The 57671-nt window shown below is 50.7% G+C and carries 44 protein-coding genes and 1 pseudogene (1 of these 45 running past the window's edge); 20 read left to right on the top strand and 25 right to left on the bottom strand.

The genetic code is table 11. The features are described 5' to 3' along the window. The first annotated feature begins 43 nt into the window (after positions 1-43). Together F608_RS0107520 and F608_RS35620 are read left to right on the top strand one after the other, a co-directional pair. Positions 44-712: a TetR/AcrR family transcriptional regulator gene (locus tag F608_RS0107520; RefSeq protein WP_022665016.1), complete on the top strand. Its 669-nt coding sequence runs from the start codon at positions 44-46 to the stop codon at positions 710-712. Between the two features lie 442 nt (positions 713-1154). After that, positions 1155-1367 (top strand): annotated as a pseudogene (locus tag F608_RS35620) (DUF3786 domain-containing protein); the annotation flags it as partial. A gap of 79 nt (positions 1368-1446) precedes the next feature. Here F608_RS35620 and F608_RS31120 read toward each other — a convergent pair. From F608_RS31120 to F608_RS0107490, 4 genes are all read right to left on the bottom strand, one after another. Continuing rightward, complete coding sequence (locus F608_RS31120; protein ID WP_022665014.1) at positions 1447-3702, bottom strand: TRAP transporter permease; 2256 nt, start codon at positions 3700-3702, stop codon at positions 1447-1449. Between the two features lie 18 nt (positions 3703-3720). Beyond that, positions 3721-4188, bottom strand: a complete 468-nt coding sequence (locus tag F608_RS34525; protein WP_022665013.1) for a DUF1850 domain-containing protein — start codon at positions 4186-4188, stop codon at positions 3721-3723. 1 nt (position 4189) lies between these two features. Beyond that, entirely contained in the window at positions 4190-5164 is a 975-nt protein-coding gene (locus F608_RS0107500) for a TAXI family TRAP transporter solute-binding subunit (protein ID WP_022665012.1), read from the bottom strand. Between the two features lie 346 nt (positions 5165-5510). Continuing rightward, the gene (locus tag F608_RS0107490; protein WP_161626831.1) at positions 5511-8351 is read right to left on the bottom strand and encodes a fused MFS/spermidine synthase; all 2841 of its coding nucleotides are present in this window, start codon (positions 8349-8351) and stop codon (positions 5511-5513) included. A 585-nt stretch (positions 8352-8936) separates the two neighbouring features. On the opposite strand from F608_RS0107490, the gene F608_RS0107485 reads away from it, so the two are divergent. Then, the gene (locus F608_RS0107485) at positions 8937-9572 is read left to right on the top strand and encodes a methyltransferase family protein (protein ID WP_022665009.1); all 636 of its coding nucleotides are present in this window, start codon (positions 8937-8939) and stop codon (positions 9570-9572) included. Between the two features lie 17 nt (positions 9573-9589). Here the strand turns inward: F608_RS0107485 and F608_RS0107480 are convergent, their stop codons facing one another. From F608_RS0107480 to F608_RS0107420, 13 genes are all read right to left on the bottom strand, one after another. Beyond that, complete coding sequence (locus F608_RS0107480) at positions 9590-10981, bottom strand: sensor histidine kinase (RefSeq protein ID WP_022665008.1); 1392 nt, start codon at positions 10979-10981, stop codon at positions 9590-9592. Between the two features lie 2 nt (positions 10982-10983). Then, complete coding sequence (locus F608_RS0107475; RefSeq protein WP_022665007.1) at positions 10984-11655, bottom strand: response regulator transcription factor; 672 nt, start codon at positions 11653-11655, stop codon at positions 10984-10986. Positions 11656-11805: 150 nt separating this feature from the next. Further along, positions 11806-13857: an LTA synthase family protein gene (locus F608_RS31110; RefSeq protein ID WP_022665006.1), complete on the bottom strand. Its 2052-nt coding sequence runs from the start codon at positions 13855-13857 to the stop codon at positions 11806-11808. Beyond that, positions 13838-14518: a phosphatase PAP2 family protein gene (locus F608_RS0107465; RefSeq protein WP_244154248.1), complete on the bottom strand. Its 681-nt coding sequence runs from the start codon at positions 14516-14518 to the stop codon at positions 13838-13840. Before F608_RS0107465 ends, F608_RS31110 begins: the two co-directional genes overlap by 20 nt. 410 nt (positions 14519-14928) lie before the next feature. Then, positions 14929-15831, bottom strand: coding sequence for a universal stress protein (locus F608_RS34520; protein WP_022665004.1), 903 nt, complete (start codon positions 15829-15831; stop codon positions 14929-14931). A 112-nt stretch (positions 15832-15943) separates the two neighbouring features. Continuing rightward, a complete protein-coding gene (locus tag F608_RS0107455) occupies positions 15944-16750 on the bottom strand; it encodes an ABC transporter ATP-binding protein (RefSeq protein ID WP_022665003.1) in 807 nt (268 codons plus the stop codon). A gap of 96 nt (positions 16751-16846) precedes the next feature. Further along, positions 16847-18076 carry an ABC transporter substrate-binding protein gene (locus F608_RS0107450; protein WP_022665002.1) on the bottom strand — a complete coding sequence of 410 codons (1230 nt, stop codon included), beginning with the start codon at positions 18074-18076 and terminating at the stop codon, positions 16847-16849. Between the two features lie 72 nt (positions 18077-18148). Continuing rightward, on the bottom strand, positions 18149-19243 hold the full coding sequence (locus F608_RS0107445) for a branched-chain amino acid ABC transporter permease (protein ID WP_022665001.1): 1095 nt from the start codon (positions 19241-19243) through the stop codon (positions 18149-18151). A gap of 3 nt (positions 19244-19246) precedes the next feature. After that, the gene (locus tag F608_RS0107440; protein WP_022665000.1) at positions 19247-20140 is read right to left on the bottom strand and encodes a branched-chain amino acid ABC transporter permease; all 894 of its coding nucleotides are present in this window, start codon (positions 20138-20140) and stop codon (positions 19247-19249) included. Position 20141: 1 nt separating this feature from the next. Beyond that, positions 20142-22067, bottom strand: a complete 1926-nt coding sequence (locus F608_RS0107435; protein WP_022664999.1) for an AMP-binding protein — start codon at positions 22065-22067, stop codon at positions 20142-20144. Beyond that, positions 22068-22832 carry an ABC transporter ATP-binding protein gene (locus F608_RS0107430; protein WP_022664998.1) on the bottom strand — a complete coding sequence of 255 codons (765 nt, stop codon included), beginning with the start codon at positions 22830-22832 and terminating at the stop codon, positions 22068-22070. A gap of 166 nt (positions 22833-22998) precedes the next feature. After that, on the bottom strand, positions 22999-24501 hold the full coding sequence (locus F608_RS0107425; RefSeq protein WP_022664997.1) for an AMP-binding protein: 1503 nt from the start codon (positions 24499-24501) through the stop codon (positions 22999-23001). 186 nt (positions 24502-24687) lie between these two features. Further along, entirely contained in the window at positions 24688-27072 is a 2385-nt protein-coding gene (locus F608_RS0107420) for a PAS domain-containing protein (protein WP_022664996.1), read from the bottom strand. Positions 27073-27244: 172 nt separating this feature from the next. Here F608_RS0107420 and F608_RS0107415 point away from each other — a divergent pair, with 172 nt between their 5' ends. After that, the gene (locus tag F608_RS0107415) at positions 27245-27985 is read left to right on the top strand and encodes a sensor histidine kinase (protein ID WP_022664995.1); all 741 of its coding nucleotides are present in this window, start codon (positions 27245-27247) and stop codon (positions 27983-27985) included. 42 nt (positions 27986-28027) lie between these two features. Here the strand turns inward: F608_RS0107415 and F608_RS0107410 are convergent, their stop codons facing one another. From F608_RS0107410 to tdh, 4 genes are all read right to left on the bottom strand, one after another. After that, positions 28028-28552: a response regulator gene (locus F608_RS0107410; RefSeq protein WP_022664994.1), complete on the bottom strand. Its 525-nt coding sequence runs from the start codon at positions 28550-28552 to the stop codon at positions 28028-28030. Between the two features lie 110 nt (positions 28553-28662). Continuing rightward, positions 28663-29886: an aminotransferase class I/II-fold pyridoxal phosphate-dependent enzyme gene (locus tag F608_RS0107405; RefSeq protein WP_022664993.1), complete on the bottom strand. Its 1224-nt coding sequence runs from the start codon at positions 29884-29886 to the stop codon at positions 28663-28665. 58 nt (positions 29887-29944) lie between these two features. Next, on the bottom strand, positions 29945-30286 hold the full coding sequence (locus F608_RS0107400; RefSeq protein WP_022664992.1) for a four helix bundle protein: 342 nt from the start codon (positions 30284-30286) through the stop codon (positions 29945-29947). Positions 30287-30337: 51 nt separating this feature from the next. Beyond that, positions 30338-31375: an L-threonine 3-dehydrogenase gene (tdh, locus tag F608_RS0107395; protein ID WP_022664991.1), complete on the bottom strand. Its 1038-nt coding sequence runs from the start codon at positions 31373-31375 to the stop codon at positions 30338-30340. A 428-nt stretch (positions 31376-31803) separates the two neighbouring features. Here tdh and F608_RS0107380 point away from each other — a divergent pair, with 428 nt between their 5' ends. The 4 genes from F608_RS0107380 (at position 31804) to F608_RS0107365 (ending at position 39411) form a co-directional block, all read left to right on the top strand. Beyond that, positions 31804-32172 (top strand): VOC family protein, encoded by a 369-nt coding sequence (locus F608_RS0107380; RefSeq protein ID WP_022664988.1) that lies wholly within the window; start codon positions 31804-31806, stop codon positions 32170-32172. Between the two features lie 77 nt (positions 32173-32249). After that, complete coding sequence (locus F608_RS0107375) at positions 32250-32741, top strand: universal stress protein (RefSeq protein WP_022664987.1); 492 nt, start codon at positions 32250-32252, stop codon at positions 32739-32741. 513 nt (positions 32742-33254) lie between these two features. Continuing rightward, entirely contained in the window at positions 33255-37271 is a 4017-nt protein-coding gene (locus tag F608_RS34515) for a PAS domain S-box protein (protein ID WP_022664986.1), read from the top strand. A gap of 124 nt (positions 37272-37395) precedes the next feature. Further along, complete coding sequence (locus F608_RS0107365; protein ID WP_022664985.1) at positions 37396-39411, top strand: urocanate hydratase; 2016 nt, start codon at positions 37396-37398, stop codon at positions 39409-39411. Between the two features lie 214 nt (positions 39412-39625). Here F608_RS0107365 and F608_RS0107360 read toward each other — a convergent pair whose 3' ends face one another. Further along, positions 39626-39823, bottom strand: coding sequence for a hypothetical protein (locus F608_RS0107360; protein WP_022664984.1), 198 nt, complete (start codon positions 39821-39823; stop codon positions 39626-39628). 198 nt (positions 39824-40021) lie between these two features. Here F608_RS0107360 and F608_RS0107355 point away from each other — a divergent pair, with 198 nt between their 5' ends. The 3 genes from F608_RS0107355 to F608_RS0107345 all read left to right on the top strand — a co-directional run bounded on the left by F608_RS0107355 (position 40022) and on the right by F608_RS0107345 (position 42892). Continuing rightward, the gene (locus F608_RS0107355) at positions 40022-41086 is read left to right on the top strand and encodes a branched-chain amino acid aminotransferase (RefSeq protein ID WP_022664983.1); all 1065 of its coding nucleotides are present in this window, start codon (positions 40022-40024) and stop codon (positions 41084-41086) included. 88 nt (positions 41087-41174) lie between these two features. Further along, entirely contained in the window at positions 41175-41720 is a 546-nt protein-coding gene (locus tag F608_RS0107350) for a helix-turn-helix domain-containing protein (RefSeq protein WP_022664982.1), read from the top strand. A 17-nt stretch (positions 41721-41737) separates the two neighbouring features. Further along, entirely contained in the window at positions 41738-42892 is a 1155-nt protein-coding gene (locus F608_RS0107345; RefSeq protein ID WP_022664981.1) for an acyl-CoA dehydrogenase, read from the top strand. Positions 42893-42946: 54 nt separating this feature from the next. On the opposite strand, the gene F608_RS0107340 is transcribed toward F608_RS0107345, so the two are convergent. After that, a complete protein-coding gene (locus tag F608_RS0107340) occupies positions 42947-45196 on the bottom strand; it encodes a methyl-accepting chemotaxis protein (protein ID WP_022664980.1) in 2250 nt (749 codons plus the stop codon). Positions 45197-45823: 627 nt separating this feature from the next. Between F608_RS0107340 and F608_RS0107330 the strand changes: the two genes are divergently transcribed. From F608_RS0107330 to F608_RS31090, 9 genes are all read left to right on the top strand, one after another. After that, positions 45824-47674 (top strand): methyl-accepting chemotaxis protein, encoded by a 1851-nt coding sequence (locus F608_RS0107330; RefSeq protein WP_022664978.1) that lies wholly within the window; start codon positions 45824-45826, stop codon positions 47672-47674. 178 nt (positions 47675-47852) lie between these two features. Further along, positions 47853-48992, top strand: coding sequence for a sensor histidine kinase (locus F608_RS0107320; protein WP_022664976.1), 1140 nt, complete (start codon positions 47853-47855; stop codon positions 48990-48992). A gap of 308 nt (positions 48993-49300) precedes the next feature. Next, a complete protein-coding gene (locus F608_RS0107310) occupies positions 49301-49615 on the top strand; it encodes an STAS domain-containing protein (RefSeq protein ID WP_022664974.1) in 315 nt (104 codons plus the stop codon). 1 nt (position 49616) lies between these two features. Next, entirely contained in the window at positions 49617-49982 is a 366-nt protein-coding gene (locus F608_RS0107305) for a response regulator (RefSeq protein WP_022664972.1), read from the top strand. A 58-nt stretch (positions 49983-50040) separates the two neighbouring features. Further along, entirely contained in the window at positions 50041-52125 is a 2085-nt protein-coding gene (locus F608_RS0107300) for a chemotaxis protein CheA (protein ID WP_022664971.1), read from the top strand. Positions 52126-52186: 61 nt separating this feature from the next. Continuing rightward, positions 52187-52741 (top strand): chemotaxis protein CheW, encoded by a 555-nt coding sequence (locus F608_RS31095; protein ID WP_022664970.1) that lies wholly within the window; start codon positions 52187-52189, stop codon positions 52739-52741. 57 nt (positions 52742-52798) lie between these two features. Beyond that, complete coding sequence (locus F608_RS0107290) at positions 52799-53677, top strand: CheR family methyltransferase (protein WP_022664969.1); 879 nt, start codon at positions 52799-52801, stop codon at positions 53675-53677. Between the two features lie 127 nt (positions 53678-53804). Beyond that, positions 53805-54875, top strand: a complete 1071-nt coding sequence (locus tag F608_RS0107285; RefSeq protein ID WP_022664968.1) for a protein-glutamate methylesterase/protein-glutamine glutaminase — start codon at positions 53805-53807, stop codon at positions 54873-54875. A gap of 6 nt (positions 54876-54881) precedes the next feature. Then, entirely contained in the window at positions 54882-55439 is a 558-nt protein-coding gene (locus tag F608_RS31090; RefSeq protein ID WP_022664967.1) for a chemotaxis protein CheD, read from the top strand. Positions 55440-55457: 18 nt separating this feature from the next. Here the strand turns inward: F608_RS31090 and F608_RS0107275 are convergent, their stop codons facing one another. Then, positions 55458-55712, bottom strand: a complete 255-nt coding sequence (locus F608_RS0107275) for a glutaredoxin family protein (protein ID WP_022664966.1) — start codon at positions 55710-55712, stop codon at positions 55458-55460. 124 nt (positions 55713-55836) lie between these two features. After that, on the bottom strand, positions 55837-57671 hold the 3' portion of the coding sequence (locus F608_RS34510) for a GNAT family N-acetyltransferase (RefSeq protein ID WP_022664965.1). The gene runs 190 nt beyond the window's last position; only the last 1835 of its 2025 coding nucleotides appear in the window; its start codon lies beyond the right edge, outside the window; the stop codon is at positions 55837-55839.

Below are 57671 nucleotides of genomic sequence, written 5' to 3'. Positions count from 1 at the left end.
CGGAAAATGATACTGATCCGCAACAGAAAAGGAAGCCTCGGCCATGGCAGTCCGGAAACGAGCCATCAATGAAAAAGACAAACTCAGACGCAGGGAAAAAATTTTAAAAACCGCCTGGCTGCTTTATGAAAAAAGTGAAGGGACCCTCCCCACGGTTTCCGAGATCGCCCGGAAGGCCGGACTGTCCAAGGGAAGTGTCTATCTTTACTTTAAAACAAAGAATGAGATTTTTCTTTCTCTTTACATGCATCAGCTCAAATTGTGGCATGACTCCGTTGCCGAGACTTTGGAAAACCATCCCGGGAAGATAAGTGTATCCGGGTATGCCAGGCTGTCAAGTCAGTACATCATTGAAAATACCCTGGTCTTGAAAATGGGAAGCATTGCCAACAGCCTTTTCGAAGGAGATGATGACGAGGGGATGTTTCTGAAATTCAAGATTCAGCTTGCCGGGTTATTGGATGCCCGCAGCCAGATGACCTGCAGACTTTTCCCGGGTCTGAGCGCGGACCAGTGGGTAAAAGTCCATCTGAGGATCTATGCCCTTATATTCGGTCTGTGGCAGATGTTTTACAGCCCCAGGCAGGTAAAGAAGCTGCTTCAGGAAGCTCAAATCGACATATTTGAACCCGATTTCAGCGAGAGCGTGATCGAGTCTGTAACGACTTTTCTCAACGGGGCTTTGCAAAAGGGACCGGACAGGCCCGTCTGATTCTGCCTTTATCCGGCCCGCACTTAAAATGACAGCCCTTGTGCGGTATAGTGACCCAAATCAAAAGAGCCGGGTCCGTCACCTTTTTAAAGAAGAGACAGGCCTCTCTTTCAAACGATACCTCAAATGGCTCAAACAATGGAAGCGGTAAAATATGCCTGTATTGCCGACAGCAACCTGACGGAAGCAGCCCTATGGCCGGTTTTTCAGACTCTGCCCATTTGAGCCGTACCTTTAAGCAGATGTTCGGTCTGAGTCCCTCCTCTATCTTTAAATAAAAAACCAGCCGGAATCTTCAATCGGAACCACCGGGCTGCCGGGTTTGTCCCGAATCATTCCAAATCCGATCCAAAACTGGTTTTTCCAGAAGGAAAAATCCAAATAGCCGCTTTGTTCAAGTGAAAATCGGGTCAATTCTTTATCGCCGGATAAGAGGTTCCAGGCGGACATTTCCGTTGTACTCAGCCCACTGCCCAAAGTACCAGTGATCTGCTATATTATGGAAGCGGAAGAGGGTCTGCCGTCCACATTGAATTTATTTTTAGATCGATCCATTGTTGCCAACCTGTCCATTGATTCAGTGTTGACGCTTTGCGCCGGCTTCGCCGTCATGATTGAAAAAATCACCGAGAAAGATGGCGTGATCACGGTATAGTGAATGGAATCCGGGAACAACATCCCTGCCCAGGGCAGATGCCCTGGGCAGGGGGCTGATTCAATCCGGTCGGTTTGGGTCAGGCATTGGCCGGGGCCTGTGCCGGTGTTTTGAAAAACTGGGGCAAAAGTACGGCAAAGACAAGGGCCGCACCCACCAGGATCACGGTGAGTTCGCTGGATACCAGAAAGAGTCCCCCGATGGTTAAAAGGACCTTGCCCAGGGGGCGGACCGGGAATCGAAAATAGCCGATATAGGCCGCAGACAGGGCAATGACTCCCAGGATGCCGCTGACAATGGCCAGGGAAAATTCAGTGATCGTAAAATTAATGAAGAGCATGCTGGGGGCATAGACAAACATAAAAGGCACCAGGGCCTTGCCCATGGAGAGCCGGAATGCCGTGGTACCGGTCCGCATGGGATCTGCCCCGCCAATGCCTGCACCGGCATAGGCGGCCAGGGCAACGGGCGGTGTTACATCCGCCAGGACCCCGTAATAAAATACGAAAAAATGGGTGGCGATCAGGGGGACCCCCAGGTTGTTCAGGGCGGGCCCGGCAATGGAGGCCAGAATGATATAGCAGGGGGTGGTGGGAATTCCGGCTCCCATGATGATGCAGGCAACGGCCACCATGATCAGACCAAAGAAAAGGGTGGATCCGCCTAGGGAAACCAGTCCGAATGGAATGATCCCGGAGATGAACTGACCGGCTGCGGACGAAAGCTCCAGAACCGCCCCGGAAAATTTAAATCCCATGCCCGTAAGGGTCAGGACGCCCAGGATAAATCCCACGCAGGCGCAGGCAGCTCCGATGGCCAGGGCATACTTGGCCCCTTCATCCAGGCCCTTTGCAATCCGTCTGGGGGTCAGGGTCTTGGTGTCGTCCAGCTCACCGAGCCCCAGTTTTTTGGTAATGGGGGGAATATAGGAACAGACCACGGTGAGGATGATGCCCCAGAAGGCGGCCAGATAGGGGGTAAACTGCATGAGCAGCAGGGTGACCATGACGGTGAGGGGAATCACCAGGTGCCAGGATGTCTTGAGCACCTGCATGATCTGGGGGATCTGTTCTTTGGCCATGCCCTTAAGGCCCAGGCGTTTGGCTTCCAGGTGGACCATGGAAAAAATGGCCAGGTAGTGGAACAGAGCCGGGATGATGGCGATGAGGATGATCTCGTTGTAGGGAACCCCGAGCATCTCCGTCATCACAAAGGCCGATGCCCCCATGATGGGCGGGGTGACCTGTCCGCCGCAGGAGGCCGAGGCCTCAACAGCAGAGGCAAATCTTGGCGTGAACCCGTTTTTTTTCATCATGGGAATGGTGAAGGATCCCGTGGTGGCGGTATTGGCAATGGGAGAACCGGAGATCATCCCGAAAAATCCGGAAGAGACCACTGAAACCTTGGCCGGCCCGCCGGAGTATTTCCCGGCCAGAATCATGGCAAGGTCAATGAAGAGCTGCCCTAGTCCGGATGCCTGGGCCATGACGCCGAAGAGAACAAAGTGGAAAACATAGGTGGCCACAACCCCCACGGCCACACCGTAAATGCCTTCCGTACCCAGATAGAGGTGCTCCACAATGCGGATGATATCATATCCCCTGTGGGCCAGGACCCCGGGAAGATGGGGACCCAACACCGCATATAAAAGGGAGAGGGCGCCGATGGAAGGCAGGGTGTTGCCCATGACCCGCCTGCAGGCCTCCGTGACCATGATAACGGCCAGAAGCCCCATGAGATAGTCGGGCAGCCCCGGGAAACCAATGTTGACGATGAAGATTTTCTTGAAGAAAACAATCAGGTAGAGGGAGATGCCCCCTGCGGCAATGGCCAGGGGCCAGTCTGTAAAGGAGAGTTCATCCCCCTCTCCCTTGAACTGCCGGATGGGCAGGGCGGTCAGGGCAACGAAAAAGATAAATGCAATGAGCCCGATCTCGCCGATGAGGGGAAGCTCGTCTGCAAAACGGGAACTCAACTGCCATGCCAGGAAAAGATAAAACCCGGCAAAACAGAGGCTGAAAATCCAGTCCGAGACGATCTTTTTGGGTTTTCGCCTGGGGAAGACAAGAAAGACCAGACCCAGCACCAGGGTCAGATGGACGGTCCTGTGCATGACCTCGTTGAGAAGGCCGAACCCGGCCGTATAGACATGGAAAAGACTTAGAACAATACAGAGAAGAGCAGTGATCTTGGCGGTAATTCCGCCCAGATTTCTGAAATTGGACTCTGCATCATATTTTTTTACAATGGCCTCGATCTGGGATTCGTCCACTTCTCCCTGGGAAAGTCCGCTTCCCGGCGGCTCTGGGTTGTTTTTGATTTCCTCAACGCTCATTTTACATCCTTCTTAAGGTTACTCTGTGGTCAATAACAGGGCCTGGTCTTCCCACTGGTTCAGGTTGACGGTCCGGCCCTGAACCGTGAGACGGTTTTTGTAGTTTTTATCCGTCCGGACCACCAGCCGCGGCATGGGCCTTTCCATATGAAGAACAAAGTGCTGGTCCTTCTGTTCCCAGAAAAGCCCGCCCGGCTCTTCCGGGCTGGAGGGCAGTCCTGCCCCATGGGCGGAAAAGATTTCCCGGGTCTGGATAATCTCCCGGCCCCGGATCTCATAGACATCAATCACCTCTGTTTTGGATACGGAGTGGATGAATGAGAGGGAGAATTGCTTTTCCGGCCCCAGGGGGATCCTGAAGAGTTCCCCTTTTTCCGGAAACCGTGAAATAACGATCTGCCCGGCTGTCCCAAAGGATACCAGGGAACTGCAGGCGGCCAGTATGCCCAATAGGCATACCAGCACGCCTGAAACCAGGGGTCTCATCCTATTTTATGAGGCCTTTTTCACGATAGTAGCGTTCCGCACCGGGATGGAGGGGAATGGAAACAGACTCAAGGGCCTTTTCAAGGGAAATCTCCTTTCCTTTTACATGGACCTTGGCCAGGGTATCGGTATTTTCATACAGGGCCTTGACCACATTGTAGGCAGTCTCGTCGTCCAGTTTATCATGGGTGGCCCAGATGGCCCTGACGGCAATGGTATTCACATCGCTGGTCTGACCCTTGTAGGTGTTTGCCGGCAGTACGGCATTGGCATAGTAAGGCTGAACCTTCTGGAGAGCTTTAATGGGAGCGCCGGTCAAAGGAAGGATCAGGATGTCATGGTGGTTGGCCAGCTCAAGCACGGAGGCCGTGGGAGTACCGGCGGTGATCAGAGAGGCGTCCAGGTTGCCGTCCTTGATTTTTTCAACAGACTGGGAAAAGGAAGAGTAGTCTTCTGAAATATCGGTTTTCCGGTCCATTCCATAGGAGGCCAGAAGATCGCCCAGCAGCTGCCACTGGCCGGATCCCGGGGAACCGGAGGAAATGGATTTGCCCTTGAGATCGGTAAAGGTTTTCACCCCGGCATTGGCCCGGACCACCAGCTGAACGGTTTCCGGATAGAGGGCGCCCAGGGCCCTGATGTTTTTCAGGTTCTTGCCCTTAAACTGCTTGATTCCCTTATAGGCGGCATCCAGGATATCGGCTGCCACAAAGGCAGACTCAATCCCCCCCCGGCTCAGGAGGGTGGCGTTGGCAACCGAGGCATTCCCGGTTTCTGCTGTTGCGGATAGTTTTTTTCCGTCAATGACCACCTTGTTGGAGATCATCTGGGCCAGCATTCCGCCCAGGGGATAGTAAGTACCACCGGTACCGCCGGTGGCAATACCGAAAAAGATTCTGTCGGCGGCCAGGGCCTGGCCTGAGAACAGACCTGCTGCCAGAAATAGGGTGGAAATGATCAATGCGATTTTTTTCATTTAAACTGCCTCCTCTTGTGTCGATTAAATAAACCCCGGAATAAAACCATTTTAACCCGGGAAATTGAGTTGGGGATGATAATTGGCCGCATTTGTAAATCCGTCCAATTTTTTCGGTTCATTCAGACCCAAACTGCCAAAATGACCAAAGACCTGCCCGATCTTCAGGCGGATCTTTTAACGCTGATATATACACTTTTTAACGGGTATATTCAACAGTGTTGCCTGTTTTTCGGATATATGGCGTTCTTTTCCCGTTTCCAAGGTCCAACGGGGTTTGACAGTCCATGGACGGAGGTTTAAAGGCAATTTCATTCCGGGATCCATTTTCATCCGTATCGCCCATTTACTCTTTTATGGACTTCATTTTAAGTAAATCCGGATTATCCGGAAGGTAGAGCAGGGCCTGGGTAAGGGTGTCCTCGGCCTCTTTTTTTTCTCCAAGGGCATGTAACGCCTCTATCCGTGCCTGATACGCCTCGGGGTAAGTCGGAAAGTTCCTCTGGAGAAAAGCGGTGACTGGCAATACTTCCCTGTCGCGCCCGGATTTGGCCAGGAAATTGACCAGTTCGATTCCTGCCCCGTAAGCATGGATGTTGTTCCGGTCGGAAATGGCACTCTTTAAATGGGTTTCCATTTGCTCAAATTTATTATCTGCTTTTTCCTTCATCGCAATTTGATAATCCAGGGCCCCGTTCCTTGCAACCCCGGCCATCTCTTTGGACAGTTTTTCCGGAGATATTCCCGGGAAAAGAGATATAAAACCGGTTGTGTTGTTCTTTTGGAAGGTTTTACTGAGCTTGAAATAGAGGTTGGCCCGGGACGGATTCATCATATCCATGGGAATTTGATGTTCAAGCCAAACATTATCATCTGTGCTGAGCTTGGCAAATGGAGAGAGATAGTCATTGAGTTCTTTTTCAGCGCCCAGGAAGAATGCCGCCAGATTGTAGGGCGTGAGAAAATCCATTTTTTTAAAATCTTCATGTACGCGTTTTGAATAGAACCGTTTTTCCACGGTTGACCACGGTGTTTGAAACGGGGTCGCGGAACCGATGACCACAGACTCCCCGAAAAAGGTAAACAGGGCAAGATGGGGAAACACATCATGTACCGTGTTTAAGATAACATTATAGGAGTCTTCCGAAATACCGGATAAAGGGATCCATTGACAGAAAACACCGCCGGGATTCAAATGGGCTGAAACCGTTTGGTAGAAATCTCTTGTGTACAGATTTGCCGCTCCGGCAACAAAGGGGTGGATCGGATCCGTGGTTATAATATCGTATTTTATGCCGCTGTAGGTGATATGGCTCCTGCCGTCAATCATCATCACATTGGCCCGGGGGTCTTTCATGGGGTGATCGTTGATGTGATTAAAATATCTGCTGGCATTAACCACACCCTGTTCCAGCTCGAAAATATTGACCTGTTTAACATCAGGATACAATAGTACATTCCCTGCGGTCACGCCGGTACCGAATCCGATAATACCGACGGTTTCTGTTTTTTTGGCAAACAGCATGGGGAGGTGGCCCAGAAATTCCAGATGCATCCGGCCATGAAATTCTGTTGATGAAACCCACCCGCCGCTCAGGTGAAGGGTCAGGTTTCCGTCGTTGAATTTGTTCCCCACAACAGCAACGCTGTTGTTAATGCCTTCCTCAAAGTACAATAAGCGGCCTTGCTCCAGGCGTCCTTTGTCCATGTCTTTTTTAAAGGATTCCTTTTGGATCATCTCAATATACACCCCGGAGTTGAGAACGGCCTGATCCGCTCCCGGGTGCGCAAAACATCCGATCAGGAACAGGAGAATCACACCGGCGGCGACACCGGTTTTAGATGTCCGGCCGGCATCGGAATTCTTCAGATACCAAAGCAGGGACAGGAAAATACTTAAGCCGGCGGAAAGCATCAATGAAGTTTGTATCCCCAAAACCGGCAGCATCCAGAAGCCTGCCGCAAGACTGCCGATAACCCCTCCTATAGTGTTGAAAAAATATAAATGGCCCACTTCGGTATTTTGCTGAGATCTTTGGGGCAATTGCTCCTTTCGATAAAAGTGGACAATGGTGGGAAAGAAAATGCCCAAAGGAATCGTAACGGGAAGAATGAGCAGGGATGCCAGGCCCGCCTGCACCAGAAGGTTGCGATAGGTAAAGACATCACTGGTATATTGGATGAACATTTTCCCGTACCACAGGGGCAGTTCATTTATGAAAAACAGCGAAAAAAGGCCGCCAAAGCCAATGAACCCCAGCAGGACGGTGATGAGCATTTTTCTGTCCCCGAAACGCCGGATCAAACGTGATCCGAAAGTGCTCCCCAGGCCGATGCCGGCAAGGTAGGTCGCCAGCATGATGGAAAAGGAGTGGACAGAGGGGCCGATAATCCTGGCCAGAAGCCTGAACCAGATTATCTCATATGCCAGGGCACTGATGCCTGAGAAAAAAAATACCCATGCAATTTTATTCGGGGTAAAAAAAGAATCTTTACGGGAAGACTCTGTAACAGCAGGTTCTTTTTTCTTTTTTTTCAGGGATTTTACCGGAGGGGATAAAAAGAGAGCCGGCTTCCATTTGGGAAAAAGGCATACGGCGATACCCACCATGAGATCTGCTGCACCGGTATAGAGACAGGTTTTAAGAATTCCCAGCAGGGGAACAAAATAGAAGCCTGCAGCAAGCGTACCGAAAAGGGCCCCCAGGGTATTGGCGCCATAAAGCAGGCCTGTCAGATAGGCATACCTGTCCTTGATTTTGTCATAGGATGCCCCCACGACCACCGGCAGGGTCATCCCCATGAGAAATACCGGCAGAAGCATCATTAAAAAGACAATGAAAAAACGGGCGGCCAGAAACCATCCGCTGTCATAGGCCAATTGGGTGTGAAGAAAGGTAAACAGCGGGGTTGTGCTCCTGAACAAGGGAATGGAAATCAACCCGAGAAAGCCGATGCCCAATTGGAGATATCCGTATACCTTTATGGAAAGGCCTGCTTCCCATTTTATCCGGGCGGCACACAAGGCCCCCAATCCCAGCCCCAGCATATAAACCGTTACCACGGTTGTCGTGGAAAAAATATCCACACCCAGAAGATAAGAAAGCTCTTTGGACCATGCCACTTCGAGTGATAAAGAGGTGGCTCCTGAAATAAAAAAAGCCGCGACCAGAAACCATTTAAACACGAAAACGGATTCCGGCTGTTTTTTGGGAGAATTTTTCATGAGAAGGTTAACTACAATATTTTAATGGGTTTCACAACTTTTTTATGATCTGTGATCCTTGTCGCCCTGCCCAAAACAAGACCATTGGAAAGCAGAAAATTTCGGCTGAAATAATCAATTGCCGGGATGGATTAATTTAATATCGGACCATTGCCTGAAGGCCTGGAAGCATCCCATGGCCGGCATGAATTATTTCGAGTGAAGGACGGGGATCCTTAATTTTTGAGTTATAGAATAATTTTTCCCCGGATATAGAAAGTATAAAATCAAGGCTTGGTCCCATTTCCTTCGCGAATACCGGAGAATTTTTAAAATCTGATCTCCCAAGCTTGGTTTTGTGATTGAAGTTTATTTCCAAGCAGACTCTTATGATCGATAATACCTCTCATGAGCAATTCGTCCCAATCCCTTATTTTTATATAACTCAGTTTAGTCAAGTTTTGATTGTTTTATCCTCTTCATGGTTTCTTCATATTATGTGCGATAGGATCTCGTTGAAAAATACCAAAAAGGGAAAATGCTTCCAAGCACATAGGATAATTTCACATGGCTGTATTCGGAATAAATTATAAAATGCCTTTTAACGTTGAAAAACACAGGATAATGATCTCAAGAATGGTGGCTGTCATGGTTTTGTTCTTTATCTGCGAATGCAAAAGTCACTGGGAAAATGAAAATGAAATATTCACCTTCATTTTGTTTGTTACCGGCATCGTCTTGGTTGGGATTGCCTCTTTGGGACGGATGTGGTGTTCTCTTTACGTCGCCGGGTACAAAGATGAACAATTGATTACCAAAGGCCCGTATTCTCTGTGCAGAAATCCCCTTTATCTTTTCAGTATGGTAGGGGTTCTGGGGATTGGTTTTTGTACAGAAACCCTAACCTTCCCCATTCTCTTTGTCGCATTATTCTCAAGTTATTATCCATTTGTGATAAAAAGTGAAGAAAAAAGACTCCGATCGATTTTTGGATCGGTATTTGAAAAATATACTCAAAAGGTCCCTGCTTTTTTCCCTGATATTTCAATATTTGAAGAACCTGAAACCTATCAGGTAAACCCGGTTGTGTATCGGATTCACATATTCAGCGCGCTGTGGTTTGTATGGATCGTGGGAATTCTTGAAGTCATAGAAGGCCTGAGAGAAACAGGATTTTTCACTGCTTCATGGGCGGTTTATTGAGTGCTTTTTGAAGTTGATCAGCCCTTTACCGGAAGCCAAACCGTTGTTTGTATCATCTGACCCGGCCCATTGGTAATGGCGATTCTGCCATGATGAAGACGGACGATTTTTTGAGCAATCGCCAGACCCAGCCCTGATCCTCCAAAAGCTTGGGCCCTGGATTTCTCAACCCGGTAAAACTGCTCGAACAAACGGGAGAGGTCTTGCTCCGGAATTTCATGACCTGAATTTAAAATTTCAACACAGACCTCTGTTTCGGATTTCATTGCCATGATTTTTATAGTCCCCTGGGTGGGAAGGTTGTACCGGATGGCATTATCAATGAGATTGACAAAGAGGCGAAATAGTTTTTCCGGATCACCGATAACAGGACAGGGCTCATTCATCTGATTTTGGACGGAAATCTGTTTTTCGGCCATCACATCGCTATAATCCTTGAGAACCCTTTCAGCCAGTGCGGCCAGGTCCACCCGATCTGTGTATAAAACATCCCGCTGTTCCAGCCTTGAAAGATCCAGCAGGTTTTTCACCAAATGGCTCATACGGCGGCTTGTCTCGAGCTGCTTCATCAAACTGTCTTCTGCGGAAGAGGATAAATTTTCACTCATCAACATATCTTCCTGGGCCAGCATTAAGAGGGTGATCGGGCTTTTTAATTCATGGGATGCATTCCCGATAAATTCTTTCTGTTGATTAAAGGAATGCTGGATTCTGTCAAACATCCTGTTCAAAGCAACAGAGAGATCATAGAGTTCATCCTGGGTTTTTTCCAGGGGGATTCGTTTATCCAGGGATTTTTCGCTGATTTCCTTTGATTGATTGATAATGGATGAAATCGGCCTTAATATCCGTCCGGCCAGAGCATAGCTCAGAATAAAAATGGTCAGCGCACAAAAAGAAAGGCTGATCCCAATATAAACAGCAAGATCTATCAATTCTTCTTCAAGGTCTTCAATGGGTTTTGCAATACGGATTTCTACAGGACGGCCGCTGACCTGCTCACGTACGACCATGACTCTAAACAATACGTCATCCTTGCTGTCCTGTCTTAACCAAATTCTGGATCTTGGAATATGTTTTTCGATCAGGTACCTGGATTTACCATTGGGGACAAAAAGATCGGCAAACTCCGTAAGTTTGGATTGGTAGAGCACCTGACCCTGATCATTTTTGACCCTGATCCAGTAATCGTCCGGGTCATAGGGCATGCCGTTCAAGTCAAAAGTATCTCCCAAACTCCCGGCATCCTTTATCCTGCCAGCCAGAACAAGTGCCATATGCTGGATTTCCTTGTCGATCAGTTTGAAAGGCTCTTCCGTCAATTCCCAGAAAATAATGGATGAGAATACAATGGTTGACAAAAGGGCTGTTCCGGAAATCCAGAGGGTTATTTTTTTACGGATTTTCATGCCTATTCTTCAATGATAAACCCAATGCCCCGGATGGTTTTAATAATGGGGGCATCTCCATGGGGTGTCATTTTTTTTCTCAGGTTTTTGATATGAACATCCACATAGTTGGACATTGAAAAAGGGTCGAACTCCTCTCCCCATATATGTTCGGCCAGGTTGAACCGTGATACGGCACTGCCCCTGTTATGTAAAAGAAATTCAAGGATTGAAAATTCTTTCGCTGTCAGATGGACTTCCTCTCCATTCAGGGTTACTTTTCGCTTAACCGTATCCAGACAGACCGGCCCGGCTTCGAGAATTGGATTCCGGTTCCCTTTTCTTCTCAGCATCGCCCGGATTCGAGCCATCAGCTCGGCCATGGAAAAGGGCTTGGCAAGATAGTCGTCCGCACCATGGTCCAGGCCTTTGACCCTATCCTGGACATCACTTCTTGCCGTGAGCATGAGTATGGGCATATCCATCCCGGCGTCACGGACCTCTTTGAGGACAGTCAACCCGTCCATGCGGGGAAGCATGATATCCAAGAGGATCAGGTCATAGGGCAGGTCAAATATCTTGTCCAGGGCCTGCTCTCCGTTTTCAGCAGTGTCCACCCCATAATGCTTTCTTTTCAGGGCAGTTCTCAATTGATCCAGCAGCCCTGTATCATCATCAACGATTAATATGTTCATCTCAAGATTTTTCCATATGCGGTATTCTGGTTTGAGAATACCCGGATATCGGCCAAATAACAAATTTTATATAAGAATAAGGGGCCATACCATTACAATAGAAAACCCATCATCTCCTGCCGGAAGGCCGATTCTGGAATTCAAGCGCCCTTAAGTCCTGTCAGAGAATAAAATAAAATATCCGGCCGCCTTGAGAATGTTCTCTATACCGGTCTTCTTTTTCATATATCGGTTCGGGGAAGAAGCCTTGTTTTGAACCAAATGGCCTGAAGACTCGGCCCACCGGTTTAACCGATGGGTGAATACATAGTCCGCCCCCTGGTAATATGCCATCAGTTCCCTGACTCCGGGATAATCCCCGGATACCCTTTCAAGGACCGGATCACCCAGCACCATCCGGGTAATTTCCTTTCCAGGAGATAAAAAGAGCAGCTCCTTTTTTTTTAACAGTCCCAGCTTCTGGTAGTTGGCGATCAGGGCCCGGCCTTTAAAGTCAGGAGAGAGAATATCCTTACCGAAAAAGAAGCTTTCATAGGAGAAGTTCAACAAGGCCAGCAGAGTGGGGGCAAGGTCAATTTGGCTGGAAAGGGCCTGTGCCTCTTTGGGAAGTATATGTTTTGGCGAATAGATAAACAGCGGGATATGGTATTTTTCAACCGGCAGGCCTAATTTCCCGGCGCTGCCAGCGCAATGATCCGCCACGACCACAAATACCGTATCCTCAAACCAGGGTTGCTTCTTTGCCTGCTTTATCAACTGCTTTAGGGCATAATCGGTATATTTTACCCCGCCGGAACGTCCGCTGCCTCCCTTGCCTTCTCCGGGTGCCAGATCTATTTTGCCCCCAGGAAAGGTAAAAGGCTGGTGGTTGCTGGTCGTCATGATGTGAAAGAAAAAGGGTTTTTGGGTCCTGTGTGCACGGTTGGCCTCACGGATGGCCCGGTTATATATATCCTCGTCGCACACGCCCCATGCATTCTTAAATGTGGTCTCCCTGCTGCTCAAGCGGGACTGATCCACAATCCGATAGCCGTTTCCCGAGAAAAAAGCATTCATGTTGTCGAAAAAACCTCTTCCCCCGTATAGGAAGGCCGTGTCGTATCCCAAGTCTTTGAATACTTTGCCCAGGCTGTACATCCGATTGTTGTCCGGGCGCTTGACAATGGATCGGCCCGGTGTGGGCGGGATGGACAGGGTGATAGCTTCAAGGCCTCTGGTGGTCCGGGTCCCGGTGGCATAAAAATTGGTAAAAAGTAGTCCCTGCCTGAACCATCGATCCATGAACGGGGTGATGTCTTCTTGTTGTCCGAACCGGGTCAAAAATTTTGCGCTCAAACTTTCCACGGAAATCAGCATCACATTCAGTTTTTTGGCGGGGCCTGGAGCCTTGATGTATCTGCCGATATTATAGGTATCCTCGCCGGACATTCTGCCTTCCTCTTGGACCTGTTTTTTTAGGCATTTTGAAAGGTCATAATCGTTCTCAGTTGCGTAGAATTGCCGGTAATCCAGCCGATTGTTCCGGAAAGCGGCAAAGAGCTGGTAAGGGCCGTTGGATGCCAGTTCATTCACATAGTTGTTGTCGGAAAAGCGTCTCTGGGACTGATTGATTCCGAAAAAGGAGATCAACGGAAGCGTCAGGAGCAATCCGGCAATTATCGTTCGTTTTTTAAAGGACTCCTCTAGGGTAAGAGACCCTAAGATTGCAGGACGGATAAGATAGAATACAAAGCCCGTGAGAATGAGAAGACACGGCAGGATAAAAAACACCGGGTAGGATTGCAATATATTGTCTGTGACTTCTCTCCTGTAGACCAGGTAGTCCACGGAGATAAAATTGAACCTGACACCAAATTCGCTCCAGAAGCACCATTCAGCAACCATGCAGAATCCAAGCCCGTAGAGAACCAGGAAGGATCCGGCCTGGACCAGATACTTGATTATTTTACTGCTCAGCCATTTATTGGGCAGGATCAGAAAGAAAAGGACAAAAGGGATAAAAAAATAACTGATAAAGGAGATGTCATAGATCAATCCCTGGCCGAAAATATAAACCCAGTCGGATGTCAGGTCATCGATAAAAGGCCGGGCCCGAATCAGCAGAACACCCCTCATCAAGGCAAAACCGATAAGGGTGATCGCGGACAGCATGAATATTAGGGTAAACCGTGTCTTGGGAGTTTTAAAAATTGCAGGAATCATTGAACAATCCTCTCCATTGTTTGGGATAAAACAAATAATAGATAAAAAATGCGGAATACCAGCAGATGACCAAGGAAAACAGGTCGTGACTGGGAAAATGGGCACCTCTGGCCTGCTGGCCGAATCCGTAAATGGTCCCCAGGAACAATCCGACAGCAAGACCGTATTTTTTAGGGGGAAATCCTAGGTGATAAAATAAAAAATAAAGGCTGAAAAAAGCATACCCGCCGGAGGCATGCCCTGCGGGGAAAGCCTGTCCCACAGGAAGACCGTTTGGGACAGGGTCAAACAAACGGATATAGGGAAGAGAACCGGAAAAAGGGATGATATCCCATGGGGTGTAAATATGGGTTGTCTGTTTGATGATGCCGACGATAACCGGACCTGCGGCAGCGGCGATCAGAAAATAGAGTAAGGGTCTTCGATATTTTTTGGAAGGCTTATGCAGAAAAGCAGCAACAAAACCCATGACCCAGATCCCGGCGGTAAGGATATTGAAAAACCTTCCCCCTTCATGAATCACCTTCTCAAAGAGCCATTGATCACGATAGGGCCAGGAACTGCTTGAGGCATCAAAAAAGATTGACTCCCACCAGATATCCAGTCCGCTGTATTCAAGAATAATTGCAACAGCAAGAATAGATACAGGGAGCACCGTCATCCATAGACCTGTGGATGGAAAAAATCGGAATCGCATGGATAAAGAGGGATCTGTTTTTGGATAAAATCCCTTTGCCGGATGTTGGCCGGTCATATAATACTTCACTCTCAAGCCTTCTCTTCATATGGGTACACATTTTAGTGGACATTAGTGGACAAAATAGCACCACTATTATGAAGAAACCGTGAAGAAAAGAGTGATTAAAGGATAGATCTTATTTCAGAAAGGTTGCTGAAAAAAAAGCGCATGCTTGGTCTTGATTCCGTCTATTTTGTTGACTTTTAGGGATCAACCGGAATTGTGTTGATTTCTTTTGTAGTGGACAAGCCCAATTACAAAATCGACAGCTTAGCCTGCCCAAAATGCCGTCGAACCATCGAAGTCCCGGGTTTAGGTGAAGTTTTTCTGCCCTATTTCCCGTATTTATCGTTGAAGCTGTTCCAGAACTGCCGGTCCTTGTCCTGCCATCCCTTGCCAAAGGACTTGTCAAAAAAGGGCTTGAGCTTGGAAAACCAGGCTCCGTATCCCTGTTTGCCCTGGATCCTTGTCCGGATGACGTCGGCCACATGGTCGGAGAGATTGGCCAGTTCATCCTTGGGAATATAGGCGTCCGCCCCCTTGGAAATGGATTCTTTTAAATTTTCCGGGGTCAGGGCATGGGCCGTGAGCATGAGGGCCGGAACCTCTTTTTCCCGGGCCAGGGTGAGGATGTCATATCCGCTGACCCCCATGATGTCCAGGATGGCCGTGTCGTAGATGTTTTTCTCAAGAAGCTTTCTGGCCTCTTCAAAGGATGAGGCCATTTCCAGGGTGCACATGTCCAGAAGCTCTTCAATGGTTTCCAGGATGTCGGGTTCGTCATCCACCACCAGGATCCTGCGATCCCTCAAGAGCTTGTCGGAAGGCACGGCATCCACATCAAATTTTACCGAGGTCACCGGGCAGTGAGCCTTGAGGATCACGTACCGGGCCGTGGAGCCCAGGAGGGCTTTCTGGGCGCGGGATTTTTTCCGGATCCCCAGGAAAATATGGTCAATATCGTTTTCCCGGGCAAATTTGACCAGGTCTTCTCCGGCGGAAAGCCCCCGGACGCTTTGGAGGCATTCACATTGAATCCCGGAGTTCTCCATGAGCCGCCGGGCAAAGTCCAGACCTTTCTCAGCCTTTTCAATGTCGGCCTGCTTTTCAGAGGATCCCCCCTGCATGGAGGTGACCACATAGACAAAGGCGAGATGAAATCCCGCAATATCCCTTGCCAGGGACAAGGCCATCCTGCCCTCTTCTCCGCCGTCATATCCAACCAAAATTTTCATAGCTTACTCCAGAATATAGTTTTCCCGTTCATTGATCGGTTTTCTCTGTTTGGTCTAAACTTTGCCCATCTGCGGCAACGCCGCAGATGGGTGAATTTTAGACCAAACATCTTTACATCCAGCGTTTTCTTCTTTTATACGACTTAACATCCTTAAAGGATTTCCTGCCCCCGCCCTTGGTAATGCCCATGTAGAACTCCTTGACATCCGGGTTGTCCTGGAGCTCCTTGGACGGGCCTTCCAGAACGATCTTTCCGGACTCCATGATATAGGCGTAGTCAGAAATTCCCAGGGCCACCTTTGCGTTCTGCTCCACCACCAGGATGGTGGTGGAAAGTTCCCGGTTGATCCGCTTGATATTGTCGAAGATCTCCTTGACCAGCAGGGGGGCAAGGCCCAGGGAGGGTTCGTCCAGCATGAGCATCTTGGGCGCGGCCATGAGGGCCCTGGCAATGGCGATCATCTGCTGTTCCCCGCCGGAGCTGTATCCGGCCATCCGGTTGGTGACCTTGGAGAGCCTGGGGAAATGTTTGTACATCAGCTCGTTGTCTTCCCGTATCTTGGCCGAGCCGTCCTTCCGGGTGATGGAGCCCACAATGATGTTTTCATTCACGGTCAGGTGCTTGAATACCCTTCTGCCTTCCGGGACCATGACCGCCCCCAGTTTCACGATATCCGTTCCCATGAGCTGGGTGGTGTCTGAGCCGTCAAATTTGATATACCCTTCTTTAATGGCTCCGTTCTCCGGCTTGAGCAGTCCGGAGATGGCCCGAAGGGTGGTGGTCTTACCGGCCCCGTTGGTCCCGAGCAGGGAGACAATGGAACCCCTGGGCACGGTGAGGCTGACCCCCCTCAGCACCTGGATGATATCATTGTACACCACTTCAATATTGTTGACTTCCAGCAGATGATCTTCCATAGGCTCTTTCTTTACTAATGGGTTGGACCGGCCGGAAAATTTTGGTTCCGGCCGGCCGGGTTTGGATTTTGGTGTTATTCTTTTTCCGGGACGAACCTACATCTTTGCCCGGACCTTTTTCATAAATTCCGACTGAATGGAGCTGATGGCCTTAAACTGTCCGCCGTCAACCTTGTAGATATTGACCACATCCACACCGATGCGCTCCATGTTGGAGTAAGTCACCGGACCCACCGCCGCAAAGGAATCCCAGGCGTTTTTCCCGTTCATCTTCTGGAGCATTTTATACAGGTTGGCCGGGGTCACTTCAAGACCTTCGGCCTTTGCCATTTTAATGGCCTGGGTCGGGATCTGGGCCTGGAGGATGCCTGCCGCGTAGTTGTGGGAGTTGGCTGCCTTTTCATCCCGGCCGTAGGTTTTGGCCAGGGCCAGCTGTTTTTTGGATTTTTCGTTGTTCTCGGAGGTCAGGTTGTAGGAGCAGGTCCACAGGAAGCCTTCTGCGGCTTCCCCGGCCAGGGCGACCAGGTCGGAACCGCCCGTGTAATGGGCACCCAGAAAGGTCAGTTTGCCGTTTTCACCAAAGGATTTGGCCTGGACTCCCAGCCGCATGGCATCCTTGAGCATGGTGGCCACGGGGGACTGGACCGTATGGCAGATCACGTATTGAACGCCCTTGCTTAAGAGGCGCTTGAGCATGGCAGAGTTGTCAAGATCCTTGCCGTGTTCAACCACTTCCACAATTTCGATTTTCAGGCCCGAGGCAATGGCTTTCTTGGTGTCTTCCAGGGGGCCCCGGCCAAAGGCCGAAGGATGGATGAACATGGCCACCTTGGGCATGTCTGAGCCCTTGTGGTTCTTGACGACATATTCGGCAAGGGCAACCACATTTTCCGAATAGGTGGCCACAGGAATAAAGATATAATTTGAATCCACCAGGTTCCCCTCATGGTAGGAGGAGGGGGCCACCGGCATCTGTTCCTCTTCAAAGTCGTTTTTTAGCCCGAGGGTGGAGCCTGTGGAGTAGTTCAGGTAAAAGACAATACCGTCATCCAGGTACTCCTCAAAATTTCTCTTGGTCACATCGGTCTTGTACTGGTCGTCCCGGATGGTGCAGTCGATCTTGTCATCCCCCAGGACCTTGTTGTCGTTCACATACTTGAACCAGTCTTCAACCCCTTTGGAAAGGGGATTGCCCGCATCGGATGTGGGTCCGGTGATGGCGCCGGAAAAGCCGATCTTATAGACTTCTCCTGCATGGACCGGTATCGTGAATGCGCAGAGAACAAAAAGAAAAACTAGGGCATTTAAAAATTGTTTGGTTTTCATGGTTCTGCTCCTCCTTGATTTGAGTTTATGACGCAAAATATTTTTAAAGCCGGGGCCGATCCCAGGGATCGGTCAGTATCTGAACGGCCACAGCTTGGTATAGGATTTGGTGATCCTCCACCAATTTGCAATTCCTCTGGGTTCGAACATCAGAAAGAGCACGATCACAAGACCGAAAGTAAAGGGTTTCAACGCAGTTGCAAGGCTCATGCTGGAGGGAAGATACTGTCCGGCAAGCTCGGACAGGGTTTCCACCTGGAGGTCCAGGAATTTAATGGCCACCGGGCCCCAGAAGGATCCGTTCAGGGTCCCCAGTCCCCCTACAATGGCCATGGCCAGATAGCCCACAGACTCATGCAGGGTAAAGGATTCAAACCCGACGCCCCGGTATACATAGGCGTGCAGGGCACCGGCCACCCCGGCAAAAAAGCCGGCCAGGGCAAAGGCGTAGACCTTGGTGAGACCCGGGTTCATGCCCATGGCATCTGCGGCCCGGTCATTGTCCCTGACCGCCACCAGACAACGGCCGTACTTTGTCTTCAAAAGATTCCGGATGCCGAATCCCAAAAGTACCACAATGGTCAAGGTGGCAAAGTACCAGAACAGATAATGATCCTTCCGGCCCACCTTTCCGGTAAGCCAGAAGACCCGGCCCACACTGATGGTCTGTCCCTGGTTGAAAAAGGTCATGAAGTTGATCACCCATTGGAAGATCATCTGGAAGGACAGTGTGGCGATGGCCAGGTAGAGATGTTTGAGCCGGAAGGCGGGTAGCCCGACGATCCCCCCGAAAACCGCACCCACCAGTCCGCTGATGATGATCAGCACCGGCCAGAAATGGGTGACCAGGAGATGATTCTGGCCCATCACCGTGCAAAAGGAGGCCACGGTATAGGCACCGATTCCCACAAAGGCGGCATGTCCGATGGATATCAGTCCGGCAAAACCGGTGACCAGATTCAGCCCCATGACCGCCACAATGGCGATGAGTATATTATCAATGACGAACATGGATTTATTGCTCAGGGGGAAGAGGAGGGGCCAGGCAAACAGCACCACCAGAAACAGGGTGAAAACAGACCTGTCCAGGCTGGTGATGAAGGTCTTCTGCTCCTGTTTATAACTCGTATTAAAATTTCCTGTTGCTAACCATGAATTTGTCGACATGGGCTAGACCCTTTCAATTTCGTGAATGCCAAATAAACCGTGGGGCTTGAACAAGAGGATGATGACAAGGACTACATAGGGCATGACGTCCCCGGTGCCGTTCAGCCCCCAGTTACCGTCCAGGTAGCCCGAGGCAAACTGCTGGATCAGCCCCATGATGATCCCGGCCACCACAGCTCCCAGGATGGAGTCAAGTCCCCCCAGGATGACAACGGGAAATACAACGATTCCGAAAGCGTGGAGGGTGTCAAAATTGAGTCCCGTGATATTGCCGATGATGCACCCGGCAGCAGCCCCGGACAGTCCGGCCGTTGCCCAGGCAAGGCCGAATACCCTGGGAACGGATATCCCCACGGACATGGACCCCATCTGGTCGTCGGATACGGCCCGCATGGAAATTCCCACGGTGGATTTTTTGAAAAACCATGAAAATCCGCCGATGAGAATAAAGGTGATGACCACACCCAGAAGCTGGGTCCAGGAGATGGATACGCCTCCCAGGGACAGGGGAGTCGTGGGCAAAAAAGGCGGGAAGGAAAAGTTTTCCGTGCCAAAGGGGGTAAGATAGATGAGCCCGTCAATGATGGAAGCAAGCCCGATGGTCACCATGATCACCGAGATAATGGGTTCCCCGATGAGACGGCGCAGGAAAATCCTTTCCACACTCATGGCCAGAAAAAAGGTGATGATCATGGAGGCCAGGAAGGAAAAGAAAATGGGAACACCTAAGTCCACCGTAAGGAAAAAAGTGATAAAGGCGCCGGCCGCGATGATCTGGCCGTGGGCAAAATTGGCCACCCGGCTGGATTTGTATACCAGGACCAGTCCCAGGGCGGCCAGGGCATAGATCGACCCGACCACAATGCCCGACACCACAATTTGGAAAAAATAGCTCATCTCAACTTCCTTTCACCGTGTAAAAAGCAATGCTGGTTTTTACGGAAGTGGACTGGCCGTCCTGGTACTGGAAGGAGGCTTCCACTTCCTTTGTCTCCACAGATTCGTCGTAAAGCGCCTCGTAGAGATTCTGGTATCTTTCCCGGACAAACTTGCGGCGGATCTTACCGGTCTTGGTCAGTTCTCCGTCATCCACATCCAGAAGCTTATAGAGAAGGGCAAACCTGTGTATCTTGAAGTGCTCTTTTTCCGCCCGGGAATTCACGTCCTTTACCTGTTCCATGATCAGCTCTGCCACCTCTTTTTTCCCGGACAGGTCCATGTAGGTCGTATAGGAGATCCCCCTGTCCTCGGCCCACTTGCCCACCACGATGGGATCGATATTGATCAGACAGGCTACAAAATCCTCATTATTGCCGTAGATCACGGCCTCTTTGATATAGGGGGAGAATTTTAAGGCATTTTCCAGGAACATGGGGGAGAACATCTCTCCCCTATTGTTGTGCATGACGTCACTCAACCGGTCAATGACCACCAGATGGCCCTGTTCGTCAATGAATCCCGCATCCCCGGAGTGGAGCCATCCGCCTTCCAGCAGTTCTTCGGTCTTTTCCGGCAACTCGTAATATCCCGGAGAAACCGAAGCGGATCGGGACAGGATCTCCCCGTCTTCGGCGATTTTGCATTCGGTTCCGGGCAAGGGTTTTCCCACGGTGTCCGGCCTCACGTCCCCGTCCCGGTGCATGTAGGCGATCCCTGTGATCTCGGTCTGTCCGTAGATCTGTTTTAGATTGATGCCGATGGCCTGGTAAAAGGTAAACAGCTCGGGACCCAGGGCAGCCCCGCCCGTATATGCTCTTCTTAACCGAAGCAGGCCGATCTGGTTGACCAGGGGGCGGAAGATGATCTGTTTGCCCAGCCAGGATTTGATCTTCAGCCCCAGGGGCATGGGGTTGCCCGACATGCGGAACTTGGCCGCCTCAAGCCCGATCCCTATGAAATAATTGTACATCAGCTTATTGAGCCAGTAGGACTGGTCGATTTTCAGCCAGATCTCCGACCGGATGGTCTCATAGATCCTGGGGGCCCCGAACATGAAATGGGGGCCGATTTCCTTGAGATCGGCCATATTGGTTTCAACGGATTCCGGAAAATTGATGGTGATTCCCGTGGCCATGGCCACCCCAAAGGAGTTCATCTGTTCTCCGATCCAGGCAAAGGGCAGAAAGGAAACGTACTCGTCCGTGGATTCCAGGGGATCCACCTGGGTGATCCTGACCCCCATGTTGATATAGTTCCTGTGGGTCATCATGGTGCCCTTGGGAAGACCTGTGGTGCCTGAGGTCAGGCAGAGATGGCAGACATCGTCGGGTTTTCCCTCGTCCACCAGGGATTCAAACAGGCCGGGATTTTTTTCCTGTTCCTTCTGTCCGAGTTCGTAGAGGTCCCGGATGTCGATGAACCAGTCATCTTTCATGTAATCCCTCATGCCCCGGGGATCTTCAAAGATCACCTTCCTGACGTTGGGGACCTTGGTCCTGACCTCCAAAACCTTGTCCACCTGCTCCTGGTTGTCGCAGAATACGGCAGACACCTTAAGGTATTGAAGGATCTGGGCGATCTCATCGGGCATACTGGTCTGGTAAATCCCGGCGGAAATGGCGCCGATGGAATGGGCGCCGATGGCCACAAAGAGAAGCTCGGGGATATTGTCCGAGATAACGGCGATGGTGTCGCCTTTGTTAAGGCCCATGGCCCTGAGGCCCAGGGCGGTTTTCCTCACATGGTCATAGTAGTCTTCCCAGGTATAGGTGTTCCAGATGCCAAAGTCCTTTTCCCTGAGGGCCGGGCGTTTCGGTGACTTGTTCACCCGCCACCGGAGCAGTTGGGGAATGGAAAAGTCCAGGAGATGATCATTATGGCTCATTTATCCTTCCTCCCCGATATAGGCTTCAATGACCTTTGGGTTCTGGGCCACCTCTTCCGGGGTTCCTGACCCGATGACTTCACCGAAGTCCAGCACATAGATCCTGTCGGAAATATCCATGACCACGCCCAGATCGTGCTCCACCAGGATCACGGTGATATTTCTTTCCTTCTGGATATCCATGACAAACCGGACGATGTCTTCTTTTTCCTCGATGTTCATGCCGGCCATGGGTTCGTCCAGGAGGAGGATGTCCGGCGCCAGGGTCAGTGCCCTTGCCACTTCCACTTTTTTCTGGATCCCGTAGCTCAGGTTTCCCACATGGCTTTTCCGGAAGGGCTCCAATTCCATGAAGTCGATGATGTCTTCCACATAGGTCCGGTTTTCCGCTTCCACCCGGGAGGCCTTTCCGTAGAAAAAAACCGCATGGAGAAAGGAGTACTTCAGGTTCTGATGCCGGGCCAGGAGCAGGTTGTCCAGGACCGACAGGCCGGAAAAGAGTTCCAGGTTCTGGAAAGCCCGGGCAATACCCATGTTGGATACCTGGTGGGGAGAGGCATGGGTCAGCTTTTTATCCTTGTAGAAGATCTCCCCCCGGGTGGGGTGGTAAAATCCGGATATGCAGTTGAGCATGCTGGTTTTTCCCGCACCGTTGGGGCCGATGATGGAGGTGATCAGGCCGGGCTCAATATCCATGTCCACATTGGACAGGGCTTTGAGCCCGCCAAAGGAGAGGGTGACGTCTGAGATCTTTAACGAAGCCATATGGAATCCAATCCTGTGTTAAATGTTCAACAATTGAAGACCCTGTCCTGTGGGGTAAATCCGCCCGGGCTGAATTTGGAAAAATCAGCACGCTGTGGCAGTTCTACCCATAATAAATCAGATTTTCAGTGTCAAGGACAAAAGGAGAGCTGTAAAACAAAAGGGTTCAGGAGAACGCTTTCTTTACGGCTGCCCGGTCAATGGTCCCGTCATCTGATTTGGGAAGTTCTTCTGTAAACTCAAGGTATCTTGGCTTTTTATAGCCGGCAATCAGAGTCCCTGTAAACTGGATCAGGTCCTCTTTGGCCACATCTTTTCCGGGGTGAAGGCTCACAACGGCCTTGATGCCCTCTCCGAACCTGGGATCAGGCACGCCGAAGACGCAGACTTCTTTCACAGCCTCGTGCCGGAGAACAGCTTTCTCCACCTCTGCGGGAAAGACATTCTCGCCCCCGGGCTTGATCAGTTCTTTTTCCGCTTTCCTGCCTTTGAAGAACAGGAAACCGTCTGAATCGATCATGCCCAGGTCTCCGGTATGGTGCCAGCCTTCCCTGAATGTAAATGCGTTCAGTTCAGCGGCATTCCAGTATCCCTGGAAGACCAGCGGGCCTTTGACAAGAATTTCCCCGGTTTCATTTACGGGCAGAAGATTGTCAAAGTCATCGGCAATTTGAATATCGGCAAGGGGAGAAATTTCCCCTGCCGAACCCGGTCGTCTAAAGTATGGAGCAAAGGTGATCAGCCCCGAAGTCTCGGTCTGGCCGTACATGGTCCAGAACCTGGAATCTGTTTTGGATTCCCATTGGGTAATGGTTTCGGGGGAGTCCAGACCCGCGACTTTTTCCAGGCTGGAAAGGTCGCCGGCACCCTTGTCAATGACGTCTAAAAGGTTGGCCAGTATGGGTGGGAAGGAGCCGAAAAGATTGACTTTTTGCTCCTGGATAAGATCAATGGTTTTTTGGGAATCAAACTTTTCAAGAATGACATTATTGCCCCCGGCCTGAAGAGTTGCAAGGCCCAGGTTGATCCCCATGATGTGAAAGAGGGGCAGGATATTTAAATGATTTGTATCTGCGGTGATATTAAAATATCGGATTACCTGCAGGTTGGACAGGAGAATGTTCTCCTGGCTCAGGACGGCTCCCCGGGGTTTCCCCTGGACCGCTGCCGTATGGATGATGACAAAGGGGTCCTTGGGAAAAGCATTTCCGGAGGAGAAATCCGGGAGGTCTGTATAGAGGCCGGACAGGTTTTCATCCGGGCCGTCAATGATAAATTGATGCTTTATCCAGGAGGACTCCGAACCCAGATCAGCGGCCAGGCCGGCCATCCCGCTGTCGCAGATGATCAGCTCAGGGGTGGTGTCCTGGATGATATGCCTGATTTCATCCTTACTCAGGCGCCGGTTGATCATAACCAGGCAGAGGTTGAGTGCGGATGCGGCACCGAAAAGATGGAAAAAAAGGGGATGATTCTTGGCCAGCACCGCGATTCGGGTCCCGGGCTCAAGGTTGAGGCTGCCAAGACCCGATGCCAGCTGCCGGGTTTTTGTAAGCAGGGCTTTGTGGGAGATGTCCTGTCCCTCCCAGTGAATCGCGCATCTGTCTTTGAAAATCCGCCCGTTTTTTTCATAGATGTCAAAAAATGTCAGATCATGCAGACGACTCATGGACCCCTTGTACTCCCGGCACATAGATTAATAAAATTATCGGTTTGTCTTTACAAATCGCTGGTATATAATCTTATATCTTCATTTTCTTAGGTCAGCACAACATACAAAAATCAGAACGAGCGCTCAGTCTTAATTCCTCTAATAGAGGAAAATCCCCTGGTTTGTCAAAGTTTTTTTTATTTTTCACCCTTTTCTCTCCCCGGAGTCTTCCATGGGAAAGAAAACGGAAAATATGGAGTGGCCCGAATCAAGACAGTCTTTCTGGCTCTTGCAGAACCGGCATCTGGAGATGTCCCCGGGACACTCTTCATCGGGATTTTCCATCAGATAGATACACCTCTTGGATTCCATGTTCAAGGTAAATCCCAGGCGTTCGGAAAATAGCTTCATGCGCAGCAGCTCCATTCCCTTTCCTCCGGCATTGAACTCATAGGGGGTCTTGGTGGAATAAAACAGGGTCTCCTGGGTGGAAAAAAAGCCTTCAAAGATCCTTTTCTGGTCCTCCTCTTCAATGCCCACACCAAAGTCATGGATCCGGAACAGGATCCCGTTCTTCCGGTTCTCGGCCCGGATCTCGATGCGGCCCAGGTCAGGAGTGTTTTCCACACTGTTTTTGATGAGCCCGGCCATGATCTTTTTTAAGACGTCTTTTGGGAATACCAGTTCGGGAAGGGGGGCATCCGTGTGAATCCGGATCTCTAAATTTCTGAAATGGAATTCCCGGCCCATGATTTCCAGGAGCTCATCCAGGGTCTTTTTGAAATCAATGTTCTTGTAGGTCATGGCCCTGGGGCCGAACTCTTGATCAATGATTTTTCTGATCCGGTCAAGGACCTGGTCAAGGGGTAGGCCGGGGGCCGGGTTTGCCGCTTTCGGGTCATGGCAGGCCGAAACCAGATGGTGTTCGATCAGGGTTTCCAGCTCATCCTGGCAGGTTTCCAGCATCTTTACCAGCATGGCCCGGGCCGAATATCCCTTGTTCTCCATGATGTCCGAGGTTTCTTCCTGGATTTCCACGATGCGGCCCAGGTTTCTCTCGATCCGGTTCAGGGTGGATTCCAGGGCGGCCCCGGGCAGGGCCGAGATTTTTTTCCTCAGGATCTGGAGGGAGCCGGTCAGGACGGCCACCGGGGTCTTCAGTTCATGGGAAAGGTGGTTGATGGCCTTGCCCTTGGCCCGGTTCATGGATGCCACATCCCGGTAGGCATCTTTGAGTGCGTCGGAGAACCATGCATTCTCAATGGAGATGGCCACGGTCCCGGCAATCATGGTCATGAGCTCCCGGTCCTTGTCGTTGAAAAGGCTCAGCTTTTTGTTGATGGCGCAGAGCACGCCGATGATGCGGGAGTCGCTTTTGATGGGGACACAGAGGATGGACCGGGTCTCATACCCCAGTTTCCGGTCCCGCTCGGGATAGACCTTTAATGTGGCGTCGGCATTGTTGACCATGGCCGGTTCTCCGGTTTTCAGAACCTTGCCCGCCAGGACCTCATCCGGAGCAAAGCGGATTTTTCTTGCCCTTTTTTCCGTGCCTGCGTCATCGTAGGAGGCTCCCAGAAAGAAAAGATCTCCCTTGATCTCGTCATGGAGAAGGACCACGGCCCCTTCCGCGGTCACCAGTTCCTTGACCTCCCGGGTGATATAGTCCATGAGATCTTCCAGTTCAGGGTATTCGGGAAGGGCGGCGCTGATCCTCATGATGGTCCGGTTATTGGCCTGGAGTCTTTTCTCTTCGGTGATGTCCCTGAGGATGACAAAGTTCTGGGCCGAACTTTCTTTGTCTCCTGAATGGGAAACCGCCCAGATCACCACATCCAGGATTCCTCCTTCCTTTGTCAGGCGACGGGTTTCATACCGGGTCAGTTTCCGGTTCTCCCTGAACCGGTTCAGCATATCATAGGTTTCCTGCATCAGATCTTCGGGGACAAAGGGAAGGGGTTTGCCTGAAAGTTCGTCCAGAGCCCAGCCAAATGTCTTGGAAAAGGCCGGGTTCACGTATGAGACCAGTCCATGGTCATCATATACGACGATGGGATAGGGGACAAACTCCAGGATCTGCCGGTAGATGCGGTAGAGTTCGGTGACCTGCTTCTCCTTGATCTTTTCCTCGGTCACGTCCTGGAGGGTTTCCACGGCGCCGGCAATCTCCCCCCTGGAATTGGTAACGGCGGCGGCCGTAAAATAGAGCCACCGGCCCTCCGGTCCTAGATCCGGGAAAAAATCCGTGGCAGCAAACAGTCCCTTGCCAGCCATGCTTTTATTGTACTTGAGCCCGTAATGGGCCAGGATTTCATCATCCGAGGACCGGTTAAGGATCAGGTCGGCCATGACCGGTCTCTTCTTGGCATAAAAGGCTTTCCACTGGGTATCTGTCCCGATCATCTCCCGGGAGGAAAATCCGGACAGCTCTTCCAGGGCCCGGTTGAAATGGGTGATCCTGTGATCCCGGTCCAGAACAAAGATGGGGATGGGGGCCGTTTGGATGATTTTATTCAGGGACTGGTTTTCTTCTTCCAGTTCTCTGATCCGTTTTTTCAGTGAGGCCGCTTCATCCCCGTCCTTCTTCATAAAAACCCCAAAAGACTTTACAAGCCCGGTTGATCCCCGTATAAATGATGATAAATTTTGAACCGCTCCGCTGTTAAAAGTAAGATCGCCTGCACCATGGAACCGGTTGCGGCAATTGAGATTACTATATAAAATCATTGATCGAAAAAGCAAGGATTTTAAGGGATTCAAAATGCCAGACACCCCCATCAAGACCGAGATCCTGATTCACGATCTAAAGGTGCCCATTTCCGTCATTGACGCCGGGGCCAAGTCCCTTCTCAACCGGCAGGATGCCTATGGGCCGCTTACGGACAAACAGATCAAGGTTTTGAAACGGATCATCCGAAATACCCTGACCTCCCAGCGTCTGGTCAATGATGTCCTGGAACTGGGCCGGTCCAGGGAGGGGGTGATGAACTATTCGGATTTCACCGTGTCCTCCCTGGTAAGGGCGGTGCTGGTGGAGGTCTTTGATCTGGCCGACCCCAATGCCGCTGAAATCATCCGCAAGGTTCAGGATTATGATGAACTCCTCGGGGCGGTCAGGCAGGTGGGGGTGAAACTCAAATTTACCAAGGCCACCTGGGAATCGGTTGTCCGCCAGGATGCGGCAAAGGTCAGGCAGATCCTGAGAAATTTGGCGACCAACGCCCTAAAGCACAGGGTCGAACAAATAGAAATCCAGGGGAATCTCAAGGAGAGGCGCCTGGTGCTCAGGGTAAGGGATGACGGCAGGGGAATAGCGCCTTCGGACCATCAGAAGATCTTTAAAACCTATTTTACCACGGGAGGTTCCATTGAAAATGCCATCTGCAGCCACGGGCTGGGCCTGGCCGGGGTCATGGTGCTTTTAAAGGATATGGGCGGGGACATGGCCCTGGAGTCTGACCGGGGCAAAGGGGCCGAATTTATCGTTAAAATTCCCGTTTAAAGTCAGATCCGGGAGTGGAGAGTCCCCTTCTCCGTATCCACCTCATTCCATTTTCTGGATATCATCCCTGGCATCCAGCTGTTTTTCGTCAAACTCATCCCAGAAATCCGGATCGTTTTTTCTCCAATCTGTTCCGAACAACCTGTCAAACACAGGGTCAAGCAGGGAAAACCAGGTAAAATTGGCCTGTTTCCCCTGTTTTCTTGCCGTTAGAATATCGGCCAGGAAAAGTGAAATATCCACCAGTTTGTCCTTGGGCACATAGGCATCCGCCCCTTTTTCAAGGGATTCCTTTAGATTGTCCGGGGTCAGGGCGTGGGCGGTGAGCATGAGGGAGGGAATGTCCAGCCGGTTGGTGATCTTTAGCAGGGAATATCCCTGAACTCCCATGATGTCGAGGATGGCGGCATCGTATTGGCCGGTCTTTAAACAGGCTACGGCCTCGCTGAAACTGGCTGCCGGAACCACTTCACACAAGAAGAGCAGCTCTTCAATGGTTTCCAGGATGTCCGGCTCATCATCCACCACCAGGATCCTTTTGCCTTTTAGAATATCTTGATCATCCATGGAAGCATCAGCCTGAAGAATTAAAGTCCAAAGCCAAAAGTCTAAAGCCGAACGTCATGGAAAGCCGCCAGGGCTTCAAACATTGAATGTCTATTTCCTTTTCACCTATTCTATTTGAATTTCTTTAACAATTCAATGACGGAATGGATGTCTGCCTCGGTATGGGCCGCATTGATCTGGAACCGGATGGTCTCATCCCCTTTGGGTACAACGGGAAAGGTCAGCCCCACCACCAGAACCCCGTTGTCAAACAGATATTTTACCAGTTCATGGGTTTTGGCTGTTTCCCGGACCATGAGGGGGACCACGGGATGGGGGCCGGCAATGGATTCAAGGCCCAGGCCGGCAAGCCCCTGCCTGAACTGCCGGGTCCGCTGTTTGAGCCGGGCCAGGCGGTCCAGTCCGGCATCGCTGTCGCAGATGTCCAGGGCCTTGACCGCCGCGGCACAGTCGGCCACACTCAAGGGGTTGGTATAGATATAGGTATCTGCCTTTTGCCGGACAGCCTCAACAACGGCATTGCTGGCCGCGATAAATCCGCCGTTGACCCCAAAGGCCTTGCCGAATGTCCCCACGATGATGTCAGGCGTTGTCCCGCAATAATCGGCCGTGCCCCGGCCCCGGTCCCCGTAGGCTCCGATGCCGTGGGAATCGTCCACCACCGTTACCACCCCGTCCCTGAATCTGCCCTCATAGTCCCGGCAGATATCGACAATTTTGTCAATGGGAGCATAATCCCCCCTCATGCTGAAGATGCCGTCAAAGATCACCACCACCCGCTCCATATCCTCCCCAACCTCGTCCAGGCAGCGCTTCAGGTCATCCATGTCGTTGTGTTTGAAGATGCCCTTGTTGGGGCTGGGAATGTTGGAGATCCGCATGGCCCGGATAATGGAGTTGTGATTGAGCTGATCCCCGATCCAGTGGGTGGCTTTGTTTGAAATGGCCAGGGCCAGACCGCAGTTGGAGGTATATGCGGAATTAAAGATCTTGGCGGCCGGCTTGTCCACAAATCGGGCCACCCGTTTTTCCAGGGCTGCATGATGGGCAAAGGTCCCGTCAATGAACCGGACCGCCCCGGGCCCCACGCCGAAATCACGGGTGGCCTCATCCGCCGCCCGGATCAGGTCCGGATGATTGGAAAGGGAGAGATAAGAGTTGGAGTTGAGCCGGATAAATTCTTTGTCACTTCCGGCAAGCCTGTACCTGGGACCGAACTCTCCTCTTGGCGGGATATAGGCTTCAATGATCCTTTCCCGGGATTTGGCCCGGCCTTCATCCTTCAACTCACCTATTTCTTTTTCCAGGCTTGCATCTAATTTGTCTGTTGCCATTAATTTTCTCCGTGTTTATTAGTCAAAAGGCAAAAGTCTAAAGGCATGCCGCGACTATCTATACAGATGATATCAATCCTTGGAGCATTTTTGAGATCTCTTTGACTTCCCTTAAGAGTTCTTTTGAGACGGTTTCTGAGATGATGTTAATTTCTTTGGAAATATAAAGCTGCGTTCGTAATTCTGCGGCAGAGCCTTTGGCAATCTTTAGAAAGCGTTTGAATTCTGCATCAGAATTCCGTTCCTTTCCTTCGGCAATGTTAGAGGGAATGGAAACGGCAGCCCTCTGCATCTGGTCTTTCAAGCCAAAGTCCTTACAGCCGGCTAAAATCTTATAAACTTTAACAGCCAACCGGCACGATTTTTTCCAAACTTCCAATCCTTCAAATGAAGAACTCATGTCTTTTCCTTATAAGGCTTTAGACTTTTGGCTTTGGCCTTTTCGCTTTTTTCACTCCCATTCCAAAACAACCTTCCCCGATTTCCCCGACCGCATCACCTCAAACCCCTTTTCAAACTCGGTATAATGAAAGTTATGGGTGATCAGGGTCGAGATGTCCAGTCCGGTCTGGATCATGGAGGTCATCTTATACCAGGTTTCATACATTTCCCTGCCGTAAATGCCTTTGATGGTCAGCATGTTGAAGACCACCTTGTTCCAATCGATCTTTGTCTCCTCGGGCATGATGCCCAGGAGGGCGATTTTCCCGCCGTGGCACATGTTGTCCAGGATGGAGGCCAGGGCCGCGGGATTGCCTGACATCTCCATGGCCACGTCAAACCCCTCTTTCATACCCAGTTCTTTCTGGACATCCTTGATCTCTTCCCGGGTTACGTCCAGGGTCCGGGTGGCACCGGCCCTGGCGGCCAGTTCCAGGCGGAAGGGGTTGACGTCTGTGACGACCACATGCCGGGCGCCGCAATGTCTGGCAATGGCAGCGGCCATGCAGCCGATGGGACCTGCTCCGGTGATGAGGACATCCTCTCCCAGGAGATCAAAGGAGAGGGCCGTGTGGGTAGCATTGCCCAGGGGATCGAAACAGGCCAGGATATCCAGGGGAATGCTGGTATCGCAGTACCAGACATTGGTCACGGGGATGGCCAGGTACTCGGCAAAGGCCCCGGGCCGGTTCACCCCCACTCCCCGGGTATCCTTGCACAGGTGGCGGCGGCCGGCCAGGCAGTTCCGGCAAAGACCGCAGACCAGGTGGCCTTCCCCCGAGACCAGGTCCCCTTTTTTAAAATCATGGACATGGGATCCGGTCTTTTCAATCCTTCCCACAAACTCATGGCCGATGTGCATGGGCACGGGAATGGTTTCCCGGGACCATTTATCCCAGTTGTATATGTGGACATCGGTGCCGCAGATGGCTGTTTTTATGATTTTTATCAGGACTTCGTTGTGCCCGATGGCAGGGACAGGGACCTGCTCCATCCAGAGACCCGGTTCAGGCCTGGACTTGACCAGGGCTTTCATTGTTTGGTTCATCTTGTTTTAACCTCCTATTAAGGTTAATCTGAAGAAGAGGGGGATTGCCGGCGGAAGGGGGTAAGAGAATTATATGCCCTTGTTTCCGGCAGCAGGAAGAAGGTGCCGGAAGTGTCTGGGCTCCCTTTCTTCTCATATTAAAAAAATCATATCATAAAGCCGGAATAAACGCCAAGCCTTTTTATGGGTTAAAAATAAATATTATGAAAAAAATAATATTTATTTTCATTTTAAAGCAAAAATTAATAATAAAAATATATTAAATTTATTTTTTAACCTTTTGATTCGATTTCGGGAAAGCGGCCCGGCAAAACCCTGGATTTTTGAGGAAAATACCGGAATGAATCCCGTTTTTAAAATTGAATAAAGTAAAATAGTGATTATTTTCAATCAAAAGAAACCGGATAACTCTCAAAAGAGGAAAAATCATGAATTTTACCATTGACCATTTCAACATCAATGTACTGGACCTTGATAAGAGCCTGGTCTTTTATGAAAAGGCCCTGGGTTTAAAGGAAATCAGAAGAAAGGAAGCAGACGACGGCAGTTATATCATCGTTTTCCTGGGGGACGGTTCCAGTGCCAATAAACTGGAACTGACCTGGCTTGCGTCCCAGAAACAGCCCTATGACCTGGGCGACGAAGAATTCCATGTCGCATTTAAAACCGATGACTATGATGCAGCCCATGAACTCCATAAGGAGATGGGCTGTATCTGCTATGAAAACCCGGAAATGGGAATCTATTTTATCAATGATCCGGACGGGTACTGGCTGGAAGTGGTCCCCATCCGGTGAACACAGCCGGAAAGGCTGGGTAGGAGGATTTCTGCAGCTCCGGTTTGTCGTTGGACAGATAACAAAAGGAGGGCAGTATGGTTCCTGAAATTAAAAAAATTTTTTATGCAACCGATCTTTCCGAGAACGCCAGATTCGCCTTTGGTTATGCAGCGGATATGGCCCGGCGCTACAATGCCAAAATCACCATCCTCCATGTCATGGAAGACATGCTTCCATCCATGGAAAACCTGGTTCACGACGTCGTGGGAGAAGACAGGTGGAAAAAGCTCATTGCTGAAAAATATGAGTACGTTACCGAGAAAATCAAAACTCGGATTGAGGATTTTTGCCAAGAAATGGGTTCGGTGATTGAATCCTGCCCTTTGCTTGTAGATGATATCATCATCGAAAAAGGCAATCCCACGGAAGAGATCCTTCACGGGGCAAAAAAAGCCGAGGCCGATATGATCGTCATGGGCAATCGGGGTTACAATATCCTCAAAGACGGTCTCATCGGCGGCACAGCCAGAAGAGTGGTCCGCCAGAGCAAAATTCCCGTGCTGGTGATCCGCCTGCCTGATAAATAAAACATGGCCAATTAAAAAAGGCTCCCTGCGGGGACCTGTTCCTGGAACCCCGTCCGGCACCTGGTAACGCCTTGCTGCCGGGCGGGATAAAAAGATCAAGCGGCCTGCCCAAAAATGGAAAACCTGAGGTTTTCTGACCTTGCCCACGGCTATTCTGCTCTGTTTTCTCTTCCCGGCCTGCTACAACAACGAATCGTAATCGATGAGATTTTCGTCGGTTTCAGATATGTTTGGCAGGCGTGTACTTGATTCTTACAGATCCCCGAAGCAATGATCCAACAAAAGAGGGTGTGATGTTTTTCCTTTAAACGCAAAGGGATCCGATCCATCTGAATTTCTAATTTGTTGAAAAACGGTTAAACAGATGATATAAATATCTAGTACCCAGATTTCCCAAATTTCAGATATCATTCACATCGCGCCTCATCGGAATCGGTCCGGTTTTTCCAGTGCTGTCGCCCTGCCGGGAATCTATTTCTCCTTTTTAATTCTTGCGCACTGAGAAAAGTTAAAATGAAAGAGAATAACCGATCCACCATTTCGTACAAAAATTCCACGGTTCTGAAAAAAGGACTTATTATTTTTGTCCCGGTTTATATTGTTCTGGTGGCTATTTCTGGTTACATCTACAAAGTACAAAGTACGTCGGATCTATTGTTGAAAAAAGGCCATGAAATCCAAACCGTCTCCAATGGGAAAACCAATCTCTCCAGTGAACTGATTCCGATCATTGAGGATATTGAGTTCGTCGCCGGGTTAGCCGAGAGGGCAAAGGTGGATTTGATCACTTCGGAAACAGGAAAACCAATAGATCCGGTCCTGATGATACCGGATCTGATTCTCTTTGCAAAGACCCATAAAAAATATGATCAGATCCGGTATGTAGACAACACCGGCTGGGAAAAAATTCGTATCAACAACACGGAAACCGGCCCCCAAATCGTTCAGCCCCGGGATCTTCAGTTCAAAGGCAACCGGTACTATTTAAAGGAGGCCCTGGGTGTGAAAAAAGGACGGATTTATTTTTCTCCTTTTGATCTGAACATTGAAAACGGAAAAATTGAAATCCCCTACAAGCCGACGATCCGCGTCGCAGAACCGGTTCGCGATAAAACCGGAAACGTCATGGGCATTGTGATTTTAAATTATCTTGGCAAACATTTAATTACAAAATTTGAAAAGACCTCCCGGCAAAATCAAACGGAACTGATGCTTTTAAATAAGGACGGTTTCTGGCTCAAAGGAGTGAAAAAGGAAGATGAATGGGGGTTTATGCAAAAAAATCCCCAGTTGAATTTTAAAGAAAAATTCCCCGCTGTCTGGACAAGGCTCAATGGCTCCCAAAAGGGTCAAGTCGAAACCATGGCCGGGCTGTTTACCTTTTCAACCGTATCACCGTTGGCCGAGGCGGTTGAAGTCCTCAACCCGGAAACTAAAGTCATGATCAATCACTCTGATAGTTCCGGATATTATTGGAAAATCGTATCTTTCATACCCCGGAGCGTTTTGTATGCCCAACAGAGGGTGTGGAAGTTCTATAATACTTTTTTTTGCTTGATTTCATTCTTTGTGATCGGAGGCGTTTCTTGGAAACTGGCCTGGCTGTCCGTTATCAAGGAGGATAACGAAAAACAACTTCTCAAATCGAAAAAAGAACTTGAATACCGGGTGGTGGAGAGGACCCGGGAATTGGAAGATATCAATGCCAGACTCTTGGACGAGGTGGTGTCCAGAAAAGAGATACAGCTTGATTTACAGGTCAGTGAAAAGAAATACCGGATGCTGGTTGAAACCATGCCGGAGGGGCTGTTGGTGCTTGACCGGGAGGGTGTTGTCACCTATGTCAATGACCAGTTGCTTCGGATGACTGAGTATCGTCCCGAGGATATCATCGGGAAAAAATATACCATATTTTTTAACAAAACAGAGGTTGAGATTTTTAAAAATGAATGGAAAAAAAGAATCTCCGGTGTTGCCGAACCCTACGAAATCGCCTGGAACACCCGTAAAAAAAGACAGATTCAAACCCTAGTATCCCCTGCCATCATAAGGGATGAAACCGAGTCTTTCAACGGCAGTTTCGGAATCGTCAGTGATATTACCCAGAGAAAAAAAGATGAAAAATCGATCCAGCTCAATCGGGACAGATTAAGAGCCCTTGTGGAATTGAGCAAGATGGAGGAAAAATCTGAACAAGAACTTGCCAATTTCGCACTTGAGCAGGGTGTCAAGCTTACACAGAGCCAGGGGGGATATTTTCATTTCTACGATGAAGAAAGAGGAAGCATCCTGCTCACCTCATGGTCCCAAGAGGTCTTGAACATCTGCGAATCTGCCAAGGGTACCCATTATCCCCTGGACAGCGCCGGGATCTGGGCAGACTGCATTCGATTCAAAAAACCGGTCTTTCACAACGATTACCAGAGTATTTCTGAAAAGCAGGGATATCCGGAAGGACACTTCCATGTTACCCGGCATATGAGCATCCCTGTATACAGCGGTAACCGTATTATTGCCATTGCCGGCGTCGGCAATAAAGCCTCTCCCTATGATGAATCAGATGCTGAACAGCTGACTTTATTGATGACGGAAACCTGGCGGGTGATTGCCAAAAAAAAAGTTGAACAGGATCTGTTTGTCAGTGAAAACAGGTATCGAACTCTCTTCGAAACCATGGGGCAGGGCGTGGTCTACCAGGATAGAGCCGGACGAATCATATCTGTGAATCAGGCGGCTGAAAAGATTCTGGGTGTGCCCGGAGAAATTTTGTTGAAACAGCCGGAGAAAAAATCTGAACGGCATCCTGTTGGAGAAGATGGTACCCCCTTGAAACCGGATGACCATCCGTCCATGATGGCGTTAAGAACCGGCAGACCGGTGAATAATGTCATCCTGGGTGTATTTAATCCTAAAAAGAATCACCATAGATGGATCAAGGTTGATGCGGTTCCCCAGTTTCTTCAAGATGAAAAAACTCCGAGTTCAGTCTATACTGTATTTGACGACATTACAGAAACCAAAAAAGCCAGGGAAGCATTGGAAGCAAGCGAAGCAAAACACAGAAGCATGATGGAGGCAATGGATGATCCGGCCTATATCTGCTCTCCGGATTATATCATCTCATATATGAACCCGGCGATGATCAGATGGCTGGGGGGGGATTTTATCGGCAGGACCTGTCATTCCTCTATTTATCTTAGAGAGTTAAAATGTCCCTGGTGTACTTTCGAAAAAATTAAAAAATTTGAGCATCAAAAATATACTGTTTTGAATCCCAAAGACAGGCGTCACTATAATGTCTCCAATTCACCCATCCTAAACGCGGATGGCTCTGTGTCCAAATTCACCATTTTCCGGGATATTACAGAAACTTTGAATTTGGAAAAGCAGCTGCGCCATGTTCAGAAACTGGAGGCAATTGGAACACTGGCCGGTGGGATCGCACATGATTTTAACAATATTTTATTCGCCATCATGGGGTTTGCTGAAATTTCCTTGGCCTCGGTCAACGAGCAGGAAAGTGTGCATAAGGCTTTGCAGGGCATATTAAAATCAGCTCATAGGGCCAAAGATCTTGTAAAGCAGATCCTGACCTTCAGCCGTCAAACTGAACAGGAAATGAAACCCATCCGCATTCGGCTGATCATAAAAGAGGCGCTAAAGCTCTTAAAGGCTTCTCTGCCGTCTACTATTGAAATCAGAGACAATCTCTCCTCCAATTCCCAAATCATGGGAGACCCCACCCAGATCCACCAGATCATCATGAATTTATGCACCAACGGAGCCCATGCCATGGAAGAAACCGGAGGTTTGTTAACCGTTGAACTGAATGATATTGCCGTTGACCAAGATTTTGTGTCTAAGTTTATCAATATGAGGACCGGCAACTATCTTCATCTGAGGATAAGCGATACAGGGCACGGCATCGGAGAAGGTGACCTGGAGCGGATATTTGAACCCTTTTATACGACCAAACCCGAGGGAAAGGGCACGGGATTGGGACTTTCCCTTGTCCATGGAATTATCAAAAATCACAGGGGGCAGATTTCGGTGGAAAGTGACCCTGGGCAGGGCTCCTCTTTTGATGTTTATCTGCCAATCCTGGATTCAGGTTCCGAGTCCATGGATTTTGAAAATCATGTGGAAAAGCTTCCAGGGGGAAATGAGAAAATTTTAATTGTGGATGACGAAAAACCGATCATAGAGATTACAAAAATAAATCTCAACAGAATGGGGTATGCGGTTGACGGTGTGACAAACTCTGAGAAGGCCCTTGAAATTTTCAAGCGGTCTCCTCAAGATTATGACATGGTGATTACGGATATGACCATGCCCAATATGACCGGTGATACACTGGCCAGCAATTTGCTCCGGATCAGACCGGATTTGCCCATCGTATTGATGACCGGATTCTCAAGCAAAATTGATCCAGAGGGGTACCTCCCCAAAGGCATCAAGGGAATCCTTATGAAACCGGTGATTAAGTCGGATTTGCTTTGCATGGTTAGAAACATTCTTGACAATTTTTAGTGTCTGCATCCCCCTCCCATAAACTGCCATGGCGCTTACATACAAACCCCTTGACATCGCGGGAGTCTGAGTGGTATAAGCCTGTATATACAAGTTAGCTTTTGACCCTTTAAGGAGAATCGCCATGATATCCAACAGCCTTGCCAAAGAATCCATGAGAATCCGCCTGGGGGATGAACTGCCCTCCCAAAAGTCCTTCAGACCCGGCATCCGCAGGGCTCCGGACCGGGGGTTCCGCCTGAGCCGGTCCCAGACCGCAACCGCACTGAAGAACGCCTTGAGATACGTGCCGGAACATCTCCACGAAACCCTGATTCCCGAGTTTCTGGAAGAGCTCAAGACCCGGGGGCGGATTTACGGGTACCGGTTCCGGCCCGAAGGAGGGATCAAGGCCAGGCCCATTGAGGAGTATCAGGGCCGGTGCAGAGAGGCCCGGGCCATCCAGGTGATGATCGACAACAACCTGGATTTTGAAGTGGCTCTCTATCCCTATGAACTGGTGACCTACGGGGAAACCGGTTCGGTCTGCCAGAACTGGATGCAGTATCGTCTGATCAAAAAATATTTAGAGACCATGACCCGGGACCAGACCCTGGTCATGCAGTCGGGCCATCCCCTGGGGCTTTTCAAATCCTCCCCGGACAATCCCCGGGTGATCATTACCAACGGCCTCATGGTGGGGCTCTACGACAATCCGGATGACTGGGAGATCGCGGCCCAGATGGGGGTTTCCTCCTACGGCCAGATGACGGCCGGAGGGTGGATGTACATCGGCCCCCAGGGCATTGTCCACGGGACCTACAATACCCTGCTCAATGCCGGCAGGAAGATGTGCAATGTGCCTGCCGACGGGGATTTAACCGGCCTGATCTTTGTCTCTTCGGGCCTGGGTGGTATGAGCGGAGCCCAGCCCAAGGCAGCCAAGATTGCCGGGGCCGTTTCCATCACGGCGGAGGTGGATCCCTCCAGGATTGAAACCCGCCGCAGCCAGGGATGGGTGGATGTGGTCTCTTCGGATCTTGCCGAAGTTGCATCCATTGCCCAAAAGGCAGCCGGGGCAGGGGAGAATACCTCCATTGCCTATTCCGGGAACGTGGTGGATCTTCTTGAATTCCTGGTAAAAAACAGGATCAGGGTCGACCTTCTTTCGGATCAGACTTCCTGCCATGTGGTCTATGACGGAGGCTACTGCCCGGCCGGCATTTCCTTTGGGGAAAGAACCCGGCTCCTGGCAGAGGACCGGGAGAAATTCAGGGATTTGGTCGATGCCAGCCTGAAAAAACATTATGGCCTGATCAAGGAGATCTCAGGCCTTGGCACCTATTTTTTCGATTACGGAAATGCTTTTCTCAAGGCCGTGTTTGACGCCGGGGTGACCGAGGTGGCCAAAAACGGTGTGGATGCCAAGGACGGGTTTGTCTTCCCATCCTATTTTGAGGATATCATGGGGCCGATTTTCGACTATGGGTACGGTCCGTTCCGCTGGGTCTGCCTCAGCGGAAGGCCCGAAGACCTGGAAAAGACGGATCAGGCGGCCATGGCCTGCATTGATCCGGACAGAAGAGCCGAAGACCGGGACAATTACGTGTGGATACGGGATGCCGGAAAGAACAAGCTGGTGGTGGGATCCCAGGCCAGGATCCTTTACCAGGATGCCGGGGGCAGGGTGGCCATTGCCCTGAAATTCAATGAAATGGTCAGGAAGGGAGAACTTTCAGGCCCCATCATGCTGGGCCGGGACCACCATGATCCCGGAGGAACCGATTCCCCGTTCAGGGAAACCGCCAATATCCTGGACGGATCCAATGTCTGTGCGGACATGGCCACCCATTGCTTTGCCGGGAATGCAGCCCGGGGCATGACCATGGTGGCCCTGCACAACGGCGGGGGAACCGGGATCGGCAAGGCCATCAACGGCGGATTCGGCCTGGTTCTGGACGGCAGCAGCCGGGTAGACGATATTATCCGCTCTTCCATGCTCTGGGATGTCATGGGCGGGGTGGCCCGGCGGAACTGGGCCAGAAATGAAAACGCCATGGATGTGGCCATCGGCTACAACAAAGAAAACCCCAACTGCGACCAGATCACCATTCCCTTTACGGTTGATTCGGACCTTGTGGATAAGATAATGGGACAGTGATGATGACGGGGCGAGGCGTTACAGGAAAAAGCAAGAACAGCGAGAGCAGTTGACAGAAAGAACAGCAAAGGGAATTTTTTCTGGACGCCAGAGGATGACGGGCGCTCCATTTACCGGCTATGTTCAGCGGTGCAACCAGGCCTGGGATGGTAATTTTCAGATATTAAAAAAGTATGAAAGGCTGTCGACTTGTTCTCGCTGAGAGCTGTTCCTGCTACATGTCTACCCAGATGTCGGCCTCCGTCCCGCAGTTGGTACAGGTTCCGGTCCCCTTGACCTTGTGCCCTTTTTTTTCGGGCGTCTTGGCCTCTTTTTCTTCTTCAACCTCAATCCATTCGCATGTAACGACCATCTCCGCTTCATTGCCGCAGTTTTCGCAGGTGCAGACTTGTTTGAATTTTTTTTCAGCCATGTTTGCCTCCTTATGAAGTCAAAAGCCCAAAGCCTGGACTGGTTTTGTCTTTTTTATTGTGGTTCTGATAATGATCATACCCTCTAAAATTTTCCTTGACCAGAAGAAAGTGTCGGGGCGGGAAAATTCCTTTGCTTTACACAAATGAATATCCTAATATATTATTTTGAATTTAAATTGAGTGTTATGGAGGAAATAATGAAGATCAAAGTGACCCGAACCCCTGAAACAGGCACGCGGCCAAAGGATGAAGACCTTGGCTTTGGGACGGTGTTTACCGACCACATGTTTGTGATGGATTATGACATGGAAAAGGGGTGGCATGACCCCAGGATCGAACCTTTTTCAGAGTTCTCCCTGTCCCCGGCAGCCATGGTTTTTCACTACGGCCAGGCCATTTTCGAGGGCCTCAAGGCCTATAAAACTCCCGAGGGCAAGATTCAGCTGTTCAGGGCCAGGGATAATTACAAGCGCATGAACCGGTCGGCCCGGGGACTGTGCATTCCGGAGCTGGATATTGATTTTGCCATGGAAGCCATGAAAGAGCTCATCCGCCTGGAAGAGAAATGGATCCCCGAGACCCTGGGCACCTCCCTCTATGTCCGGCCTTTTATCATAGCAACCGATCCCTTCCTGGGGGTGCGGTCTTCCTTTACTTTCAAGTTCTTCATCATCCTGTCCCCGGTTGGCGCCTATTATGCAGAAGGGTTCAACCCGGTGAAGATATGGGTGTCCAAAAGTCATGTCCGGGCCGTCCGGGGCGGTGTGGGTGAGTTCAAGACTGCGGGGAATTACGCGGCCAGCCTCTTTGCCGGTGAAATGGCCAAGAAAGAGGGGTATGCCCAGGTGATGTGGCTGGATGCCCTGGAACAGAAGTATATCGAAGAGGTCGGGGCCATGAATATCTTTTTCATGATTGATGATACTCTTGTCACCCCCAATTTGACCGGAAGCATCCTGCCGGGCATCACAAGGTACTCCGTAATCGACCTGGCCAGAAAATGGGGCATCAAGGTAAAAGAGAGCAAAATCGGTATCGACGAAGTGTTCTCTGCCCATGAACAGGGCCGGCTCAAGGAGGTATTCGGGTCAGGCACCGCTGCTGTGATCTCCCCTGTGGGAGAGATCCGGTACGGTGACCGGATGATCCATATCGGAGACGGAACACCCGGAGAGACTGCCATGAAATTTTATGATGCATTGACCGCCATTCAGTACGGAAGAGCCGAAGACACGGAAAGCTGGATTGAAGTCATCAACTAGGAACCGGGGATTTTTTTAGCAACAGAGAGCTGAACGAGCGCTCAATCAAAGATGATGTCTGGATGACCTCCAGACTATTGGAGATAAAATGGTTAAAAAGAAAGGCATTACCCCCATCGGAAAACGGATCAGGAAGGCCAGGCTGGACAAGAAGATGAGCCTGGACGCCATGGCCAATGAAACGGGAATGTCAAAGGAATTCATCAAACAGATTGAAGGGGGAAAGAAAAGACCCTCTGTGGGCACCCTGCTGCAGATTTCCCGAACCCTTCAACTGGACTCCTCCTTTTTGCTCAAGGACCAGGAAGAGAACCTGGAAAAGAGATCTGACGCCTATACCAAACGAACGGACAACTATGCCTATACGCCCCTGACTCCGGGCGCGGAAAACAAGCATTTAAAGGCCTTCCGCATTGTGGTGGAAGCGGGGACAAGCCACGACGGAGTGGGGTTCCAGCACGAAGGAGAGGAATTTGTCTATGTGCTGGAAGGCCGGGTCGAAGTTCAGGTGGGAGAGCATGTCAATGCCCTGAAACCGGGGGACTCCCTCCACTTTAATTCAGGGATCAAGCATGATCTACGCAATGTCTCGGATGTTGACGCCCTCTTGATCGTGGTCGTCTACGCACCCTAGAAATAGAGGAGTCAGTCATGTTATTCAAGCTTACCGATGAGCAGTTGATGATCCAGAACATGGTCCGTGAGTTTTCCAGAAAAGTGGTCGGGGCCACGGCAGCCGAGCGGGACAAAACCAAGGAATTCCCGGCGGAAAATTTTAAGCAGATGGGGGAACTGGGCCTCATGGGCATGATGATCCCCGTGGATTACGGCGGGGAGGAGGCTGATGCGGTCTCCTATGTCCTGGCCCTGTCCGAGATCGCCTATTCCTGCGCCTCCACATCCGTGGTCATGTCTGTCCAGAATTCCATTGTCTGCGAAAGTCTGTACAGATTCGGGACCGAGGACCAGAAGCAGGAGTTCCTGGTTCCCCTGGCTTCCGGGGAGATGATCGGTGCCTTCGGCCTGACCGAGCCCGAAGCCGGGTCTGATCCGGTGAGCCAGACGGCCACAGCTGTCCGGGACAAGGATACCTATGTGATCAACGGCACCAAGCGCTTTATCACCTCCGGGCAGAACTCGGGGCTGGTCCTGGTCACGGCAAAGACCGATGAGGGGACGGCCCATCGGGGCATCTCCTGTTTTATCGTGCCCAAGGGGACCCCGGGCCTTATCGTGGGCCGGACCGAAGATAAGATGGGACTCAGGGCTTCGGACACCACAGACCTGATATTTGAGGACTGCCGGGTCCCGGCATCCAATAGGCTGGGAAAAGAGGGGGACGGGTTCAAGATTGCCATGTCCGGTCTGGACAGCGGCCGGATCGGTATCGCGGCCCAGTCCCTGGGGGTGGCCCAGGCCGCCTTTGATGCGGCCGTGAAATATGCCAAAAAGCGGCGCCAGTTCGGTGTGCCCATTGCCAAGCACCAGGCCATCCGTTTCCAGATCGCAGACATGGCCACCCAGATCGAAGCGGCCCGGCAGCTGGTCTTTTCCGCAGCCTCCATGAAGGACCGGGGGGAAGCGTATACCCGGGAGGCCTCCATGGCCAAGCTCTTTGCCTCGGAAATGGTGAACCAGGTAACGGCCAGGGCCATCCAGATCCACGGCGGCTACGGATTTACCAAGGATTACGATGTGGAGCGGTTCTATAGGGATGCCCGGGTGTTTACCATTTACGAGGGCACCAGCGAGATCCAGCGCATCGTGATTTCAAACAATATTTTGCGGGATAAAAGAAAGTTATAGAAAAAGGCGGCAGATTCTGCCGCCTTTTTCTATCGTCAACAGGGATCGCTCCCATTAATATTTTTCAAAGTCATCGTCCAGGGAATCGTCGCCCATCTCAAGGGCCACCCCCTGGGAGTTAGTCTCGGGCTCCGGCCTATTGGTTACCACTGTCGGCCTTGCGGGGCGGCCTGTTCCGGCCCCCGGGGAAGGATCAACCGGTCTCGCCCCCGGTCTGGCATCCCTTTCCGGCAATGCCTTTCTTGCCCGGTTCGTTTCAACCTTGAAGAAGGAGATGGACTGCTGGAGCTGTTCTGCCTGGGCAGAGAGCTCCTCTGCCGTGGAGGACATCTCTTCGGAGGAGCTTGCGTTCTGCTGAATCACCTGGTCCAGCTGCTGAAGCGCGGTATTGATCTGTTCCGCACCGGAACTCTGCTCAGACGAGGCCGCGTTGATCTCCTGGACCAATTCCGATGTCTTGCGGATATCCGGAACAATTTTATTGAGCATCTCTCCGGCATTTTCAGCGATTTCTACACTGGATGTGGAAAGATTGCTGATCTCACCGGCGGCTGCCTGGCTCCTTTCAGCCAGTTTTCGCACGGCATCGGCCACAACGGCGAACCCTTTGCCGTGATCACCGGCCCGGGCCGCTTCAATGGCTGCATTCAGCGCCAGCATGTTGGTCTGTCTTGCGATCTCCTCAATGATCAGGATCTTGTCCGCGATTTCCTTCATGGCATCAACGGTCTTGCCCACGGCCTCGCCGCCTTTTTCCGCATCCCCTGCCGCCTGGACCGCCAGACGTTCGGTCTGCTGGGCATTGTCTGCATTCTGTTTGATGTTCCCGGACATCTCTTCCATGGATGAGGAAGCTTCCTCTGCCGATGAGGCCTGCTCAGTGGCTCCCTGGGACATCTGTTCCGAGGTTGAACTCAGCTCTTCACTTCCCGCGGCCACATTGCTCACGGCATTCTGAACCTCCTCCACAATATCGATAAGGGATTCCACCATATGTTTCATGGCGCTCTGGAGCTGCCCGATCTCATCCTTGCCGGAAACGTCGATCTTCACCCTAAGATCCCCCTCGGCCAGTCTGTTTGCCACGTCCACTCCCATGGCCAGGGGGCGCTCAATAAAGACCCGGCTCATGAACCATACCCATAGAAAAGCACCGACCATCAATAGGGTGATGGTGACGATCATGAATATGATCTGATGGCGGACCGCGGCATCCAGTTCCTGTTCTTTGCTTACGATTTTTGATTGAAGATCGTCCACATAGACACCGGTTGAAACGATCCAGTTCCACTGCTTGAAAAGTCTTAAGTAGGCAAGTTTGGGTTCCGGCTTGTCAGATCCTATTTTGGGGAACATATACTCGATATGTCCCGTCCCTTTGGTCTTGGCCATCTCGATCATTTCCCTCCAGACATATCTGCCCGTGGAATCTTTCTCATCGTACATGCTCTTGCCTATCAGTTCCGGGTTGGGATGGGCAACGAGCATACCCTTAAAGTCCATGATAAAGAAGTAATCGTTTTTGCCGTATTTCATTTCGGTTATGATATCGATGGCAGAGTTTTGTGCCTCAGCCTCAGCCTTGTCCACGTAGATACCGGTTCCCACGATCCAGTCCCAGGGTTTGAAAAGGCGGACATAGGAAAGTTTGCGAACCCATTTTGAGGAATCGTCGGGGGCAGGCCACAGATAACTGACAAATCCTTCACCCGATTCCCGGCAGGCCCGGGCCATTTCCACAAACATGGGCGTGTCCGTACCTTCTGCGGCGACGATTTTTCCGTTCTTGGCGTACCGGGAGAGATCCTGACCCACCAGTGACTTGGCCACAGGATGCATCACCATACGCGGATGCGTATCGTTGATCCAGAAGTAGTTGTCATTCGAATACCGTATTCCGCCGATGGCATCTTTTACGCTGTTTTGGGCCCCTCTCATCAAGGCGTTTCCGGATTCGGCAGACAGGGCAGAACCTGTATCTGCCTTGGCATGGGCCTTTACCATCATGGTGTAGGGGATATCCACAAGGGATTTGAGTTCACCGCCATACTGTTTTTTAATGGCGTCCACCGTGGCCGTCTGGTTATATACCTTTTCCACAACCGTATATGCCGAATCCACCAGATCCTTTAATTTTTGCTTTGTCTCATCCATCAATTCTTTTTTATAGGCGGTGATATCCTGATCGGCCCGTTCGATCGTGCTGTAAAGGGAATAGCCTCCGACAATCCCCACGGAAATGAGGATCGCCAGAATGACGATCACGATTATCTTCACCTTGATTTTTAAATTCCTGAAACGCATTCTCCCCCTCCTTTTTTACAGATAGCATCCCGATATTGCCGGATTATTATAATTTTAAGCGAATCAATTTGCCCGGAACATTGCAAAGGTAAGTCCTAAAATACTCCGAAGCCGGAAATGGTAAGCAAAACAGTTTAAAATTTGCAGTTTTTTTACTCCAACAATTTGAATTCGTTGAGGTCGATTTAAACCAAATCATTATCTAATAATTTTCCTGCCAGTATATTCCTGTCAGCTAGCAATGTCAAGGTAGAATCAGGCGATTCACACATCTGCCAAGCCTTTCCGAGGTATGGCGCCCCATCGTTCATGGATCTGTCCCGGAAATGGAGAAAAAGCCGGCTTCGGCCCTCCCCCATATCTCCTGAAAGGCCGGTTATTTACCCCTGTGGGCTGAAGTCAGGTTTTGACATGAACAGATGACTAATGCTATAGTTAAAATATCAGAGGAATTCGGGCAGACGACCCAATTTCCTCTTGACCCGTTTGAATTAGGCGCCATGGACTGAATACTTCCAGACGGGATGTTTCTTCCATGAAAAGATGTTTTAAAGATTTAGGTATATTGGGAACATCACAGGTCCCAATGACGGTTAGATTTGGTATTACCCGGGGAGAATGAGTAATATGAACGACAGCAATAAGACGCCAGAACACACGACGGCCGGGATCTTATCCCGGCTCCCAGAGCTTTCCGAGTCCCTTGGGGACACCTTGCAAAAAATTGAACCGCAGTTTGCACAGCTTGGTCAGGACCTTCAGATGGTCTATGCCGAATCAGGCGATCTGGCAAAGGGAATAATGAATTCTGCTGACGGTATGACAGACAGATCCGAGACCGGCCTTTTGCACCACATCGGGGAAATAGTCGATGATTCGCTGACAACCCTTTCCGGCTGCCGGGAAATGATAACGGGCAGCCTGCAGAACATAACCGCCAGTACCGGTCATTTAAGCGAGCTGTGTTCGATCTGTGAAACGATTCGAAAAAGTTCCCGGTTTTTGAATATTATCGGTCTCAACATCGGAGTGGAGAGTTGCCGTACAAGTGAGGCCACGGCAATGTTTGAAAACTTCGGCGAAGAGATCAAGGCCCTTGCCGGAAACATAGGTGAAATCTCCGCCACGATTTATGGAAATTCTGAAACGGTAAGAAAGGATCAGCTTGAGGTGCATAATGATATTACCGACGGTATGAAAACCTTTGATGAACTTTCCCAATCCGCAGAGACTGCCGTTCAGCAAGCCATGGAGGAGATTGAGACCATCGGCGGTCTGGCATCCTCAACCCTTGAAAAAGCGGGCAGCCACTCCCAGAAAATATCAAATATCGTCGGGGAAATCGTCATGTCGATTCAGTTCCACGATATTGCCCGGCAGCAGATCGAGCACATTATTTCGGCCCTGGGAGATATTTCAGATCTGTTAGGCAAAGGTCCGGACAGCCTTGACCCCGAAGATGAACCTGCCGACGATGACGGATCTGCAAGAAAGGGACGGGCCCAGTCCATTCTGGCTCTCCAGGCAGCCCATCTGAAACAGGTGATAGCAGAGACCAAAGGCGTTTACGAAAAAATGCAGGCCTCCTTTGAGAGCATCGGCGATGAGGTGGATCAGCTCATGGAAAATGTTTCCGCCTCCTGTTCAGAAGAGGGGGAGGCCTCCGGACTTGAACAGGGGTTTAAAAATTTCAGGGCAAAACTGGAAGACCTGGGCCAGCTACTTAACCGGGGAAATGAGCTGGAAGAACAGATTAAAAAAACCATGGATCAATCATCCAGGGCCGTATCCACACTTTCCCTTCATACCGATCAGGTAACCAGCATCAATATCGATCTGCAATACAAGGCGATCAATGCCATTATCATGACAAACAAGCTGGGTGACAAAGGCGCCACACTTGAAGTCCTTGCCCGGAGTGTGAGAGATCTTTCCAATGAATCAAACACCCTGGTCAAGGAAGTCCTCAATATCATCACATCCATCACGGACCTGGCCGTTTCATCGGATTCGGGTTCCTTAAACCGCTCAACAGGGGAGGCCGGTGTATCAGGGATCTCTTTGGAAGAGGGGATTGGCCGGATATCAAATGCCTATGAGGAATATCGGGAAAGTTCTTTCCAGGCGGAGGAAAGATCCAGGAAACTCATGGAATCCATTGACAGGACAAGAAAAGAGCTTGATTTCTTCCCGGAATGGATAGAAAGCTCCGCCGGTGTGCTCAGGGAGATGGAGGATTTGCTGGAGGTTCTTGCCCCGTGGAAAGGGCTGGGAGATGATCTGTCCATCAACGGAGAGGATGACCTGGCCCAGAGATATACAATGGAAAGTGAAAGAAAGATCCATGAAGAATTAATTGCCGCAGACGGAAAAGAAATGACCGGAGAGGACCGGGATAAATCGGTTGAGGTCCCGGAGCCGAAAGAGGGATCGGAAGAAGAAGAGGATGGGCTGGATGATAATATTGAACTGTTTTAGAAACCGGACTGGGAATGCCGGCAATCCCCTTTGTGAATAGGAGAAACCTGTTTCTGATAATATAAAGCCGAGGGTGCCCGGTTCTGCCGTTCCTTTTTGGAAAAATCCATTCCGCCCGAACAAAAGGGAAAAAGCGGTTTTGTATCCTTTATGATTCCCGGCTTCTCCGGATGAGTATATGATTTCAAAGAACAAAATACTTGTGGTCGATGACGCCAAATCGGTTGCCGGCCATATCAAAGGCCTATTGATACCCCGGTATACGGCCAAGGCCGTGTACAGCGGCGAGGAAGCCCTTGAAATTCTGCCTTCCTTCATGCCTGATCTCGTTCTTCTGGATACGGTTATGACCGGAATAGACGGCTATGAGGTATGCAAAAGGATCCGGGAGAGCGGTTCCTTCGGCTTCATGAAGATAATCATGATTTCAAGCAGAAAAACCCTTGAGGAACGCCTCAGGGGGTATGAGGCGGGCATAGACGATCACCTGGGCAAACCCTTTGAAGCGGAAGAGCTTTTGGCCAAGGTAAAGGTTTTTTTAAGATTGAAAACCGTGGAAGACCAGCTCCATGAACTCAATGCCAAACTCAATGACCAGGTAAAGCTGCGCACAGCCCAGTTGCTTGATGCGGAGAAGATGGCTGCCCTGGGCAGACATGCCGCCGGTATTGTCCACAACCTGAACAATCCCCTCCAGGCCATTTTGGGGGTCACCCAGGTTTTGGCCGTGAAACATCCCAGGAGCAAGGATATCCTTTCCCTGGAGACGGCTGCCATACAGATGAGAGATATCATCACTACCATCCTGACGGCCAGCCGTAAACAGAGTCATGAACATATGGTGGACATAGACCTGAATCAGGTGGTGTGCGAGCAGGTGGAACTGTTCAAGTCAAATCAGTTTTTCAAGCACAAGATTCAGGTGGACATGGATCTGGAACCCCTTCCCCCGTTCCAGGGGATTTACGTTCATTTCAGCCAGTGCATGGGCAACCTTCTAAAGAACGGTGCCGAAGCCATGTATGCCAGCACTACCCGGAGGCTGTCCATTTCAAGCAGGCAGGAGAGCCATGGAATTACCATATCCATATCAGACACCGGCACTGGAATTTCAGAGGAAGACCATAAAAAACTCTTTGATCCGTTTTTTTCTACAAAACCACTCGTGGCCGAGGGAGACACCCCCACGGGTACGGGGCTGGGCTTGGCATACTGCAAGGAGATAATCGAGTCCTACGGGGGAAGGATTCTGGTGGATTCAAAATCGGATAAGGGTAGCCGGTTCACCATACGGCTTCCCGTAAATACCAAGGCATAGAACTGCCCAGGGCGGTTAAATTTTTGACATGGATTCGATATTGGGATATATTTCCATGAACAAGTGAAATAATGCGTGAACCTTAATGACATGCAAGAACTTGTAGCTCCTTTCCATACTTTTGAATTTTTTAAAGAAATCAGATGTGGGAAAGAATGGCCGGAACAGGAACCCGGGACAGAGGACGGCTTCCCGAACAGCTTATAGGAAAGGATAATGGTCTTCTTCTGCTGCATGGCGATCAGGCTGCCATACAGCCTCTTGAACCGGACAATGAAACAGAGACAGATACCTGAAAAGGAGAATGTATGACTTCCCCGGAAAAAGACAAGGACGGTAACCTGGTGATCAAGATCAAAGGTTCCCTGTCCGCTTATGAAGTTGGTGCTCTTAAAGATCAGATGCTGCTTGGGCTTGAAAATGAAAATGGATTGATACTGGATATTAACGGAATAACCGACTGCGATACACTGGGCATTCAGCTTCTCTACTCTGCCGGCAAAACCGCTAAAGATTTAAATAAGACTTTCTTACTCTCCGGCACTTCCAAGGTCTGCCGGGAAGCGGCAATGGGGATCGGGCTGGAACCGGAAGATTATCTGAATTCTCTGGAGGAGGCATAAAATGTCAAAGGTAATCATGACGGCGGATGATTCAACCAGCATCCGGCAGATGGTAAACTTCACCCTGAAACAGGCCGGGTATGAGGTCATTGAGGCTGTGGACGGTCAGGATGCCGTAAATAAGCTGGCCGGGACCAGTATTGATATGCTGATCACCGATCTGAACATGCCCAACATGGACGGGTTCGAACTGATCACACAGGTGCGGGCAATGCCCCAGTTCAAATTTATTCCCATCATCATGCTGACCACGGAGTCCCAGGCCGATATGAAACAGAAAGGCAAGGCAGCAGGCGCCACAGGATGGATTGTCAAGCCGTTTAAACCGGAACAGCTTCTTGCCGTAATTAAGAAAGTACTCCGGTAAATTATAGATAAGGGAGGACCCCTCCTCCCTTGTTCCCGATTATCAAAGGAATGATCTTATGAATGAATCAAACAGATTCATTGAAGAATATCGCCAGGAGGCGGAAGAACTTCTTACCGGTATTGAAGAAGCCGTCCTGGATATCGAAGACGATCCCGATGACAAGGAGGCTGTCAACAGGCTGTTTCGTGCCATGCATACCATTAAAGGCTCCGGATCCATGTTCGGGTTTGACGATATAGCCGATTTCACCCATCATGTGGAGACGGTCCTGGATAAGGTCAGAGAAGGCATCGTTCCCGTAACCAAGACCCTCATCGATCTGATCCTGATTTCCCGGGACCGGATTACGGCCCTTCTGGCAGCGGCCGAAGGCGGCCCCCCCGTGGATGCGCAGGAAGGAGAAGAGATCATTGCCTCTCTCAAGGCACTTCTCTCCACCGAAGAGGCGGTCCAGGGGGCGGTTTTAGCCCAGACAGAGGCTGAATCTCCGGACGAAGAGGCCGACCAGGGTTCGGAAACCCTTTACCGGATCCGGATGAAGCCGGATCCGGCCATATTCACCTCGGGCATGGACCCGGTCCTTCTTCTGGACGATCTCCGCGAACTGGGTGAATGCAACGTCGTGGCCCAGACCGATGAGATCCCCGAACTCGGGAACCTTGATCCTGAGTCCTGCTATGTTTTCTGGGATATCACCCTGGCAACCTCGGGCGGAATCAATGCCATCAAAGACGTGTTCATCTTTGTGGAGGACGACTGCAAGATCTCCATTGATGTTCTTGAAGAGAGAGCCGGAGTGGATGTGGAAAAGCCGGTGCCCCGGGTGGGAGATATCCTGATTGAGCGGGGAGACGTTACCCGGGAAATTGTTGATCAAAGCGTTACCGGACAGAAAAAAATCGGGGAGCTGCTGGTGGAATCCGGAGCGGTTTCCCAGGAAAAGGTGAAATCCGCCTTAAATGAACAGAAGATCGTCAGCACGATTAAAAAAACAGCGGCTGCCTCCACGGTCCGTGTTCCGTCGGACAGGCTGGACAAATTGATCAATCTGGTAGGAGAACTGGTGATTACCCAGGCCCGCCTCACCCAGGTGGCCTCCCAAAGGGATGATATAGAGCTTGGAGAGCCGGTGGAGGAGGTGGAGCGGCTGACCGGAGAACTCAGGGACAGCGTACTCAATATCCGCATGATGCCCATAGGGACGACCTTTAACAAGTTCAGAAGACTGGTCCGGGACCTCTCCTCTCAGTTGAATAAAAAAATTGATCTGGTCACACAGGGGGCTGAGACGGAGATGGATAAAACCGTCCTGGAAAGACTTGACGATCCCCTGGTTCACCTGATCCGAAACAGTATCGATCACGGGGTTGAACCGCCGGATCTCAGGAAAGAAGCCGGAAAGCCTGAAAAGGGCACGATCCTTCTGACCGCTGCCCACAGGGGCACCAATGTGGTGATTACCATCCAGGACGACGGTGCCGGCCTGGATCCTGAGGTCATCCGGAAAAAAGCCCTGGAAAAGGGCCTGATACCTGAAAACGCCGATCTTTCGGAAAAAGAGATCTTTGCCCAGATTTTTGCTCCCGGATTTTCCACCTCAAAGGAGGTGACAAGTGTTTCCGGCCGCGGAGTCGGCATGGACGTTGTCAAGAAAACCATTGAATCCCTCAGGGGGATGATCGATATTGAAAGCAAAATGGGGGAAGGCAGCCGGATTACCCTGAAACTTCCCCTGACCCTGGCCATTATCAACGGCCTTCTGGTACGCATCGAAGATGACTTTTTTGTTCTGCCCCTGATGACCGTGGAAGAGTGTGTCGAGATCGGCCGGGAAGAGACGGAAAAAAACCGGGGCAGAAACATTCTCAACGTGCGGGGAGAAATGGTTCCCTATATCCGCCTTCGGGAGCATTTCAAGGTCCCCGGAAAGAGGCCAGAGGTGGAACATATTGTCATTACCGATGTCAATGCCAATCGGATCGGATTTGTTGTAGATCATGTCATCGGCGGCCACCAGACCGTAATCAAGCCCTTGGGACCCGCCTTTAAAACCGTCAGGGACATATCCGGAGCCACCATCCTCGGGGATGGAACCGTGGCCCTGATTCTGGACACCAACGCTTTGGTGGAAAAAGTATAAAATAACCCGGGCTGATCAGAGTTCAACATCTGGCCGCAAGCCCCAAAGAGGAGGAATGCCAATGAGTGTGCCCGGCATAACCAAGACAAGCCAGTATCTTTCCTTTAAGCTGGATGAAGAGATCTATGCCATGGACATTAACAATGTCCGGGAGGTGCTTGATTTCACTCAAATGACAAAGGTGCCCCGTATGCCGGATTTCATGCGGGGGGTAATCAACCTCAGGGGAGGAGTTGTCCCCGTTGTTGATCTTAGGCTGAAATTCGGTATGGAGAAGACTGAAATCAATGTGGATACCTGCATCATCATCATAGAGGTCTCCTTTGACAGTGAGGAAACCCTCCTGGGCATCATGGTGGACTCGGTGCAGGAGGTGATGAGCCTGGAGCCGGACCAGATCGAGCCTGCGCCCAGAATCGGCACCCGTCTCAAGACGGAATTCATCAAGGGAATGGGAAAAAAGGACAATGATTTTATCATTATCCTTGAAAGCAGAAAGGTTTTTTCTGCCGAAGAACTTGCCGTTGTCCAGGTTTCGGAAAGCGAAGCCCAGCTGCTTGAAACCGATCACCCTGTGCAGGACGGGGAGGACGAGGAAAATGACGGGGATCTATAATCATACGTTCAGGCCGGTATTCTTCGGGCATGCTGTTGCTGGGCCAGGAAGTGAGCTGTGAAGGAGAGTTCCGCCCATAGCCCCCCCAGGCTTGATACCCTCTCCATGAGGGACTTTAGAAAGCTGGGTGCTTTCATCAACTCCGAACTCGGAATCAAGATGCCGGATGCCAAAAGGGGCATGGTGGAATCCCGCCTGCGAAGGCGCCTGACCCGGCTCAAGATGGAATCCTATTCCGATTATTGCACCTACCTGTTCAGTTCCGAGGGCATGGAAAATGAGCTGGTTGAATTTATCAATGTAATCACGACAAATAAGACCGATTTTTTCAGGGAGAGTCACCAGTTTACCTATCTTACACAAGAGGCCCTGCCTGAACTGGTCGGATCCGGAACCATCCGGGGAACAAAAACACTTTCCATCTGGAGCACGGCCTGCTCCAGGGGGCACGAGCCTTACACCCTTGCAATGGTTCTGGCCGAATTTGCCAGAACCCTGGAAAATCCAAGGCTTTCCTTTAAGATCCTGGGTACGGATATTTCCACCCGGGTTCTGGATATCGCCCAGAAAGCGGTCTACGATCATGAAGAGATCGAGCCGGTGCCCATGGCCTTGAGAAAAAGATACCTTTTGCGGAGCAAGGACCGGGAAAAAAAACTCGTACGGATCGTCCCCGGGCTCCGGTCCAGGGTGAGATTATGCCGGCTCAACCTTATGGATAATGCCTATCCCATGGTGGATCAGATGGATATCATCTTCTGCAGAAATGTGATGATCTATTTTGAAAGAGAGACACAGGAGACCCTGCTGCTTCACCTGTGCAGGCACCTGAAACCAGGCGGTTACCTATTTGTGGGCCATTCAGAAGTCCTCCAGTGCAGCAAACTTCCCCTGGTCAGCCGGGGAGCCTCCATTTACAGAAAACTCCGGGACTGAGAAGAGGATCTCCCGAATTTTTTTCCGGAAGCCTGCAGACGATGGACGCAAATGCAGTAAAAAATTCGCAATTAAAAATATGGCCCGACCGGATGGAAACCGGACTGTTAAAATAAAGGCAATATAAATGGGAAAAAAAATCAGAGTTCTCATCGTAGACGATTCCGCTTTGGTTCGGAATGCACTTTCCGAGGTCCTTTCGTCGGATCCGGATATTGAAATCATGGCAACGGCCTCAGACCCCTTTATCGCTGCGGCCAAGATGCGGGATGAGGTCCCGGATGTGATCACCCTGGATGTGGAGATGCCCCGCATGGACGGGATCACCTTTTTGCGGAAGATTATGAGTCAGCACCCCGTACCCGTGGTCATCTGTTCCACCCTGGCGGGAACCGGAACCCAGACCGCGATCAAGGCATTGGAGTACGGGGCCCTGGAAATTCTTCAGAAGCCCAACCTGGGGACAAAGAAGTTCTTTGAAGAATCAAAAATCAGGATATGCGATGCCATCAAGGCGGCTGCCATGTCAAAGGCCAAGAAAATTTCACGGCCCATGAAGGTCACTCCCAAATTGACCGCAGATGCCATCCTGCCCCAGCCCGGCAGCAGGGCCATGGTTGAAACCACGGAAAAGATCATTGCCGTGGGGGCGTCAACCGGGGGGACAGAAGCCCTCAGGACCCTGTTTGAGGCCCTTCCCCACGATGCTCCGGGCATGGTGGTGGTCCAGCACATGCCTGAAAATTTTACAAAGGCCTTTGCCAAACGGCTGGACGGGCTGTGCCGGGTTTCCATCAAAGAGGCTGAAAACAATGACACGGTCCTGCGGGGCCAGGTCCTGATTGCACCGGGGAATAAGCATATGTTGCTCAAGCGCAGCGGTGCCCGGTACTACGTGGAAACAAAAGAGGGCCCCCTGGTTTCCCGTCACCGCCCTTCGGTGGATGTTCTTTTCCGGTCAGCGGCCCGGTATGCGGGGAAAAATGCTTTGGCCGTAATCATGACCGGCATGGGGGATGACGGGGCCCGGGGAATGCTGGAGATGAAGGAGGCCGGGGCATTTACCATTGCCCAGGATGAGGAGAGCTGTGTGGTTTTTGGCATGCCCAAGGAGGCAATCAAGAGAAATGCCGTGGACAAGGTGGTCGCACTTGAGAAGATCGCGGGAAGCGTCCTTAGAATGTGTCAGGGCAGCTAAACGATCATGAAAGAATTGATCAATATCAGAATCGGAGAGTACTATGCCAGCAAGGAAAAGAGTATTATCAGTACTATCCTGGGTTCCTGTGTGGCCGTCTGCCTGTTTGATCCTGAAAACAGGATCGGGGGCATGAACCATATCCTCATGCCGGGGCAGCCCGACCTGGGCAGGTATGATGCCTCCGCCCGCTACGGGATCAACGCCATGGAGCTTTTGATCAACGGCGTCATGAAGCTGGGGGGGAACCGGAAAAAAATCATTGCCAAAACCTTTGGCGGGGCCAATGTTCTTCCCTACATTTCCGAAGACAGGGCCATCGGCCAGAAAATCGTTGCCTTTGTCAAGGAGTTCCTGCACGAGGAGAAAATTAAAATCACCAGCCAGGATTTCGGAGGAAATGACACCCGAAAAATATACTTTCACACGGACACGGGCGATGTCTTTTTAAAACGGATTGCCTCCATGAAGTCTAAGAGTATCGTCCAGGAAGAGCAGAAAAGACTCGAAAAGGTCCGCCGCCATCTCGAAGATCCCGGAGATGTCACCATCTTCACACCCTAGAGAATGGTTTAAAATATCTTATCCTATTCCCAGGTTCTGCAGATCCGTTTCCAATTCCTTTTCATTGAAGATCTTGCCCTCCCTCCATTTCCCGTTATATTCCAGGGTGGGGATCACCCAGTCGTCCCCTCCGTTGACCTCTATGACTTTTTGAACGATCTCTTTGGGTTGGGCTTCAATGTCAAGATATTGGAATTCAATCTCGTTTTTTTTCAGGTAATCCACGGTTTCCACACAATGGGGGCACCATTTGGCAGCATATACTTTCAGCATGATTCATCTCTCTTATCTGTTTTTGTCTGGGTATACTCTAATTGTTGAACCTTGGATTTCAAGGCGGAGCCCGAAATTTTATCGCAAAAGGCAAAGAAAGGGAAGGAAATCAGATTGTAAAAGCTCAGGAGGGATGGGGCACCATGGCATGGGCGGCAAAAATATTTTCCGATGCAAAGGCCCCTCTTTCACCAAGACGGATACGGAGCCGGGCAAAGGCATCCCGGGTTTCGGAATCCCAGTCCCCGGCCCGTTTTAAATGCTGCTGCTTGAATCCGAATACAATATTGAAAAACATCTCCGGTCCCAGCATCTGGGTGGTCACGGGAACAAGGTCTACCTGAACCTGTTCCAGGCCGGCCTCCATGAGATAGGACAGCAGTTTTCTTCCCACGTGACGGTCTCCGCCGAATTGGGCTTGGGCCCTGGCAACCCGTTCTTCGATCTGATGCCATTCTCTTGATTCCGGGTGGATAAAGATGGTTCCGTCGTCCACATCCATAATGCACAGAATCCCACCGGGCCGGGTCACCCGGATCATTTCCCGGATCGTGTCCATGGGGTCGGGAATGTGCTGGAACAGGAGCCTGGCATAGGAAAAATCAACATCATGATTTTTCAATGGGATGGCCTGGCCGGTTCCCTCCAGAAATCGGCAAAGGGGAAGGTCCCGGGTCCTTTTTTCGGCTTCTTCTCTCAGCTCCCGGTCCGGTTCAATCCCGATGATCCGGCTTTGGGGAAAATAGCGGGCCAGGAGCATGGATGTTACCCCCGGTCCGGATCCCAGATCCAGAATCGTGTCCCCGTTTTTTAATCCGATTTTTTTTAATACGGTGAATTCCAGTTTTTCCGAAATCTGGGCCTGGGTGGTCAGCCTTTGATACTCTCCTTTTTTGTCGGAAAGGGTGTCAAAGTGGTAGGATTCCACCCGGGCGGGTCCGGCCTTGAGGACCTGGGTTTCATGGAGGGCCGGCCGCCGGATCCGTCCCGGGGACAGATCCCGGAATGTGCTGATGCTCCGGGCCAGTTCCTCATGGAGCCGGCCCATCCTATGGGCCAGGATCCCCAGGATATTCTGATACAGGTCCATGGCCAGACCCGGATTTTTTTTGCCCAGCCGGGAGAACAGGTTTTCGGGGATCAGGAGAATTTCACTCTCTTCCATGGACAAAAGAAGGGCCGGCTGCCGGGTCTGGGTGAGGGCGGGCAGTTCCCCAAAGGGTTCCCCCGGGGAGATGATATAGACAAAATGGGGATCGGACAGATCTCCCACCCCGACCCCCAGGCTTCCTTTCAGAACCACCCCCATGAACACATCGTCTTTGGGGCCGGCCTGGATCACCTCATTGGGGCCCAGGCTGAGCCTGGGAAGACGGCCCATGATCTGATCCGCCTTGGCTTGAGACAGACCATTGAAAAATTTTAAATTTTGTTTGGAATCCTCCGCCGGGGAGGCAAAGGCCAGCTGAGCCCAGAGGGATCTGGATCCCATGGAAGGGAGTTCCGGTTCTCCAAATCCCGGAAAAGCATCCTTGAGCATTGCCGCAGACCGGCCCTGGTCGTTGCAGTCATGGGGAAGCAGGTGTTTTAAGGGGCTCTTAACCTTTTCCAGGTAGGGACCGTCTTGGATACAGCCGATCAGGGGAACCCGGATACCTGTATCCAGCCTGAAATGTTTCAGGTAGGGGCGCATACCGATGCGATGGTAGAGGTGGACCAGATTGATCCGGCAATAACATGTGGCTGTGGTGATACGGGATCCGAAGAGGTGGCAGAAAAGATCGGCCAGAAGCAGGGAGATCACCGTCCCGCCCCGATGGGCCGGATCAATGGCCAGGCGGGAAATAAAGGCCACCCGGTCCGGACCGAACAGGCCGGCCAGTCTGTCAAATTCCATATTTTGAAACAGGGATGGATCCGGGATCCCCCGGGAAAGATGATTGACCCTGACGCAGCCCA

The sequence above is a fragment of the Desulfospira joergensenii DSM 10085 genome (assembly GCF_000420085.1).
GTDB classification, from domain to species: domain Bacteria; phylum Desulfobacterota; class Desulfobacteria; order Desulfobacterales; family Desulfobacteraceae; genus Desulfospira; species Desulfospira joergensenii.
The sequence above is the reverse complement of the archived record's forward strand: the minus strand, read 5'-3'. Positions and strand labels throughout refer to the sequence as shown.

Coding starts and splice junctions, on each gene's coding strand:
- F608_RS0107305 (WP_022664972.1), top strand. CDS start 49,617: ATGTCAAAGGTAATCATGACGGCGGATGATTCAACCAGCATCCGGCAG.
- F608_RS0107445 (WP_022665001.1), bottom strand. CDS start 19,243: ATGTCGACAAATTCATGGTTAGCAACAGGAAATTTTAATACGAGTTAT.
- tdh (WP_022664991.1), bottom strand. CDS start 31,375: ATGAACCAAACAATGAAAGCCCTGGTCAAGTCCAGGCCTGAACCGGGT.
- F608_RS0107405 (WP_022664993.1), bottom strand. CDS start 29,886: ATGGCAACAGACAAATTAGATGCAAGCCTGGAAAAAGAAATAGGTGAG.
- F608_RS0107500 (WP_022665012.1), bottom strand. CDS start 5,164: ATGAAAAAAATCGCATTGATCATTTCCACCCTATTTCTGGCAGCAGGT.
- F608_RS0107350 (WP_022664982.1), top strand. CDS start 41,175: ATGGTTAAAAAGAAAGGCATTACCCCCATCGGAAAACGGATCAGGAAG.
- F608_RS0107345 (WP_022664981.1), top strand. CDS start 41,738: ATGTTATTCAAGCTTACCGATGAGCAGTTGATGATCCAGAACATGGTC.
- F608_RS0107330 (WP_022664978.1), top strand. CDS start 45,824: ATGAACGACAGCAATAAGACGCCAGAACACACGACGGCCGGGATCTTA.
- F608_RS31110 (WP_022665006.1), bottom strand. CDS start 13,857: ATGATTCCTGCAATTTTTAAAACTCCCAAGACACGGTTTACCCTAATA.
- F608_RS34515 (WP_022664986.1), top strand. CDS start 33,255: ATGAAAGAGAATAACCGATCCACCATTTCGTACAAAAATTCCACGGTT.
- F608_RS34525 (WP_022665013.1), bottom strand. CDS start 4,188: ATGAGACCCCTGGTTTCAGGCGTGCTGGTATGCCTATTGGGCATACTG.
- F608_RS0107375 (WP_022664987.1), top strand. CDS start 32,250: ATGGTTCCTGAAATTAAAAAAATTTTTTATGCAACCGATCTTTCCGAG.
- F608_RS0107415 (WP_022664995.1), top strand. CDS start 27,245: ATGCCAGACACCCCCATCAAGACCGAGATCCTGATTCACGATCTAAAG.
- F608_RS0107400 (WP_022664992.1), bottom strand. CDS start 30,286: ATGAGTTCTTCATTTGAAGGATTGGAAGTTTGGAAAAAATCGTGCCGG.
- F608_RS31120 (WP_022665014.1), bottom strand. CDS start 3,702: ATGAGCGTTGAGGAAATCAAAAACAACCCAGAGCCGCCGGGAAGCGGA.
- F608_RS0107340 (WP_022664980.1), bottom strand. CDS start 45,196: ATGCGTTTCAGGAATTTAAAAATCAAGGTGAAGATAATCGTGATCGTC.
- F608_RS0107285 (WP_022664968.1), top strand. CDS start 53,805: ATGGGAAAAAAAATCAGAGTTCTCATCGTAGACGATTCCGCTTTGGTT.
- F608_RS0107420 (WP_022664996.1), bottom strand. CDS start 27,072: ATGAAGAAGGACGGGGATGAAGCGGCCTCACTGAAAAAACGGATCAGA.
- F608_RS0107360 (WP_022664984.1), bottom strand. CDS start 39,823: ATGGCTGAAAAAAAATTCAAACAAGTCTGCACCTGCGAAAACTGCGGC.
- F608_RS0107365 (WP_022664985.1), top strand. CDS start 37,396: ATGATATCCAACAGCCTTGCCAAAGAATCCATGAGAATCCGCCTGGGG.
- F608_RS0107430 (WP_022664998.1), bottom strand. CDS start 22,832: ATGGCTTCGTTAAAGATCTCAGACGTCACCCTCTCCTTTGGCGGGCTC.
- F608_RS0107450 (WP_022665002.1), bottom strand. CDS start 18,076: ATGAAAACCAAACAATTTTTAAATGCCCTAGTTTTTCTTTTTGTTCTC.
- F608_RS0107520 (WP_022665016.1), top strand. CDS start 44: ATGGCAGTCCGGAAACGAGCCATCAATGAAAAAGACAAACTCAGACGC.
- F608_RS0107465 (WP_244154248.1), bottom strand. CDS start 14,518: ATGACGGTGCTCCCTGTATCTATTCTTGCTGTTGCAATTATTCTTGAA.
- F608_RS0107455 (WP_022665003.1), bottom strand. CDS start 16,750: ATGGAAGATCATCTGCTGGAAGTCAACAATATTGAAGTGGTGTACAAT.
- F608_RS0107435 (WP_022664999.1), bottom strand. CDS start 22,067: ATGAGCCATAATGATCATCTCCTGGACTTTTCCATTCCCCAACTGCTC.
- F608_RS0107480 (WP_022665008.1), bottom strand. CDS start 10,981: ATGAAAATCCGTAAAAAAATAACCCTCTGGATTTCCGGAACAGCCCTT.
- F608_RS0107425 (WP_022664997.1), bottom strand. CDS start 24,501: ATGAGTCGTCTGCATGATCTGACATTTTTTGACATCTATGAAAAAAAC.
- F608_RS0107475 (WP_022665007.1), bottom strand. CDS start 11,655: ATGAACATATTAATCGTTGATGATGATACAGGGCTGCTGGATCAATTG.
- F608_RS0107440 (WP_022665000.1), bottom strand. CDS start 20,140: ATGAGCTATTTTTTCCAAATTGTGGTGTCGGGCATTGTGGTCGGGTCG.
- F608_RS0107485 (WP_022665009.1), top strand. CDS start 8,937: ATGGCTGTATTCGGAATAAATTATAAAATGCCTTTTAACGTTGAAAAA.
- F608_RS34520 (WP_022665004.1), bottom strand. CDS start 15,831: ATGAAAATTTTGGTTGGATATGACGGCGGAGAAGAGGGCAGGATGGCC.
- F608_RS0107410 (WP_022664994.1), bottom strand. CDS start 28,552: ATGGATGATCAAGATATTCTAAAAGGCAAAAGGATCCTGGTGGTGGAT.
- F608_RS0107300 (WP_022664971.1), top strand. CDS start 50,041: ATGAATGAATCAAACAGATTCATTGAAGAATATCGCCAGGAGGCGGAA.
- F608_RS31095 (WP_022664970.1), top strand. CDS start 52,187: ATGAGTGTGCCCGGCATAACCAAGACAAGCCAGTATCTTTCCTTTAAG.
- F608_RS0107275 (WP_022664966.1), bottom strand. CDS start 55,712: ATGCTGAAAGTATATGCTGCCAAATGGTGCCCCCATTGTGTGGAAACC.
- F608_RS0107355 (WP_022664983.1), top strand. CDS start 40,022: ATGAAGATCAAAGTGACCCGAACCCCTGAAACAGGCACGCGGCCAAAG.
- F608_RS0107310 (WP_022664974.1), top strand. CDS start 49,301: ATGACTTCCCCGGAAAAAGACAAGGACGGTAACCTGGTGATCAAGATC.
- F608_RS0107380 (WP_022664988.1), top strand. CDS start 31,804: ATGAATTTTACCATTGACCATTTCAACATCAATGTACTGGACCTTGAT.
- F608_RS31090 (WP_022664967.1), top strand. CDS start 54,882: ATGAAAGAATTGATCAATATCAGAATCGGAGAGTACTATGCCAGCAAG.
- F608_RS0107320 (WP_022664976.1), top strand. CDS start 47,853: ATGATTTCAAAGAACAAAATACTTGTGGTCGATGACGCCAAATCGGTT.